50 protein-coding genes and 1 pseudogene (2 of these 51 only partly in view) are annotated in these 57,671 nt (G+C 64.5%); 30 read left to right on the top strand and 21 right to left on the bottom strand.

All coding sequences use genetic code 11. From position 1 onward, the window contains the following. Both G520_RS0108490 and G520_RS0108485 read left to right on the top strand, forming a co-directional pair. Nucleotides 1-576, top strand: partial view of a methyl-accepting chemotaxis protein gene (locus G520_RS0108490; protein ID WP_028535271.1) — the 3' end only. The gene continues 1,053 nt to the left of window position 1, outside the view; 576 of the gene's 1,629 nt are visible here — the last part of the coding sequence; its start codon lies beyond the left edge, outside the window; it ends in the stop codon at nt 574-576. A 173-nt stretch (nt 577-749) separates the two neighbouring features. Next, the gene (locus G520_RS0108485; protein WP_028535270.1) at nt 750-2,045 is read left to right on the top strand and encodes an NAD(P)/FAD-dependent oxidoreductase; all 1,296 of its coding nucleotides are present in this window, start codon (nt 750-752) and stop codon (nt 2,043-2,045) included. Nucleotides 2,046-2,128: 83 nt separating this feature from the next. On the opposite strand, the gene G520_RS22175 is transcribed toward G520_RS0108485, so the two are convergent. The 3 genes from G520_RS22175 to G520_RS0108470 all read right to left on the bottom strand — a co-directional run bounded on the left by G520_RS22175 (nt 2,129) and on the right by G520_RS0108470 (nt 4,943). After that, complete coding sequence (locus G520_RS22175) at nt 2,129-3,541, bottom strand: HAMP domain-containing sensor histidine kinase (RefSeq protein ID WP_051229276.1); 1,413 nt, start codon at nt 3,539-3,541, stop codon at nt 2,129-2,131. Nucleotides 3,542-3,547: 6 nt separating this feature from the next. Then, complete coding sequence (locus G520_RS0108475) at nt 3,548-4,237, bottom strand: response regulator transcription factor (RefSeq protein WP_028535269.1); 690 nt, start codon at nt 4,235-4,237, stop codon at nt 3,548-3,550. Between the two features lie 271 nt (nt 4,238-4,508). Continuing rightward, nucleotides 4,509-4,943, bottom strand: coding sequence for an Rrf2 family transcriptional regulator (locus G520_RS0108470; RefSeq protein ID WP_211222790.1), 435 nt, complete (start codon nt 4,941-4,943; stop codon nt 4,509-4,511). A gap of 230 nt (nt 4,944-5,173) precedes the next feature. Between G520_RS0108470 and G520_RS0108465 the strand changes: the two genes are divergently transcribed. From G520_RS0108465 to mltA, 10 genes are all read left to right on the top strand, one after another. After that, nucleotides 5,174-6,241 carry an HD-GYP domain-containing protein gene (locus G520_RS0108465; RefSeq protein ID WP_028535267.1) on the top strand — a complete coding sequence of 356 codons (1,068 nt, stop codon included), beginning with the start codon at nt 5,174-5,176 and terminating at the stop codon, nt 6,239-6,241. A gap of 40 nt (nt 6,242-6,281) precedes the next feature. Next, on the top strand, nt 6,282-7,427 hold the full coding sequence (locus G520_RS0108460; RefSeq protein WP_028535266.1) for an FIST signal transduction protein: 1,146 nt from the start codon (nt 6,282-6,284) through the stop codon (nt 7,425-7,427). A 10-nt stretch (nt 7,428-7,437) separates the two neighbouring features. After that, nucleotides 7,438-10,902, top strand: coding sequence for a PAS domain S-box protein (locus G520_RS23935; RefSeq protein ID WP_051229275.1), 3,465 nt, complete (start codon nt 7,438-7,440; stop codon nt 10,900-10,902). Between the two features lie 223 nt (nt 10,903-11,125). Then, entirely contained in the window at nt 11,126-11,215 is a 90-nt protein-coding gene (gene kdpF, locus G520_RS24375) for a K(+)-transporting ATPase subunit F (RefSeq protein WP_084637543.1), read from the top strand. 1 nt (nt 11,216) lies between these two features. After that, a complete protein-coding gene (gene kdpA, locus G520_RS0108440; protein WP_028535265.1) occupies nt 11,217-13,025 on the top strand; it encodes a potassium-transporting ATPase subunit KdpA in 1,809 nt (602 codons plus the stop codon). Nucleotides 13,026-13,053: 28 nt separating this feature from the next. Continuing rightward, nucleotides 13,054-15,126, top strand: a complete 2,073-nt coding sequence (gene kdpB / locus G520_RS0108435) for a potassium-transporting ATPase subunit KdpB (protein ID WP_028535264.1) — start codon at nt 13,054-13,056, stop codon at nt 15,124-15,126. A gap of 10 nt (nt 15,127-15,136) precedes the next feature. Then, a complete protein-coding gene (gene kdpC / locus G520_RS0108430) occupies nt 15,137-15,706 on the top strand; it encodes a potassium-transporting ATPase subunit KdpC (protein ID WP_036665802.1) in 570 nt (189 codons plus the stop codon). A 9-nt stretch (nt 15,707-15,715) separates the two neighbouring features. Then, on the top strand, nt 15,716-18,400 hold the full coding sequence (locus tag G520_RS0108425) for a sensor histidine kinase (RefSeq protein ID WP_028535262.1): 2,685 nt from the start codon (nt 15,716-15,718) through the stop codon (nt 18,398-18,400). Beyond that, nucleotides 18,397-19,089, top strand: coding sequence for a two-component system response regulator KdpE (gene kdpE, locus G520_RS0108420; RefSeq protein ID WP_028535261.1), 693 nt, complete (start codon nt 18,397-18,399; stop codon nt 19,087-19,089). Before G520_RS0108425 ends, kdpE begins: the two co-directional genes overlap by 4 nt. Nucleotides 19,090-19,176: 87 nt before the next feature. Beyond that, on the top strand, nt 19,177-20,439 hold the full coding sequence (gene mltA / locus G520_RS0108415; RefSeq protein WP_028535260.1) for a murein transglycosylase A: 1,263 nt from the start codon (nt 19,177-19,179) through the stop codon (nt 20,437-20,439). A 4-nt stretch (nt 20,440-20,443) separates the two neighbouring features. On the opposite strand, the gene G520_RS22165 is transcribed toward mltA, so the two are convergent. Further along, nucleotides 20,444-20,827: a DUF2799 domain-containing protein gene (locus tag G520_RS22165; RefSeq protein WP_051229274.1), complete on the bottom strand. Its 384-nt coding sequence runs from the start codon at nt 20,825-20,827 to the stop codon at nt 20,444-20,446. A 644-nt stretch (nt 20,828-21,471) separates the two neighbouring features. Between G520_RS22165 and G520_RS24890 the strand changes: the two genes are divergently transcribed. From G520_RS24890 to G520_RS0108385, 4 genes are all read left to right on the top strand, one after another. Beyond that, nucleotides 21,472-21,780 (top strand): hypothetical protein, encoded by a 309-nt coding sequence (locus G520_RS24890; RefSeq protein WP_156876909.1) that lies wholly within the window; start codon nt 21,472-21,474, stop codon nt 21,778-21,780. Nucleotides 21,781-21,802: 22 nt separating this feature from the next. Continuing rightward, nucleotides 21,803-22,108: a Dabb family protein gene (locus tag G520_RS0108395; protein ID WP_028535258.1), complete on the top strand. Its 306-nt coding sequence runs from the start codon at nt 21,803-21,805 to the stop codon at nt 22,106-22,108. Nucleotides 22,109-22,139: 31 nt separating this feature from the next. Continuing rightward, nucleotides 22,140-23,324, top strand: coding sequence for a mannose-6-phosphate isomerase, class I (gene manA / locus G520_RS0108390; RefSeq protein WP_028535257.1), 1,185 nt, complete (start codon nt 22,140-22,142; stop codon nt 23,322-23,324). Between the two features lie 78 nt (nt 23,325-23,402). Next, the gene (locus tag G520_RS0108385) at nt 23,403-24,068 is read left to right on the top strand and encodes a COG4648 family protein (protein ID WP_028535256.1); all 666 of its coding nucleotides are present in this window, start codon (nt 23,403-23,405) and stop codon (nt 24,066-24,068) included. A 13-nt stretch (nt 24,069-24,081) separates the two neighbouring features. Here the strand turns inward: G520_RS0108385 and G520_RS22160 are convergent, their stop codons facing one another. The 9 genes from G520_RS22160 to G520_RS0108340 are packed head-to-tail and all read right to left on the bottom strand — an operon-like array spanning nt 24,082 to nt 31,680. Next, a complete protein-coding gene (locus tag G520_RS22160; protein WP_036665801.1) occupies nt 24,082-24,411 on the bottom strand; it encodes a hypothetical protein in 330 nt (109 codons plus the stop codon). Between the two features lie 10 nt (nt 24,412-24,421). After that, the gene (locus tag G520_RS0108375; protein WP_028535255.1) at nt 24,422-25,213 is read right to left on the bottom strand and encodes a polysaccharide deacetylase family protein; all 792 of its coding nucleotides are present in this window, start codon (nt 25,211-25,213) and stop codon (nt 24,422-24,424) included. Continuing rightward, a complete protein-coding gene (locus G520_RS22155; RefSeq protein WP_051229273.1) occupies nt 25,210-25,848 on the bottom strand; it encodes a hypothetical protein in 639 nt (212 codons plus the stop codon). Before G520_RS22155 ends, G520_RS0108375 begins: the two co-directional genes overlap by 4 nt. Further along, nucleotides 25,836-28,163, bottom strand: a complete 2,328-nt coding sequence (locus G520_RS0108365) for an MMPL family transporter (RefSeq protein ID WP_036665800.1) — start codon at nt 28,161-28,163, stop codon at nt 25,836-25,838. The genes G520_RS22155 and G520_RS0108365 overlap by 13 nt, the downstream gene beginning before the upstream one ends. Continuing rightward, complete coding sequence (locus tag G520_RS24885; protein ID WP_051229272.1) at nt 28,160-28,768, bottom strand: outer membrane lipoprotein carrier protein LolA; 609 nt, start codon at nt 28,766-28,768, stop codon at nt 28,160-28,162. Before G520_RS24885 ends, G520_RS0108365 begins: the two co-directional genes overlap by 4 nt. Continuing rightward, entirely contained in the window at nt 28,761-29,696 is a 936-nt protein-coding gene (locus tag G520_RS22150) for a lysophospholipid acyltransferase family protein (protein ID WP_036665799.1), read from the bottom strand. Before G520_RS22150 ends, G520_RS24885 begins: the two co-directional genes overlap by 8 nt. After that, the gene (locus G520_RS25355) at nt 29,693-30,007 is read right to left on the bottom strand and encodes an ApeI family dehydratase (RefSeq protein WP_051229271.1); all 315 of its coding nucleotides are present in this window, start codon (nt 30,005-30,007) and stop codon (nt 29,693-29,695) included. Before G520_RS25355 ends, G520_RS22150 begins: the two co-directional genes overlap by 4 nt. Then, nucleotides 30,004-31,356 carry an AMP-binding protein gene (locus G520_RS0108345; RefSeq protein WP_028535251.1) on the bottom strand — a complete coding sequence of 451 codons (1,353 nt, stop codon included), beginning with the start codon at nt 31,354-31,356 and terminating at the stop codon, nt 30,004-30,006. The genes G520_RS25355 and G520_RS0108345 overlap by 4 nt, the downstream gene beginning before the upstream one ends. Nucleotides 31,357-31,386: 30 nt before the next feature. Then, nucleotides 31,387-31,680, bottom strand: a complete 294-nt coding sequence (locus G520_RS0108340) for a phosphopantetheine-binding protein (RefSeq protein WP_281424622.1) — start codon at nt 31,678-31,680, stop codon at nt 31,387-31,389. A 229-nt stretch (nt 31,681-31,909) separates the two neighbouring features. On the opposite strand from G520_RS0108340, the gene G520_RS0108335 reads away from it, so the two are divergent. Genes G520_RS0108335 through G520_RS0108325 form a run of 3 tightly spaced genes read left to right on the top strand, consistent with a single transcriptional unit; the run spans nt 31,910 to nt 34,340 of the window. Beyond that, nucleotides 31,910-33,115, top strand: a complete 1,206-nt coding sequence (locus tag G520_RS0108335) for a beta-ketoacyl-[acyl-carrier-protein] synthase family protein (protein ID WP_028535249.1) — start codon at nt 31,910-31,912, stop codon at nt 33,113-33,115. Then, nucleotides 33,112-33,906, top strand: a complete 795-nt coding sequence (locus tag G520_RS0108330) for a beta-ketoacyl synthase chain length factor (RefSeq protein ID WP_028535248.1) — start codon at nt 33,112-33,114, stop codon at nt 33,904-33,906. Before G520_RS0108335 ends, G520_RS0108330 begins: the two co-directional genes overlap by 4 nt. Beyond that, nucleotides 33,903-34,340 (top strand): hotdog family protein, encoded by a 438-nt coding sequence (locus G520_RS0108325; RefSeq protein ID WP_211222789.1) that lies wholly within the window; start codon nt 33,903-33,905, stop codon nt 34,338-34,340. The genes G520_RS0108330 and G520_RS0108325 overlap by 4 nt, the downstream gene beginning before the upstream one ends. Here G520_RS0108325 and G520_RS0108320 read toward each other — a convergent pair. The 5 genes from G520_RS0108320 to murJ all read right to left on the bottom strand — a co-directional run bounded on the left by G520_RS0108320 (nt 34,315) and on the right by murJ (nt 39,262). Next, a complete protein-coding gene (locus tag G520_RS0108320; protein WP_028535246.1) occupies nt 34,315-35,088 on the bottom strand; it encodes a glycosyltransferase family 2 protein in 774 nt (257 codons plus the stop codon). The genes G520_RS0108325 and G520_RS0108320 overlap by 26 nt on opposite strands. Then, nucleotides 35,085-35,939 carry a lysophospholipid acyltransferase family protein gene (locus G520_RS22145; protein ID WP_084637540.1) on the bottom strand — a complete coding sequence of 285 codons (855 nt, stop codon included), beginning with the start codon at nt 35,937-35,939 and terminating at the stop codon, nt 35,085-35,087. Before G520_RS22145 ends, G520_RS0108320 begins: the two co-directional genes overlap by 4 nt. Before the next feature lie 124 nt (nt 35,940-36,063). Then, nucleotides 36,064-36,795: an alanyl-tRNA editing protein gene (locus G520_RS0108310; protein ID WP_028535245.1), complete on the bottom strand. Its 732-nt coding sequence runs from the start codon at nt 36,793-36,795 to the stop codon at nt 36,064-36,066. 76 nt (nt 36,796-36,871) lie between these two features. Continuing rightward, a complete protein-coding gene (gene queF / locus G520_RS0108305; protein WP_028535244.1) occupies nt 36,872-37,711 on the bottom strand; it encodes an NADPH-dependent 7-cyano-7-deazaguanine reductase QueF in 840 nt (279 codons plus the stop codon). Nucleotides 37,712-37,726: 15 nt separating this feature from the next. Next, nucleotides 37,727-39,262 (bottom strand): murein biosynthesis integral membrane protein MurJ, encoded by a 1,536-nt coding sequence (gene murJ / locus G520_RS0108300; RefSeq protein WP_028535243.1) that lies wholly within the window; start codon nt 39,260-39,262, stop codon nt 37,727-37,729. Nucleotides 39,263-39,463: 201 nt separating this feature from the next. Between murJ and rpsT the strand changes: the two genes are divergently transcribed. After that, on the top strand, nt 39,464-39,730 hold the full coding sequence (gene rpsT / locus G520_RS0108295; protein WP_028535242.1) for a 30S ribosomal protein S20: 267 nt from the start codon (nt 39,464-39,466) through the stop codon (nt 39,728-39,730). 98 nt (nt 39,731-39,828) lie between these two features. On the opposite strand, the gene G520_RS0108290 is transcribed toward rpsT, so the two are convergent. Together G520_RS0108290 and G520_RS0108285 are read right to left on the bottom strand one after the other, a co-directional pair. Further along, nucleotides 39,829-40,986 carry an acetate/propionate family kinase gene (locus G520_RS0108290; protein ID WP_028535241.1) on the bottom strand — a complete coding sequence of 386 codons (1,158 nt, stop codon included), beginning with the start codon at nt 40,984-40,986 and terminating at the stop codon, nt 39,829-39,831. After that, nucleotides 40,986-41,972 (bottom strand): annotated as a pseudogene (locus G520_RS0108285) (bifunctional enoyl-CoA hydratase/phosphate acetyltransferase); the annotation flags it as partial. The gene G520_RS0108290 and the pseudogene G520_RS0108285, both read right to left, overlap by 1 nt. 241 nt (nt 41,973-42,213) lie before the next feature. On the opposite strand from G520_RS0108285, the gene G520_RS0108280 reads away from it, so the two are divergent. From G520_RS0108280 to G520_RS0108255, 6 genes are all read left to right on the top strand, one after another. Next, entirely contained in the window at nt 42,214-42,450 is a 237-nt protein-coding gene (locus G520_RS0108280; RefSeq protein WP_028535239.1) for an FmdB family zinc ribbon protein, read from the top strand. A gap of 4 nt (nt 42,451-42,454) precedes the next feature. Further along, the gene (locus G520_RS0108275; protein WP_036665796.1) at nt 42,455-43,078 is read left to right on the top strand and encodes a DUF502 domain-containing protein; all 624 of its coding nucleotides are present in this window, start codon (nt 42,455-42,457) and stop codon (nt 43,076-43,078) included. A gap of 41 nt (nt 43,079-43,119) precedes the next feature. Next, nucleotides 43,120-44,913, top strand: coding sequence for an aspartate--tRNA ligase (aspS, locus tag G520_RS0108270; protein WP_028535237.1), 1,794 nt, complete (start codon nt 43,120-43,122; stop codon nt 44,911-44,913). Between the two features lie 164 nt (nt 44,914-45,077). Continuing rightward, entirely contained in the window at nt 45,078-45,563 is a 486-nt protein-coding gene (locus G520_RS0108265) for a DUF1003 domain-containing protein (RefSeq protein ID WP_028535236.1), read from the top strand. 298 nt (nt 45,564-45,861) lie between these two features. After that, a complete protein-coding gene (locus G520_RS23930; protein WP_051229269.1) occupies nt 45,862-48,615 on the top strand; it encodes a bifunctional diguanylate cyclase/phosphodiesterase in 2,754 nt (917 codons plus the stop codon). A gap of 128 nt (nt 48,616-48,743) precedes the next feature. After that, nucleotides 48,744-50,825, top strand: coding sequence for a methyl-accepting chemotaxis protein (locus G520_RS0108255; protein ID WP_028535235.1), 2,082 nt, complete (start codon nt 48,744-48,746; stop codon nt 50,823-50,825). Nucleotides 50,826-50,841: 16 nt separating this feature from the next. Here G520_RS0108255 and G520_RS0108250 read toward each other — a convergent pair whose 3' ends face one another. Beyond that, a complete protein-coding gene (locus tag G520_RS0108250; protein WP_028535234.1) occupies nt 50,842-52,242 on the bottom strand; it encodes a pyridoxal phosphate-dependent decarboxylase family protein in 1,401 nt (466 codons plus the stop codon). 105 nt (nt 52,243-52,347) lie between these two features. Between G520_RS0108250 and G520_RS22135 the strand changes: the two genes are divergently transcribed. The 4 genes from G520_RS22135 to G520_RS0108230 all read left to right on the top strand — a co-directional run. Next, nucleotides 52,348-53,265: a LysR substrate-binding domain-containing protein gene (locus G520_RS22135; protein ID WP_051229268.1), complete on the top strand. Its 918-nt coding sequence runs from the start codon at nt 52,348-52,350 to the stop codon at nt 53,263-53,265. Nucleotides 53,266-53,333: 68 nt separating this feature from the next. Further along, a complete protein-coding gene (locus G520_RS0108240; RefSeq protein ID WP_028535233.1) occupies nt 53,334-55,697 on the top strand; it encodes a PAS domain-containing sensor histidine kinase in 2,364 nt (787 codons plus the stop codon). Next, nucleotides 55,694-56,335 carry a response regulator gene (locus G520_RS0108235; protein ID WP_028535232.1) on the top strand — a complete coding sequence of 214 codons (642 nt, stop codon included), beginning with the start codon at nt 55,694-55,696 and terminating at the stop codon, nt 56,333-56,335. Before G520_RS0108240 ends, G520_RS0108235 begins: the two co-directional genes overlap by 4 nt. Nucleotides 56,336-56,630: 295 nt before the next feature. Continuing rightward, on the top strand, nt 56,631-57,671 hold the 5' portion of the coding sequence (locus G520_RS0108230; RefSeq protein ID WP_028535231.1) for an ABC transporter ATP-binding protein. Its footprint extends 60 nt past the window's final position; only the first 1,041 of its 1,101 coding nucleotides appear in the window; the start codon lies at nt 56,631-56,633; its stop codon lies off the right edge, out of view.

The following is a 57,671-nucleotide window of genomic DNA, read 5'->3' as shown; positions in this document are numbered from 1 at the left end:
AAGGGTGCGATGAGCGATGTGGCGTCCTCGGTGCAGGATTTTCTTGAGCGCACGCGGCGTATTACCGATTTGACACGCCAGGTACGCGAAATCGCGGAGCAGACCAACCTGCTGGCGCTCAATGCGGCTATCGAAGCGGCGCGCGCCGGAGAGCAGGGGCGCGGGTTTGCCGTTGTCGCCGACGAAGTCCGCAAGCTGGCCGAACGGTCGGGCCAGGCGGCCAGTCAGATCGATCTGGTTACGCAGGAGCTGGGCAGTCAGTCGGCAGTGGTCGAGCGCTCGATCGCGACCGGCATCGACGCGATCGAGTCCAGCCTGACGCGTGTCGCCGCTGTCGAAGAATCGATGGAGGCCGCCGTTTCAGCGGTCGAGGAAGCGAATAGCGGGGTGCAGGGGATTGTGTCGGCCGCGCGGGAGCAAGAGTCGGAAATTCACGCCATCGACAGCTCCATGCGCGAGGTGCAGGCTCTGGCCGATACCAATCGCCAGGCGGTCGCCGACTCTGCCGGTACCGCGCAGCGGATCGCGCGCGAGGCCGACGATCTGTCGCGCGCCGTGGCGGCGTTTTCTTTATGAGGCGACGGCCGCTATAAATCCATTTTATTAAAGCGGGATTATGCATTGCGCCGGAGGCGTATAAGTAGATATACTAATCGGTATACAATTCAAGCGTCAGGATCGTCGCGGCTCACGCTATCGCCGCCGCACCGGCCTGGCAATACCGATTTTCTCTCTCTGGTGCAAATACCATGTCCCATCGCATCGTAATCGTAGGCGGAGGCGCCGCCGGCCTCGAGCTGGCCACCCGCCTGGGGCGTACCCTGGGCAAACAGGGCCTGGCCCGCGTCACGCTGGTCGACGCCAACCTGACCCATGTCTGGAAACCGCTATTGCATGAAGTGGCGGCCGGGGTGCTCAATTCCTCGGTGGATGAGCTCAACTATGTAGCGCAGGCACGCTGGAATCATTTCAATTTTCAGCTCGGCCGGATGATGGGGCTGGACCGCGACAAGAAAACCGTTCGCCTGGCCGCTATCGCCAACGAACAGGACGGCGAACTGGTTGCCGAGCGCGAACTCGGGTATGACACGCTGGTGATCGCCGTCGGCAGCCAGTCCAATGATTTCGGCACGCCCGGCGTCGCCGAGAATTGCATCTTCCTCGACTCGCGCGCCCAGGCCGACCGTTTCCATCGCCTGTTGCTGCAGCACTATATGCGCGCTTCGTCGAGCCCCGAAGGGGATGCCAACCACAAGATCAATGTCGCCATTGTCGGTGCCGGAGCGACCGGCGTCGAATTGTCGGCCGAATTGCGCCATACCTCGCAGGAACTGGCCGAGTACGGGCTGGCGATCCGGCCGGAAGATGTGAGCATTACCCTGATCGAGGCCGGGGCGCGCATTTTGCCCGCTCTGCCGGAGAGGCTGTCGGTGCAGGCTGCGCAAGCCTTGTCCGCCATCGATGTCACGGTGCTGACCGGCTCTGCGGTTCGTGAAGTCGGGCCGGACAGCCTGACCCTTGCCGGCGGGGAGGTGATTCCCGCCCACCTGCGGGTCTGGGCGGCCGGCATCCGCGCGCCAGCCTTCCTCAAGGACCTGGGGGGGCTGGAGAACAACCGCATCAATCAGCTGCTGGTATTGCCCACGCTGCAGACGACGCGCGACGAAAACATTTTCGCGCTCGGCGATTGTGCCGCCTGCCCGATGGGGGATGGCAAGTGGGTGCCGCCGCGTGCCCAGGCTGCGCGGCAACAGACGGCGACGCTGGCGCGCACGCTGGAGCGCCGTCTGCGCGGGCGTTCGCCGATTCCTTTTGCTTATAAGGATTACGGTTCGCTGGTTTCGCTGTCGCGCTTCTCTGCGGTCGGCAATCTGATGGGCAATCTGACCGGTACCCATATGATCGAAGGTCGGCTCGCGCGCATGTTCTACATTTCCTTGTATCGCATGCACCAGATGGCGCTGTATGGAAAACTGCGGACCTTGTTGCTGATCATCTCTGGCCGGCTCGGCCGCAGCACTGCGCCGCGGCTCAAACTGCACTGAAAACGGCAGACGCCCCGTCGCCCGATGGGCGGCGGGGCGTCTGATCTTCAAGCGGCGGCGGCGGCCTTCGGTCCGCGCGGGATTCAGGACGGGCTGTCTGCGGTCAGGCCGTCTGTTTCGTCGGGGCAGCCCAGGAACAGCGGCAGGGTGATCACGACGCGCAGGCCGCCGCCCTGGCGGCCAAGGGCGCATATGCTGCCGCCGTGGCTCTCCAGTATCTGCTGTGCAATGGCCAGTCCGAGACCGTGGCCATCGGCCTGATTGCCGGAGCTCCCGCGGAAGAAGGGCTCGAATATCCGCGTCAGTTCCGCTTCCGGCACGCCAGGCCCTCTGTCTTCTACCGTCAGGCACCAGCGCGCCGCCTCCTTGTCCAGCGTGGCGGCGATCTCTACCACGCCATCCTGCGGGCTGTACTTGATCGCATTGCGTACCACATTCTCGATGGCCCTCTGCAGCAGCTCCGGATTGCCGATCACGCAGGCTTCGGTATTCTGGCTTGCGTCTATCCAGCATCCTTTGCTGCGGGCCTCGAGGGACGCGTCATCGGCGACATGGCCGAGCACTTCGGCCATGGCCACCGGGTCGCGAACGGTGCCGATCACGCCGGATTCCAGCCGCGACAGGGTCAGCAGCTCCTCGACCAGTTGATCCATGCGCTCTGTCTCGCGTTCGATGCGGTCGAGAAAGGCCTCCAGCCGTTCCGGCTGCTGCCGCAGCAGACCGATCACGGCCTGCATGCGCGCCATGGGCGAGCGAAGCTCGTGCGAGACATCGTGCAGCAGACGGCGCTGCCCGTCCATCAGGCAGCGCAACTGCCGGGTCATGCGGTCGAAGTCGTGGCCGAGATCAGCCAATTCGTCGCGGCGGCGCCCCATGGATTGCGCCAGATTGGCATCCAGCTTGCCGTCGCCCGCGCCAGTGAATGCCGCGCGCAGGATACGGATCGGCTTGGCCACGTACCAGGCGATCGTGGCCGCAGAAAGGAGGCCGGTGATCAGCGACAGCAGGAAGGGCAGAACGGGGAGGCCGAGGACGTGCGACGCCTCCTGCGGCGGGGGGGGAGGTCTGCTGATCTCGCCACCGGGGGGCAGCCGGACGTGACTGTGTTCCGGTTCGAACACGATGAACTGTCCGCCGTCGGGGTCTATCACCTTGCGTACCGCACCCTGTTCGGGCTCCTGGGTAACCATGAAGCGCAAGGCTTCGATGGTCTCTTTGCCGACCGGGCGGCCGAGCAGTTCGCGGTCGTCGCGGCCCAGTGCATAAATCGGGGGATAGGGTACGTTGCGGATGAACAAGGTGAGCGCCTGCCGACCGCCGAAACGCAGCGTGGCCGCGGCCGCCTCGGTGCGGCTGGCGGCGACCGGGCTGGTATTCACCCCGGCTACGGCATCGGGGCGATGCGACCCGCCCCAGAGCAGACGCCCGATGCCGAAGGACGCGATCAGCTGGGCGAGCAGGACGAAGCAGAAGAATTTCCAGAATAATCGACCCACCCGTGCTCACTCCCGAATCAGTTGATACCCCTGGCGGTACACCGTCTGGATGGTTGACCTGCCATCGGGCAGGGGGCCGAGCTTGTGGCGGATGCTGCTGAGATGAACGTCGATGCTGCGGTCGTAGCGAGTCAACGCGCGGCCGAGCCCCTGCTCGGACAGTTCGTTTTTGCTGACGGTACGTCCGGCGTGCCGCGCAAGAACTTCCAGCAGGTTGAATTCGGTGCTCGTGAGTTCGAGCGTTTTCCCCTCCCATACCGCACGGCGTTGCTCGGGCCACATTTCCAGATTGCCGACCTTGATCGGCCCGCTCGCCGTTTCCACCCGGACTTCGCCTTGCGTGCGGCGCAGGATCGCGCGGATGCGCGCCGCAAGCTCGCGCGGTGTGCAGGGTTTGGCGACATAATCATCCGCACCGAGTTCGAGTCCGACGATACGGTCGGTATCGTCTCCGCGCGCCGTCAGCATGATGACCGGGATACGGCTTGAAATGCGGATGCGTGCCAGAGCTTCGATGCCGCTGAGCCTTGGCATCATGACATCGAGCACCACGATCGAATAGTCGCCGCTGAGTGCATGGGCGACGCCGTCTTCTCCGTTATAAACGGCTGACGCTTCATAACCTTCTCGCTCAAGATATTCCTTGAGCAGGTCGACCAAAACGACATCGTCGTCAACAAGTAAAACCTTTGTCATCTTGTCATTCGCCATCTGTAATTAACCGGCAGTTCGTATTGTAACCATGCATTGTCGGTAAACTGTGGAGATCCACGGTCGATCGCGATGAAGGCGTAGCCGGCGCGCGACAGTGGCGCCGTCGGAGCTATCGTCAGTGGTGTGTAGCCGGCGTACGGCGTGCCGACGGGGCTAAAATTATCACCGATATCTGCAAAAATGCTCGGGTTTTACCGCGTCTTAACAAAATATAACGTTATCTGTGCCATGGGCACGCGCGTCACCGGTTTGATCAGGCGGGATGGGCTTCCAGCTGCAGTTTTTCGACGACATCGGCGACGCTGATATCGGCCAGCGTCGCCTGCATGGCGGCCTCGGCGCGATCGATCACGTTCTCGAGCACTTCCGTGATACGGCATCCGACCGGGCAATGGGTGTTGGGGGCGCTGTGGTGCAGGCTGAGTACGACCGGATCGTCGACTGCGCGGTAGATCTCCAGCAAGGGAATGTCGCTTGGAGCACGGGCGAGCGAAGTCCCGCCGTTGGCGCCCATGCAGGCGCGGGTGAGTCCGGCGTTGCCGAGCATGACCAGGATGCGGCGGATCATGGCCGGGTTGGTATTGACGCTGGCTGCAATGTAGGACGACGGGACCGGCGTGCTCTTGAGAGCGAGCAGGGTCAGGATGTGGACGCTGACGGCAAAACGGCTGCTTTTGTTCATCTTCATGGACTCGGGATATGTGTAACCATGATAGACACATCTAAATTGGCTGGCAAGCCTGCGCCGCCCCCTCCGCGCCGGGCCTCCCGTCGCAATAGGGGTATCCCGATATTTTGACAATTCATATGACATTATGTCATGCGCTATTCCGGCAAAGTACGTATTCATATTCGATAATGCTTTAAGAAGGCACTGCTTTCGGATAACGCATGGATCCAACATAGGGACGGGACGGCATGGCGATTTTGATCGTGGATGATAACCCCACCAATCTGGTGTTGATGAGTGCGCTGACTCTGGCGGTGGACAGCCGTGCCGCCATGACGTTCGAGCAGCCGCTGGAGGCGTTGGAGTGGTGCCGTACGGCGGCCCCGGATCTGGTCTTGCTCGATTTCATGATGCCCGATATCGACGGACATGAATTTATCCGCCGCTTTCGCTTGTTGCCGGGCTGCGACGACGTTCCCATCGTCATGGTGACGACGGCGGACGAGAAGGCAGTGAGGCAGGAGGCGCTGGAACTCGGTGTGTCCGAATTTCTCGCCAAGCCGGTCGATGCCGTCGAGTTCAGGTTGCGTGTGCGCAATCTGCTGGCCCTGCGCCATGCGCAGACACAGCTCAAGCATCGCAGCGAATGGCTCGCACTGGAAGTGGAGCGCGCGACGCGCACGATACGGGAGCGCGAGCAGGAACTGGTGTTCCGCCTGTCGCGCGCGGCTGAATTCCGCGATCCGGAAACCGGCTCTCACCTGCGGCGCATGGCGGCTTATGCTGTTCTGATCGCCGAGAGTCTGGGTTGCGACGAGGGCTTCATCGACTCGCTGCGATTGGCCGCTCCCATGCACGACATCGGCAAACTCGGTGTGCCGGATTATATCCTGCTCAAACCCGGTCGCCTGTCGGACGAGGAGCTGATCATCATGCGCAGTCATGCTGTCGTCGGCGCCCGGATTTTGTCGGGCAGCATTTCGCCCTTGATACGCATGGCCGCAAGCATTGCGCAGTCGCATCACGAGAAGTTCGACGGCAGCGGCTATCCGGACGGCTTGCAGGGCGATGCGATTCCGCTAGTGGCGCGCATCGTGGCGGTAGCCGATGTGTTTGATGCCTTGACGACCACACGGCCGTATAAATTGCCGTGGAGCGTGGATGAAGCGCGCGAGTACATCCTGTCCGAGCGCGGCCGCCATTTTTGTCCCTCCTGCTGCGATGCCTTCGAGAGAGGGTGGGAGCAGGTGCTGGAAATCAGACGTTGTTTCCCGGAGGACCCTGCACAGGATCTTCCCGTCTTCGAATTGCTATGAGCATGGCCTGCTGCGGGCGTGCCGGTAGAGGTGCAGACTGATGAAGCTTCGTCAATGGACACTGGCCGCCAAGCCAGATATGGACAGGATCGCTCCGGACTGGCGCGGCGCCGATGTGATTCTGGTTTTCGGCGCAGTCGATTATTTCGAGGATAGCGCCTGGATGGCGCGGCTGCTGGCAACGGCGCCCGACAGCGTGTGGGTCGGCTGCTCGACCGCCGGCGAGATCGCGGGAGCCAATGTCTTCGATCACTCCTGCGTGCTGACCGCGCTCTCCTTCGCTCATGCCGACAGTCGGGTGGTGCTGTCGACGGCGCGACTCGCCCGGATGAGCGACTCGCATGCGGCCGGAGCGCGTCTCGCCGCGGGATTGCCTGCGGACGGGCTGCGTGCGGTGTTGCTACTGGGGACCGGCGTGGCGATCAATGGCAGCGCGCTGGTGCTAGGCGTTCAGAGCCAGGTCGCGCCCGATGTGCAGATATCGGGCGGCCTGGCGGCGGATGGCGGCGCCTTTGCCCGGACCTGGACGACCTGCGCGAGCGGTGCCGCGAGCGATCAATTGCTGGCGCTGGGTTTCTATGGGTCAAGGCTGGTGCTGGAGAACAGCTCTTTTGGCGGATGGGAAGCGTTCGGCCCGGCGCGCAAGATCACGCGTTGTCATGAGAACGTGTTGTTCGAGCTCGATGGCGAGCGGGCGCTGGATATCTACAAGCGCTACCTGGGAGAGTATGCAAGCCAGCTGCCCGCTTCGGGCCTGCTGTTTCCTTTCGACATGCTTGGCCCGGATCGGAGCGGCAGCAGTGGTGTGATTCGCACCATCCTGGGTGTGGATGAAGCGGCGGGCTCCCTGCTGCTGGCCGGCGATATCGATCCCGACGGCTATTTGCGCTTGATGCACTCGAGCACCGACAAGCTGATCCAGGGCGCGGAACACGCCGCGCAGGCGGTCGCTCCGGCCCTTGCCGGGTCCGAACAGATGCTGGCCTTGCTGGTCAGCTGCATCGGGCGCAAGCTGGTCATGGGCGATAGGGTGGAGGAGGAGGTCGAAGCGGTGATGGATACCCTCGGTCCCGATGTGATCGGCTGCGGATTCTATTCCAATGGCGAAATCAGCGAGGCGGCCGCCCGTACCGAGTGCCGCTTATACAACCAGACCATGACCATTACGCTGGTGGGAGAGCGGTGAGGACCTTCCTATGCATCAGACGCTGTACCGTCAGATAAAACGGTTTTGGGGCGTCGACCGGGTTGACGACTTGTCCGGGCTGTTTGCCGAGGCCGCCGCTCTCGCGCGCCAGGGCGGCGTGTCGCCAGCCCTGAGCGCACTGCTCGGCTCGCTGGAGTCCTTTACCGCGCGCGTCGACGGCAGTTATCAGCAGTACGAACGGGATCTCGATCTGCGCTCGCGCAGCCTTGAGCTGAGTTCGCAGGAGCTGACGACATTGAATGCAACCTTGCGCGAGGAGCTGCTGCAGCGCGATGACGCGATCAAGGCCTTGCGCGCGCTGGCGGCCGGCATGCTCGGCGAGCAGGGCGAACCAGGGGCGGCGGCGTTGCCCCAGGAGGACAGTCTGCTTGCCCTGTCGGGTTTGCTGCGGGATCTGGTGGAGCAGCAGGCGCGCGACCGGCTTGAATTGACCAATCTGCGCTTTGCCATGGATCAGCACGCGATCATCAGCATTACCGACACCGCAGGCCGCATCCTGTATGTGAACGACAAGTTTTGCGAGATCAGCGGCTATGAGCGCGATGAATTGATCGGCAATACGCATAGCCTGATCAATGCCGGCCATCACTCCGATGCCTTTTTCTCCGAAATGTGGACGGCTTTGGAGCAAGGCCGTTCCTGGCATGGCGAAATCTGCAACCGCAACAAAAATGGCGATCTGCACTGGGTCGAGGCGACCTTCGTCCCCTTTCTCGACGCCAGCGGCCATCCCTACCAGTACATTGCGATCCGCACGGATATCAGTGCCAATAAATTACTCTCCGAGCGCATCGCCGCCAGCGAGCGGCAGTACCGCAATGTGGTCGACAATATCCGTGAAGTGATTTTCCGCGTCGACATCGAAGGGCGCTGGCTATTCGTCAACCCGGCCTGGGAGGCCATTTCCGGCTACTCGCTGGAGGAGACGCTGGGCAAGCGGCAGGCGGATTTTCTGCTGCTTGACGATATGACGCCAGATTTTCCTATTCAGATCATGGAGTCCTCCGGTTTGCGCGGCGATGCCTGGCGCTATGAAGCGCGCGTGCACTGCCGTTCTGGCGAGGATCGCTATGTGGAGGTGTTCGCACGGCTGGATGCGAGCGAAGGCGGTGTCATGGGCGGCGCCATCGGCACGATGACCGACATCACCGAGCGGCGGCTCGCTCTCAGAAAGCTGAAGGAGAACCTCGATTTTGTCGACGCCCTCGTCGATTCGACCGCGATGCCGGTTTTCCTCAAGGACGAGCATGGCCGCTATCTGCGCTTCAACAAGGCCTTTCTCGAACTTGTCCAGATCGAAGCCGAGGTGTGGTTGAACAAGACATCGACTGAAATGTTCAGCATCGAAGATGTGGCCATGCACGCCGAAACCGACCGCCTGCTTTATCTGACCTTGCAGCCACAAACTTATGAAGCGACGTTGCGGCGTGCCGACGGTACGACCCTCGACGCCCTGATCAGCAAGGCGCCGTTGCGTCGTGCCGACGGCAGTTGCATCGGTCTGGTCGGCACCGCGCTCGACATCACCGACCGCAAGCGGGCCGAACGCAGCATGCAGCAGGCGAAAGAGGCGGCAGAGGCGGCCAGCCGGGCCAAGAGCGATTTTCTCGCGAATATGAGCCACGAAATCCGCACGCCGATGAATGGCATCATGGGCATGACCGATCTGGTGCTGGAAACCGAGTTGACCGCACAGCAGCGCGAGTATCTGGAGATCGTCAAATCGTCGTCCGATGCCTTGCTGCAGGTCATCAACGACATCCTCGATTTTTCCAAAATCGAAGCCGGAAAACTGACGCTGGAGACGATTCCCTTCGATCTGCCGCGCCTGCTGTCGGACACGCTGCGTGTCCTGTCGCTGAAAGCGTTCGAAAAGGGGCTCGATCTGGTCCTGGATCCCGAGCCTGATTTGCCGGTGCGTCTGTTGGGCGACCCCGGACGCTGGCGTCAGATCTTGATCAATCTGGTTGGCAATGCGGTCAAATTTACCGCCCGCGGCGAGGTGGTGGTCAAAGTGCGCGCCGACGGCGGCGATATCGTGATCGATGTCGTCGACAGCGGGATAGGTATTCCCGAGGACAAGCAGGCTCTGATCTTCGATGCGTTCTCCCAGGGGGATACCTCGACGACCCGCCGCTTTGGCGGCACCGGACTCGGGCTGTCCATCACGCGGCATCTGGTCGACATGATGGCGGGGACGATCTCGCTGTCGAGCCGTCCCGGACAGGGCAGTACGTTTAGCGTACGCCTGCCGCTGCGCACGGCGCCGGACGAGCGTGCGGCATCGGCGCCCGACCTGCGCGGCCGGACCTACCTGGTCGTCGACGACAACCCGGTGCAATTGGCAGTGCTCGCACGCGCGCTGGAACGGTGCGGGGCGCAGTGCATCTGCCAGGGGGCGGAGCAGAATGCGGTGGGCGCCGCTCTCGATTTTACCCGGCATTTCGACGCCTTTCTGATCGATCAGCAGATGCCGGGCATCAGTGCCTACGATCTGATTCTCAGCCTGCGCGCCTTGCCGCAGTGGCGGGCGGTGCCGGTGGTGATGCTCAGCTCGGGGGGGCTTCATCAGGAGGAGCGGGTGCGCTATCAGCAGGCCGGCGTGCGTGCCTTTCTGATCAAGCCGATCGCCCCCATCGAGTTGCAGGATGCCGTGGCGGCTCTGCTCAAGGGGGAAGCCTCGACGGAATCGACGGTGCCGCACAACGCCGAACGCAAAGGAGAGGCGTTGCGGGTGCTGGTGGCGGAGGATAACCCGGTAAACCGGAAGCTCGCGCAGAGCCTGCTGTTGCGCTGGGGGCATCGGCCGACCCTGGCCGGAGACGGGCGCGAGGCCGTGCGTTGCTACGGCCTCGCGCCATTCGATGTCGTGCTGATGGATGTCCAGATGCCGGAGATGAGCGGTTTCGAGGCGACGCACGCGATTCGCGAACTGGAGCGCGTGAGCGGGCGGCATGTGCCTATCGTGGCGATGACGGCCAATGCGATGGAGGGCGACCGCGAGAGTTGTCTCGCCGCCGGCATGGACGATTACTTGTCCAAGCCGCTGCAAATGGCCGCCTTGCAGAGCGTGCTCGAACGCATCGAACCGCAGGATGTCGCCGACCCGGTCTTTGATTATGCCGCCGCGCTGGCGGAGGCCGACCAGGAGGTGGTGAGACTGATCGCGCGCCATTTCCTCGACTATGTGCCGGGGGAACTCCAGGAAATCCGCGATGCGTTCGATCAGGGGGACATGGCAACGGTCGCACGCCATGCCCACGCACTCAAAGGGCTTTTTCAGACCTTCAACGCCCGTCCTGCGGCTGACGCCGCGCGCATCATCCAGGCCGAACTGAAAAACGGCGATTGCGCGCATATCCCCGCCCACCTGGCTCGGCTGGAAGCCGAGTTTGCCTTGCTGGTCCCCGCTCTCAACGGCTGGCTGGATTCGTCCATCACCACGGCCTCCTGATTCTTCCGCTTGCCGGGCTGCGCCGTGCGGGCGCGCTTTTTACGTCATTTTTATACCGGTTTATGTACTTTACAGACATCAAGATACCGACCCTGTTCATTCGGGCGGATTTTATTGTGTAAAGGAGGGGCCTCGTGGACCTGATCTATATCGGTTTGACCGTCGTATTTACCGCGCTGTGCGGGCTGCTGGCCGAGGGCTGTGCGCGGCTGGGAGGCAAGTCATGAGCGTTTACGTCGTCATCGGCGGCATCGCTTCCGCCTTGTTGCTGGTTTATCTGATTTACGCTTTGCTGAAGCCGGAGAATTTCTGAAATGACAAGCGATGCATTGCTGTTGCTGGGCGCGTTTCTGCTGGTGTTGCTGCTTCTGTCCTGGCCGCTGGGTGCCTATATCGCCGGGATACTGGGCAAGGATGCCTATGGACCGCGCAAATGGCTGGGGCGCGTCGAAAACGGGCTCTATCGTCTGGCCGGCGTCGATCCGGAGCAGGAGTCGGGCTGGAAACGCTATGCGCTCGACCTGCTCGTATTCAGTGTCGTCGGCGTACTGTTCGTTTACCTGATCCAGCGGGTTCAGGGCGCATTGCCGCTCAATTCGCAGGCGATGGGGGCGGTATCGCCCGACTCGGCGTTCAATACCGCGATTTCTTTCGTTACCAATACCAACTGGCAAGGCTATGGCGGCGAAAGCACGATGAGCTATCTGACCCAGATGGTGGCGCTGACGGTGCAGAATTTCTTCTCCGCCGCACTGGGCATCGCCGTTGTGGCGGCCTTGATTCGCGGCTTCGCCCGCCACGGTTCCGCCGTCGTCGGCAATTTCTGGGTCGACCTGACCCGCATTACCGTCTATGTCCTGCTGCCGCTGTCGCTGATCCTGTCGCTCGTTTTCGTCGGCCAGGGCGTGATCCAGAATCTGACGCCGTATCGCGACGTGACTACCGTACAGTCGACCGTCTACCAGCAAGCCAGGCTCGACAAGGCGGGAGCGCCGGTCAAGGATGCGTCCGGCAAGCCGGTGCTCGACACGATGACCTCGCGGACGCAGACGCTGGCGCTGGGGCCGGTCGCGTCGCAGGAAGCGATCAAGATGGTCGGCACCAATGGTGGCGGCTTCTTCAACGCCAACTCCGCACATCCGTTTGAAAACCCGACCCCGCTGTCCAACTTTGTGCAGATGCTGGCGATCTTCCTGATTCCGGCCGCCTTGTGTTTCACCTTCGGCCATATGGTCGGCGACCGGCGCCAGGGCTGGGCCGTGCTCGGCGCGATGACGGTGATTTTTGTCTGCGTCGCTTCCATCGGCTTCTGGGCCGAACAACGCGGCATTCCGCAACTGGACAGGCTGGGCGTCGATCAACATCTCGGCCTGCTGCAGGGCGGCGGCAATATGGAAGGCAAAGAGACGCGCTTCGGCATCAACGACAGCATGCTGTTCGCGGCCGTGACCACGGCGGCATCGTGCGGGGCGGTCAATGTGATGCATGATTCGCTGACGCCGCTCGGCGGCCTGGTGCCGACCTTCATGATGCAACTGGGCGAAGTGGTGTTCGGCGGTGTGGGTTCCGGCCTGTACGGCATGCTGATCTTCGCGATCCTGGCTGTGTTCATCGCCGGCCTGATGGTGGGGCGGACTCCGGAATACCTGGGCAAGAAGATCGAGGTCTTCGAAATGAAGATGACGGCGCTGACGATTCTGGTGACGCCGACGCTGGTGCTGGTGCTGACCGCCATCGCCGCGATGAGCGCGGCCGGTCGCGCCGGAATCGCGAACCCCGGCGCGCATGGGTTCACCGAGCTGCTGTATACCTTCAGCTCGGCCGCCAACAACAACGGCAGCGCCTTCGCCGGGGTGTCCGCGAATACGCCGTTCTTCAACATCATGACCGCGATCGCCATGTGGTTCGGCCGCTACTTCATGATCATTCCCATCCTGGCGATAGCGGGTTCGCTGGCGGCGAAAAAGCGCCTGCAAGTGACTTCGGGGACCTTGCCGACGCATGGCCCACTGTTCGTCGTCCTGCTGATCGGTACTGTCGTACTGGTCGGCGCCCTGAATTATGTACCCGCCCTGGCTCTGGGCCCTGTGGTGGAACATCTGCAGATGGTCCTCGCTCACTAAGCCCGCGCCGAAAAGGGAAAAACAAGCCATGCAAACCCATTCCGCATCAAAATCCATGTTCGATCCCGCGCTGCTCAAGCCGGCAGTGATCGACTCATTCCGCAAACTGTCGCCGAAAACGCAGTGGCGCAATCCGGTGATGTTCGTCGTCTTCATCGGCAGCATCATGACCACGCTGCTGCTGATACCGGCCGCGCAGGGCCACGGCGAGGCGCCGTTCGGCTTTATTCTGGCCATTGCCTTGTGGTTGTGGTTCACGGTGTTGTTCGCCAACTTCGCCGAAGCAATGGCCGAGGGCCGCAGCAAGGCGCAGGCCGCCAGCCTGCGCGCGGCCAAGCAGAACGTGGTGGCCAAGAAGCTATCGGCGCCGCGCCGCGACGCCAAGGTCAGCGTGATCGATGGCGCGAGCCTGCGCAAGGGCGACGTCGTACTGGTCGAGGCGGGCGACGTGATCCCGGTCGACGGCGAAGTCGTCGAAGGGGTGGCCTCGGTCGATGAATCGGCGATTACCGGCGAATCGGCCCCGGTGATCCGCGAGTCGGGCGGCGATTTCAGCTCGGTCACCGGCGGCACCCGCGTGCTGTCCGACTGGATCGTGGTCAAGATCACCGCCAACCCCGGAGAAACCTTTCTCGACCGCATGATCGCCATGGTCGAAGGCGCCAAGCGTCAGAAAACGCCGAACGAGATCGCACTGACCATTCTGCTGGTGGCCCTGACCATCGTGTTCCTGGTGGTGACGGTAACGCTGCTGCCCTTCTCGATGTTCAGCGTGGGTGTGGCTCACGTCGGCCACCCGATTTCGATTACGGTGCTGGTGGCCTTGCTCGTATGCCTGATTCCGACCACCATCGGCGGCCTGCTGTCGGCCATCGGCGTGGCCGGCATGAGCCGCATGATGGGCGCCAATGTGATCGCGACCTCGGGCCGTGCCGTGGAAGCCGCCGGCGACGTCGACGTGCTGCTGCTCGACAAGACCGGCACCATCACGCTCGGCAACCGTCAGGCCTCGACTTTCATTCCGGCAGCCGGGGTGAGCGAAGAGGCGCTGGCCGATGCCGCGCAACTGGCATCGCTGGCCGACGAAACGCCGGAAGGGCGTAGCGTCGTGGTGCTGGCCAAGCAGCGTTTCAATCTGCGCCAACGTGAATTGCAAGGGCATGAAGCGGTATTTATCCCGTTCTCGGCGACTACCCGCATGAGCGGCGTCGATTTCGGCGGGCGCCAGATCCGCAAGGGGGCGATCGACGCGATCCGCCGCCATGTGCAAGAGCAGGGGGGGGTATTTCCCGAGGCCGTGCTGCGTACGGTGGAAGAGGTGGCACGCCGCGGATCGACTCCGCTGCTGGTCTGCGAAGCCAATCGCGTGCTCGGCGTGATCGAACTCAAGGACATTGTCAAAGGGGGCATCAAGGAGCGTTTTGCCGAGCTGCGGCAGATGGGGATCAAGACCATCATGATCACCGGCGACAATCCGCTGACCGCCGCCGCGATCGCGGCCGAAGCCGGGGTCGACGATTTCCTGGCCGAAGCGACGCCGGAAAACAAGCTCGAGCTGATCCGCAGCCATCAGGCGCGCGGGATGCTGGTGGCGATGACCGGCGATGGCACCAACGATGCGCCGGCGCTGGCGCAGGCCGATGTGGCGGTGGCGATGAACACCGGCACCCAGGCGGCGAAGGAAGCCGGCAATATGGTCGATCTGGATTCGAATCCGACCAAGTTGATCGAGATCGTCGAGATCGGCAAGCAGATGCTGATGACGCGCGGTTCGCTGACGACCTTCTCGATCGCGAACGATGTGGCCAAGTATTTCGCCATCATCCCGGCGGCGTTCGCGGCGACCTACCCGCAATTGGGCGCGCTCAACGTCATGGGACTGAGCAGCCCGAACTCGGCCATCCTATCGGCGGTTATTTTCAACGCACTCGTCATCGTGGCGCTGATCCCGCTGGCGCTGAAAGGGGTCAGCTACCGTGCCCAGGCCGCTGCGCAACTGCTGCGCAACAACCTGCTGATCTATGGCCTGGGCGGCATCGCCGTTCCCTTCGTCGGCATCAAATTGATCGATATGGCCCTCACCCTGCTGGGTTGGGTCTAAGGAATACATCATGGCAAGCATTCGTCCCGCACTGGTCGTCTTTTCTACCCTGACCCTGCTGACCGGGCTGATCTATCCGCTGGCGGTGACCGGAGCCGCGCAGGCGGTCTTCCCGAACCAGGCCAACGGCAGCCTGATCGCCGTTGGCGACAAGGTCGTCGGCTCGTCTCTGATCGGACAGAACTTCACCGAGCCGCGCTATTTCTGGGGCCGCCTGTCGGCTACGTCTCCGATGCCGAACAATGCTGCCAATTCGGGCGGTTCGAATACCGGCCCGACCAACCCCGCCCTGCTGGATGAGGTCAAAGGCCGCATCGACGCACTGAAAGCGGCGGGGCCGGTTCCCGCCGGTCCGGTGCCGGTCGATCTGGTAACGTCGTCGGCCAGCGGCCTCGATCCGGAAATCACGCCGGCGGCGGCGTATTATCAGGTCATGCGTGTTGCCGCGCTGCGGCATCTGCCCGTGGACAAGGTCAACGCGCTGGTCGCCGGGCATGTGCAAGGCAAGACCTGGGGTATTCTGGGACAGCCGCGCGTCAATGTGCTGGAGTTGAACCTCGCCCTGGACCAACTTTCTTAGAAAGCATGAATGAACGACCAACGTCCTGATCCCGATGCCCTGCTCAATGAGCTGAAGCGGGAAGAAGAGGCGGCCCGGCGCGGGCGTCTGAAGATTTTCTTCGGCGCTTGCGCCGGGGTGGGCAAGACCTACGCCATGCTCGTCGCTGCCAGAAGCCGCCAGGCCGAAGGCGTCGACGTGGTCGTCGGCGTGGTGGAAACGCACGGTCGCAGCGAGACGGCGGCGCTGGTTCAGGGCTTGACGGTTCTGCCGCCCCGCAAGATCGACTACCGCGATCGCGTGCTCGACGAGTTCGATCTGGATGCGGCGCTCGCGCGCAAGCCGGCGCTGATCCTGATCGATGAATTCGCCCATTCCAATATCCCCGGTTCGCGCCACCCCAAGCGCTGGCAGGATGTCGAAGAGCTGCTTGCCGCCGGCATCGATGTCTATTCCACGCTTAACGTACAGCATCTGGAGAGTCTCAACGATGTGGTCGGGCAGATCACCGGCGTCGTCGTGCGCGAGACGCTGCCCGACCGCGTGTTCGACCTCGCCGACGAGGTCGCCCTGGTCGACTTGCCGCCGGACGAACTGCTGACCCGGCTGCAGGCGGGCAAGGTCTATCTGCCGGTACAGGCGCGGCGCGCCGGGCAGAATTTTTTCCGCAAGGGCAACCTTCTGGCCCTGCGCGAGCTGGCGCTGCGGCGCACGGCCGACCGTGTCGACGCCCAGATGCGCGCGTATCGCGCCGACCAGTCCATTCAGTCCGGCTGGCATGCGCGCGAGCGCTTGCTGATCTGCCTCGGACCCGGACCCGGCGGCGACAAGCTGGTGCGCAGTGCCAAGCGGCTGGCCGCCAGTCTCGACGCGGATTGGTTGTGCGTCTATGTGGAAACCCCCAAACTGCACCGCTTGTCCGACGAGAGACGCGACCGTGTGCTCAAGGTGTTGCACCTTGCGCAGGAACTGGGCGCGGAAACCAGCGTGCTGGCCGGGGCGTCGCTGGCCAGCACGCTGCTTGCCTATGCGTCCAGCCGTAATGTGTCGAAGCTGGTCGTCGGCCGCTCGATGCGTTCGCGGCTGTCGCAATTGCTGTCGCCATCGCTGGTCGATCAGTTGTCGCAGCATGCGCGCGATGTCGATGTCTATGTCGTCGCACATGAGATGAGCGACGATGTTTCGCCCAAGCGCGGCTCGGGGGGATTGCTGTTCGATGACCAGGCCGAGCAGCGCAAGCGCCTCGGCTACAGCGCGGCGGCGGCGAGCTGCGTCGTCGCGACCGGCGCCGCCGGTCTGCTGGCCCCGTATTTCGAGCTGTCCAACGTCATCATGCTCTACCTGCTGGAAGTGGTGCTCGTCGCGGTGCGCTTCGGACGCGGGCCGGGGGTGCTGGCATCGTTTCTGTCCGTGGCAGCCTTCGACTTCATTTTCGTGCCGCCGCGGCTCTCGTTCAGCGTCTCCGACACCCAGTATCTGCTGACCTTCGCCGTCATGCTGATCGTGGCGCTGATCATCAGCCAACTGACGGCCCGGCTCGGGTTCGAGGCTCACATCGCCACCTACCGCGAACGGCGAACGCGCGCCTTGTACGACCTCGGCCGCGAGCTGGCCGGCGCCCTGACTGCGGCGCAGATCGTCGAGAGCGGCATCAGCTACATCAGTGCCTTGTTCAATGCGCAATGCCGGATCTACCTGCCCAACAGCCAGGAACAAGTGAAGGTCGTCGGCGGCAGCGAGGCGGCGGCCGACAGCGGCGTGGCGCAATGGGTCTACGATCACCAGCAGCCCGCCGGACTCGGCACCAATACCCTGCCGTCCAGCCCCGACCTGTATGTCCCGCTCAAGGCGCCGATGCGTACGCGCGGAGTGCTGGCACTGCAGCCGGAAGATAGGCGGCAGGTCTTTCTACCCGAGCAGCAGCGCTTGCTGGAAACCTGCGCGGCCCAGGTCGCGCTGGCGCTGGAACGGGTACACTACGTCGAAGTGGCGCAGGATGCGATTGTGGCGATGGAGTCGGAACGCCTGCGCAACAGTGTACTGGCGGCCGTGTCGCATGATCTGCGCACGCCGCTGACGACGCTGGTCGGCCTGGCGACCCTGTTTGACCACGAGACCCTGAGCCCGGAGCAGCATCGCGACGTCGCGCATTCCATCCAGGATGAGGCGCTGCGCATGAACAGCCTGGTGACCAACCTGCTGGATATGGCGCGTCTGCAATCGGGCGTCCGCCTCAAGCGGCAGTGGCTGCTGCTGGAAGAAGTGGTCGGCAGTGCCGTGCGTGCCTCCGAACATGCTTTGTGCGACCATGTCCTCCGGATCGCGTTGCCGCCGTCCTTGCCGCTGCTGGAGTTCGACGAGGTGCTGATCGAGCGGGTGCTGGTCAATCTGCTGCAGAATGCCGGCAAATACACGCCATCGGGATCGCTCATCGTCCTGTCCGCGCGCGAAGCCGGCGACAATGTCGTGGTGAGCGTCACCGACAACGGCCCCGGGCTGCCTGCCGGCATCGAGTCGCATCTGTTCGACAAATTCACCCGTGGCGAGACCGAATCGGCCACCTCCGGCGTCGGCCTCGGCCTGTCCATCTGCCTTGCCATCGTCGAGGCGCACGGCGGAAGCATCGTGGCACGCAATGTCGAGCCGCACGGGGCCTGTTTCGAATTTACCCTGCCGGTCGGAACGCCGCCGCCGCTGCCGGAGCCTGAGGCATGAGTGACAAAATCCATATTGTCCTGATCGAGGACGAAAAATCGATCCGCCGCTTTCTGGCCACCGCGCTCGAGGCCGAGGGCATGGCCGTGTATGAGGCGGAGGGGGGCAGGCAGGGGCTGATCGAAGTGGAAACGCGCAAGCCGGATCTGGTGATCCTCGATCTCGGCCTGCCGGATATGGACGGGGTCGACGTCATTTACCGGCTGCGCGAGTGGTCGCAGATCCCCATCCTGGTGCTGTCGGCGCGGACGCAGGAGATGGAAAAAGTCGCGGCTCTCGATGCCGGCGCCGAGGATTATCTGACCAAACCCTTTGGCGTCGCCGAATGCATGGCCCGGGTGCGAGTGTTGCTGCGACGGCGCGTCGCCGGCAGCGCGGCGCCGCAGCAGGTGTTCCGTTTCGGGGATGTCCGGGTCGACCTGGTTGCGCGCCAGGTGTTCAAGGGCGAACAGCTGGTGAAGTTGACGCCGATCGAATATCGCTTGCTGACCTCCCTGATCAGCGAGGCCGGCCGCGTCATCACGCACCGCGAGCTGCTGCGCATGGTATGGGGGCCGTCCTTTTCCGAGAGCAACCACTATCTGCGCGTCTATATGGGACATTTGCGGCAGAAGCTGGAAGACAATCCCGCGCTGCCCAGCCATATTCTGACCGAGACCGGCGTCGGTTATCGTTTGAACGAGCACTGAGCGCCCGTACCCGCGACCGGCCGCCGGCTGCGTCAAGCACGCGCGGCTTGTTGTACAATTCCCGTTGATCCTTCATTACGGCTCCCCATGCGCTCACGTCTGATTCTGATTGCACTGCTCGGCCTCGCGGCCTGCTCGTCCGCTCCCCCTCTGGTTCCTTATTCTTCCCAGCCCGCGCCGGTGGCGGGCCGGGCCGATCTGGAGCAGATCGAGGTCGGTGCCTTGCCGTCCTGGCCGGGACCGTCGCTGGCCGGCTCGCTGGAGGCTTTTCGCCGCACCTGCCGCGAGACCGGACAGCGCCGCGACTGGAGGGCGGTCTGCGCGGCGGCGGCTACGCTGGATGCCCGCGACGAAGACGCTATCCGGCGCTTTTTCGAAGCGCGTTTCAGTGCCTGGCAGCTGCATGACGGGGCGCGCGAGCGCGGTCTGATCACCGGTTACTATGAGCCCATGCTCAATGGCAGCCTGAACCGCAGCGAGCGTACGCCCTATCCGGTGTATGGCGTTCCCTCCGATCTGATGACGCTGGATCTGCCTGCCGCGGCGCGCACGCGCAGCGTGGCGGTTGCGCGGCGGGCGGCAGGCAACCGGCTGGTCTGGGTTCCCGGCGTCAGTACGCCGGGAGCGGGGCAGGTCGAGGTCTGGTTGTCCGATTTCCCGGCCGCGATGCATGGCGGGAGTCTGAAAGGACGGATAGAAGGCGGACGTCTGCTGCCGTATTACACCCGCGCCGAAATCGCGCGCGGGCAGGGGGGCGCGCGCGCGCCCGTGCTGGCCTGGGTCGACGATGCGGTCGAACTGTTCTTTTTGCAGGTTCAGGGTTCCGGGCGGATTCAGCTCGACGATGGCCGCATCCTGCGCGTTGGCGTTGCCGACAATAACGGTTATGCCTATGTCTCCATCGGCCGCTGGCTCGCCGACCACGGGCAGTTGCCCTTGTCCTCGGCATCGATGCAAGGCATACAGGGCTGGGTGCGTACCAACCCGCAGCGGCAGCAGGAGCTGTTCGATGTCAATCCGCGCTATGTCTATTTCCGCGCGTCCGCCGCCGGTGCCGAGGGACCGGTCGGCGCGCTGGGCGTGCCCTTGACCGATGGCTACAGCATTGCGGTCGACCCGCGCTATATCCCGCTCGGGACGCCGGTCTGGCTGTCGACCACCTGGCCGCAGTCCGATGCGCCGCTCGCACGTCTGGTCGCGGCGCAGGATGTCGGCAATGCCATTCGCGGTGCCCTGCGCGCGGATCTGTTCTGGGGTTATGGCACCGAAGCCGGGTTGTACGCGGGCAGGATGAAGCAACAGGGCAGCTTGTGGCTGCTGCTGCCCAAGGGCGTGCGTCCGGGCGCCTGATGGATCATGGCCACCACCAGCGGCTGTGCTGCGCAGCGAGCCAGTCGCGGTAGGCGGGCCGGTAGCGTGCGAGAAAGGCCGGCTCCAGCGCCGCGGGGCAAACGTATTCGTAGCGTTCGCCGCGCGCCCCGGCCCGCTCGCCATTGTCCGGCGTGCAGTAGCTGAGCAGACCCTCGGCGCGCGCCTTCAGATAGGCGTTGCGGTCGAAGCCGATGCCGAAGCGGGCGCAGGAGTCGGCATGCTTGTCCAGCCTCCAGACGCCGTAACCCTGCCTGCCGTCCGACAGCCCGACCGTGGCCGGTGTCTTGCTGCGGCATTCCTGTTCATTCATCGTGGCGCAGCCGGCCAGCAGGGCCGGCAGCAGACACAGCAGCAAGCGTTTGTTCATCCTGATCCCCCTTTTCCATTTTGTGCCCCGCCGACGTCGCGCGCAGGCCAATCCAGCAACTAGCAGTTTAATCCGGTCGTGGCCGCGTCGCGCGCTTCATGCACTAAAGCACATGACAACGTCGGGGGGGGCCAAGGCGCCCGGATAGCCCCCTGCGTGTGTTCGCATGACGGGAGGGGGACGGCTCCGGGGCGTGGCGCGGTATCGCGGTCGCAAGGTGCCGCCGGACGGGGATGGGCTATACTCAAGTGACTATCGGACGATAGCCGCAGCCGTCTGCTGCGGCGTCGGCATGCGGGCCATGGGCTTCGACCCAGACCGCCCGCCCGACTAGCGCGATATTTCGACCGAGGCCCATCCCCTCTTCGCCGACAGGGCGGTATGCGTCCCTGTCGAATTCAACGGCCAGTTCCTGCCGCAATGCTGTTCCATTCTGCGCCCATCGACGCAGGGTTCGCTCAAGATCACGGTTCGGGTGATGTCGCCGCATGTCGCGGGGCAAGGGAGTCCTGACCTGGAGCATGAAGTCCGCGATCGGTCCGTCGCTTTAGAAGAGAAAATACCGCATGGCATCAGCGCCCGGTGCGGTGAAGAGAGTGATTTCTTGAAGTGCAGCCAGCGCCGATCTGACGCCGTATCGACTGGTGGCCGACCGCGAGAACTCCCGCGTCGGCCTTGACTCCAACAGTCTGAATTCCGCTTTCCCGCATGTGCCCTGTCGTGTGATCCGCCCGGTGTGCCGCTTGGAGCGAGAGCCGAAGCGGGTGCCCGGCCTGGCCGCGATTGCGATGGACGCGTCCGGCATCATGGCGGCCAAGGCGTGCATGAATCAGCGCGATCGTCGCGAGTGTCGTCAATTGCAACAGCGGGCGATGGTCTGGCGCCCCGCGCTTGAGGCCGGCGATCTGCCCGCCCGTTTCCGCAGGCCGTCGCCGTCGCGATCGCTTCTTTGAGAATCTGAAAGGATGCCGACGTATGTATAGACATGTATTGCTGATCCGTTTTCACGACTCGGCCACCCCCGACGATCTGGCCGGGCTGATGCGGGCGTTCGAGCGGATGCCGGAACGGGTGGCCGGCCTTTCGGCGGTCGAGTGGGGCGAGAACGACAGCCCCGAAGGCAAGAATGCCGGGTTCAGCCATTGCGTGCTGATGACCTTTGCCGATGCGGCGGCCCGCGATGCGTATTTGCCGCATCCTGCGCACGCGGACTTGAAACGCCTGTTCCGCCCCTTGCTGGCCGAACTCGTCGTCGTCGATTATCTGCCGCGTCGCGCATGATCGGCGCAGCCTGAGACAGGGAGGCAACACCATGAGTGCAGCCTATCAACTGGTCGGATTGGCCCAGCATTACGCCTGGGGCGGACGCCGTTTCATCCCCGACCTGATGAAGCTCGACAATCACGGCGACAGCCGCTTTGCCGAGTGGTGGCTGGGCGCGCACGAAGAGGCGCCGTCCATCGTCATGACCCCGCTCGGCCCGCAGCCGCTGAACTACGCGATCGCGCACGACCCGGACGCCTATCTGGGAGAGGCCTGCCGGCGCTTGCACGGCGAGCGGCTGCCGTTCTTGCTCAAGGTGCTGGATGTGAGCGAACCGTTGTCGATTCAGGTGCATCCCGATGCGGCGATGGCACAGGCGGGCTTCGCGCGCGAAAGCGCGGCGGGCATCGATCTGCATGCCCCCGAACGCAATTACCGCGATCCGTATCCCAAGCCCGAGATGATGGTCGCGCTGTCGCCCTTCTGGTTGCTGCATGGTTTTCGCGAGCGGGCCGCGATCGAAGCCGCGCTGGAGGCGCGGCCTGAGCTGCGTGGTTTGTCGCCGGTCCTGGGCGGAGGCACGATGACGGACTTCTATCGCTATCTGCTGTTGCTGTCGCAAGCGGCGTTGTACGAGATTCTCTCGCCGCTGATCCTGCGTTTGCAGAATGAAGAGACGGCAACGGACAGCCCCGATGACTGGATGGCCCGGGTCGGCGACCCGGCGCGTCCCGACTGCGGACTGTTCGCGTTTTATCTGCTCAACCTCGTGTGTCTGCAGCCGGGCCAGGCCATCTATCAGCCGGCACGGCTGCCGCATGCCTATCTGCGAGGTCGCAACGTCGAGCTGATGGCGAACTCGGACAATGTGCTGCGCGCCGGGTTGACCGCCAAGCATGTCGACGCCGAAGCGCTGCTGGAGGTCGTGGATTGCTCGCCCGTGACGCCGCGGGTGATTGCCGCTGCCGGCCCCGATGCCCGGCTCATGCGTTTCGAGTTGCCGGGCGAGACCTGGTTTGCGCTGGATCGCGTCGGCCTGCTGGCCGGCGAGGAGGTGGCGCTAACGGCGAGCGGGCCGGAAATGATTCTGGTCGTGGCCGGGGCGGTGACCTTGTCGGCGGCGGTCGCTACGCTGCAGCTGGCTCAGGGGCAGAGCGCCTATCTGCAGCCGGGGACGCCATACCGGCTGTGGGCCGGGCAGGGGGGGACCGCCTATCGGGCACGCTGCCCTTGAGGCGGAGCGTGCCGTTTCCTTTCGCCGCGGTGCGCTGTTAGAATCCGGGCCGGACCCTTACTTCAGGATGGATACCGCGTGAGCGAACCCAAACCCGCGTCCTCCCGCCTTGCGCACGCCTGGCGCCCGGCCCTGGCGGCGCTCTCGTTTGCCGCCTATCCGGTATTCTCCCACTTCACTACGGTGGCGCTGGCCAACAGTGCCATGGGGGCGGTATTCGCCATTGCGCCGATGCTGGCGGTCGGGCTGCTCGCGGGCTGGCGCACGCGCTGGCGCGGTGCGGCGCTATTGGGCACCGTCCTGGCGATAGCGGGGATGTGGCGCGTATTTCCCCTGGTCGAACGTCATTTCAACTGGGTGTATTTCATACAAAATGCAGGGACCAACGGGGCCTTGGGCATGGTGTTCGGCTTGACGCTGCTGCCGGGGGCATTGCCGATCTGTACGCGGTTTTCCCGCATGCTGGGCGAGGCGCAGAGTCCGCGGATGGACCGTTATACGCGCGGGGTGACTCTTGCCTGGACGCTGTTTTTCGCGACGATTACCGCGCTGTCCACGCTATTGTTCTTTGCCGCGCCGGTCTGGGTGTGGTCCACCTTCGCCAATCTGCTGTATTTTCCGCTACTCGCCGCCATGTTTGCCTGCGAATACGCGCTGCGCCGACGCCGGTTTCCGCACGTGGCGCAGCAGACGCTGGCGCAGGCCATGCGCTCCGCCCGCGCGCTGTTCGACCGCCGCGCTTGAACGGACCGCTTGCTTACTGGGCCGTTTCCACCGGAGCGGCCGAGCCGTCGCGGTGGAAGGCCCGGTGCACGCCTGCGCTCACATTCCTGGCTGCGTCGCGGAAGCCGTGGCCGACTGCCGTCGCACCGCGCTTGACCTCATGGCCGACTTCGCTGGCGGCCTTGTGGATGCCGTGTCCAATGCGCACGACGCCGCGCTTGATGTCCTGGCCCGCCACGTGGGCGTCCTGCGACAGGGTGGATTCGTTCTGGGGCGCCGCTGGGGCATCCTCGCTATAGGCCGGTGCGGCCAGAAGTGCGGATAGCGCGAGGGCGAACAGCGTGTTGCGCATCGATTTCGCCATGGGGGCTCCCTTATTCAAGTTGTGACCGCAGCGTCACGGTCTCCAGACCGGAGCGGGCCAATTCGTCCAGCACGCGCGGCAAAACGGCGACGATCACCGGGGTGCCTTGCGCGGTGCGGGCGGCATTGCCGTCATGCAGCAGAAGGATATCCCCTCCCCGTAGTCGGTGCAACAAACGGGCTGTTACCCGTTCGGCCGAGACTTCGCGCGTATCGTAGCCGCGCCGCGTCCAACTGGCCAGAAGCAGGCCGCGCGCGGATAGCAGCGGGTCGAGCCAGGGGTTGCGCAGTCCGGCCGGGGCCCGGAAGAAGAGCGGCGTCTGCCCGGACAGGCGGGCCAGCGTGTGTTGTGCCTCGTCGATTTCGCGCGCCATGCGCACCGGGCCGAGCAGGGAAAAATCCAGGCGATGGCGTTGGCTGTGGCTTTCCACGGCGTGTCCGGCAGCCATGATGGCGGCTATGAGCTCGGGATGGCGCCGCGCGCGTTCGCCGATACAGAAAAAAGTGGCGTGGGCGCGATGCCGGTGCAGGATGTCGAGCACGAGCGGGGTGACTTCGGGGTCGGGACCGTCGTCTATGGTGATCGCCACCGCTTGTGGTGTCGGCAGGCGTGTCCAGTTGGTGCCGAGCGTCTGTGAACGCGGCCACAGGCCGGCGCCGGCCAGCAGGAGGTGATCGATGAGCAGTGCCGCGACCGGCCACGGCCAGTGGCGTGGCCACAGGATGAGGGCCGGCACGCAGAGCAGGTGGCAGCAGGCGGAGCCGAGCAGCAGCGGCGCCGGCCGCCAGCGCGGCCGCTTCATGGCTGCTCGCGCTTTATCGTGGCCAGCATCCGTGGCCACAGACGGCTCCAGGTCGGCCAGTCGTGACCGCCTGCGATGCGTTCAACCCGTGCCGGCGGCAAGGTGGCGGCCATGAGTTCCAGTCCGTCCGCGAAGCGGTCGTCGCGGCCGAAACCCAGGTATAACGGCAGTTCGCGCTGCTGTCCGAGCCAGCGCCAGACGCGGCGTTCGTCGTCGTCTTCTGCTCCGCCGCTCCAGCGGGCGGGGCCGCCGGCGGCGGCGATCTCGCGCGTGAGCAGACGGTTGCCGGGGTAGGGGGCGAGCAGGCACACGCCTGCCAGCGAGGTCGGGTCGAGCGCGGCGGCGCCGAGTGCAAGCAGGCCGCCCATGGATATTCCGGCCAGCCAGATCCTGTAGCCGGCCGCGCGTGCGGGCAGCATCACCTCGGCATCGAGCCGGGCGAGTGCATCGGCGCTTTCCATCGCCTGCGGCGCGAGCGCGGGCAGCCAGATATCGGCGCCCCGCATGCCCTCGTGCAGGGCGGCGGCGAAGCCGTTTTCGAGGAAGTCATCCGGTGCCTGCCAGGCGCCGGGCAACAGGATCATGAGCGTATCCGAGCGGCGCTGCGGCGTCGCGTCGAGTTTCAGTATATGCATCGGCGGGCCATGATGGCTGACAGCAGCAGCGCCAGGATGGCGCCGGGACCGACCGTGTCGCCCAGCGCCTGCAATACGGGCACGCTGGAGGCGGCGAGCAGGCCGAAACCGGAAACGGTCGCCAGATTGGCAAACAGCAGCGAGGCCAGGGTACGGGCCTGTCCGGCATCGGCGCGGCGGTCGAAGAATAAAGCGTAGTTCGAGCCAACGGCGACAATCAGCAGCATGCCGACCAGATGCAGAATGGTCAGTTGCACGCCGGCCAGCACGAGTCCCGCCGTGACCAGCAGCACCGCGATGGCCAGCGGCGCAACGATACCGAGCACGCGGCGCGCATCGCGCAGGGCGACCGAGAGCAGCACGACTATGCCCCCCAGTCCGGAACACGACAGTACGATGGCCTCGCGCAGATAACCGCCGTAGAGTCGGTTGGTCTCATTCTTGATATCGAGCAGCAGAGGCTGCCCGGGCAGTCCGTTGATCGCCGCGCGCACCCGGCTGCTGTCGATGTCGCGTCCGGGAGGGGCGCGCAGCGGCAGCAGCGCGCTCCAGTGCGTCCCGCGCCCTTGCAGCAGGGCGTCTACCGCCAGCGCCAGCGTGCTGCCGTCCAGATCGGCACGGTCGAGCAGCGGTGCCCGGCGTGCGGCCTCGACATCGCTCAGAAAGCCGGCCAGGCGTTCCGCCTTGAGCGGAAGGTCCTGCGTCGCCTCGTTCAGACGCTCGCGCAGGACGTCGGGTGCGGGCAGCGCCGCCCGGCGCTGCCATTGGGTGCGCTGGCTGGGCAGGTATTTCGCCGGAGTGTCGAATCCTGCCAGCACTCCCGCGTCGACCAGGGGTTGCAAGCGACTGGCGGCCTGCTCGGCTCCGATCAGCGCCGCTTCGCGCGATGGGGCGGGAATGACCACGAGCAGTCGGGTATCGGGGGCGCCAAGGTCGGCGCGCAGCCGTGCGTCGAGCGCCATATCGGCAGCAGGGACGGGACTGAGCGATGACAGCTGGTCGTTCCATATCGTGTCACGGTGCTGGACCAGAACGGCGATGGCCGCCAGCGCCAGCACCGCGACAAGCGGCCGCAGCGCGGGCGCCCGGCTCAGGGCAGAGACCAGGCGCCGCCCGAGAGGGGTGGTGTCGCGTACCTTGAAGCCGTCCGGCAGCAGCAAGGGCAGTATATGGCGCGTGACCAGCGCAGCGGTCGACAGCCCGGCGATCGAATACAGGCCTAGCTGGGCGAGTCCAGGAAACCCGGAAAACAGCAGCGAGGCGAAGCCGATCACCGAGGTCAGCACGCCGAGGCGGATCGTTGGCCAGAAGTCGGCTATCCAGTTGCCTGTCTTGCGCCGTTCGCTCTGGACGAACAGATAAATCGAGTAATCGACCGCCTCGCCGATCAGGGTGGTGCCGAAGCCTAGGGTCAGACCATGCACCGTGCCGAAGCCGAGGCTGACGGCGGCAACGCCGGCCAGCGCTCCGCAGGCGACAGGCAGAATGCCGAGCAGCAGGGCGGTGAACGAGCGGTAGAGCAGCAGCAGCAGGGCGATCACCAAGACCGCGCCGAGGGCGGACAGACGCAGCGCCTCGTGTTCTATCGTCGCGCGCGAGGTGACGGCGAAGACGCCGGGTCCGCTCATTTGCAGCGCGACGCCCTGGGCGCCGCTGGCCGTGCGCGCCTGTTCGAAGGCGGCGCGCAGGTGGCCGACCGCCCGCTGCTGTGCATCGATGTCGGCGCCGGAGGCGCGCGTATGCGCAAGCAACACGGCACGCTGCCCGTCGCGCGAAATCCAGACGCCGTCGCCGCTCATCGCCTGCTGGCCGGTGCCTAGCCGGGAGATTATCTGTATCAGTTCGCCGCTCGGGTCGCGCGGCAGCAAGGGTTTGACCATCATGCCCAGCGGGGACGCGATCAGATCTATGCTGTCGGAAAGGGCGGCGTGCAGGCCGCCGCGGCTGAAATGCGCGGCGTCTACGGCGGGGCTGAGCAGATAGCGGTGCGAGAACAACAGCGCACGCTCGCGCTCGAGTCCAACCGGTTCGCCATTGGCTACCGCGCTGAAATCGGGGTCGCCGCGCAGGCGGGCGGCCATCGCCCGCGAGATCTTCGCGCGCGTCGGCGCGTCGGCACCCTCGATGCCGACCAGGACCAGCCGCGACAGCACGCCTTCGCGCAACTGATCGACCAGGATGCGCTGTTCCGGCGTCGGCCGTTGCGGCAGGAAGGCCGACATATCGGTGCTTACCCGCGTTTGTGCGACGACAGCGGCACAGGCGAGGACAAAGGCGAGCCACAGGGCGAGGATGCCGCGCCGCGTCAGTCTCATGGCGCCGGGCTCCGGGTGATGGTCATGACCGAACGGTCGCCGTCCTTCTGCACGATCTCGATGCTGGTGACGTTATCGCGTGAGCCGCCGATGCGGATGCGCTGGACGTAGGCGCTGGCGCCGGAACCCGAATCCGTCGGCGTCAACGACAACTGCCAACGTTCGGGGCCGCCTTCCAGTTCAAGCCGGAACAGGCGTTCGAGCGCCTTGCGATCCCCGGCCATCGTGCCGCGTATGCTGTCGGTGAAGGCGGCGATCTGCGGGTAGTCCTGCAATTGCATGCTGCGGCGCTGCTTGCCGCGGATGAAGGTCAACTCGTGGCCATCCAGGATCATGTCTTCCGCTTTGGGACGCAAGGTGCGTTTTTCCAGGTGGCCGGGCGCCTGATAGACGAGTTCGCCCGACGATTCGATCGGGCGGTCGAGAATGGCGATGTATTTCTTTTCGACAAACGTGGCTTGCGCGCCGCGGGTTTGCGCGAGGGTCTGCATCAGTTGGGCGATGTCGAAGCCGGCAGCGCCGGCATGGGCGGCCAGCAGTAGCAGGATGAAGGGCAGCGCACGGCGGCGGAAGACGCGGCGGAGCAGGCTGGTGGAGTCATTCATGGGAGCGTTCGTTTGTCCTTGCGGCATCGCGCACGGGCGCGCGCCAGAAATCGAAGAAGTTGAACCAGTTGTACGGCGCGGCGCGGCAATTGCGCTCGAGTGCAGCGACGTAGGCCGCTTGCGCGGCGGCCAGGGCCGCACTGCGAGGGCCGGGAACGCTGAAATCGGCCAGTTGCTCGAAGCGCACCCGGTAGCGGTTGCCGCCGAGATAAATGCCGGACATGAAAACGACCGGGCGGCGCAACAAGGCGGCGATGCGCAGCGGCCCCGAGGGGAAGCGCGCATTCTCGCCCAGGAAGGGAAGGGTCACGCCTTCTTCTTCGGCCAGGCTACGGTCGCCCAGCATGCCTATGACCACGCCATCGTCCAGGCGTTCGCGTGCCTGGAGCATGGCATTGATATGGCCTAGCTCTATGATGTCGGGCCGGGCGCCTGGATTGATGCCGTCGAGGGCGGCATTGATTTTGCGCGCGTTGTCAGAATACATCATCAGGGCGATGCGAAGATCGGGGCAGCGTCGGCCCTGGGTGCGGATGATCTCGAAACTGCCGTGGTGCGAACCGAGCAAGAAGGCTCCGCGGCGCTCCGCCACCAGCCCGGCGATGATGTCCTCGCCTTCGACCTCGACGTCGAAGAGGTCGAAACGGTCGTTGAGCAAGTAGACGCGGTCGTGCACCGTGCTGGCAAAGGTCAGCAGGTGCCGATAGACGTCGGTGTGGCGTATTTCGCGTTGCAGTACGCGCGCCAGGTAGGCTCGCGACGCCGCTCGCGCTTCGCGGTTGGTTGCCATGAAGTAGGCGGTGACCAGACGCAGGACCGCGCGTCCGACCGGACGACCGAGCTGCAGGGAAATCCAGGTCATCAGACGCAGCATGGTCAAGCTGCCGCGCTCGTCGCGGGTGCGCCAGGCGGCGGCAGGCGATGTCATCGGCCATCCTCCGGTGCCAGGGACAGGCTGCCGCTGGCGATCTTGAGCTCCTGCGCTGCGATATCGAACAGCAGGCGCTGCCCCGGTCCTGCGCGCACGCTCAGGCAGAGTTCCACACCCGGCCCGACCGGGTTGAGGAATTTGGCGGCAGTGACTTGCGTCACCTTGCGGCCGGTGGCGGCCTGGATGCTATCGATCGCCGCGGACAATAGCAGCACGCCCGGCACGACCGGATGGCCGGGAAAGTGCCCGGCAAAAGCCGGGTGGTCGTGCGGGAAGCTCAACCGCGTATCGGGAAAGGAGGGGATCATCCTGCGTGTTCCTCGGCCCTGGCCGTTGCCGCCAGCGCCCAGAGCGCGGCCAGCGGCAGTTTGCCGCTGGCGTTGCGCGGCAGGGCGGCGACGAAAATCAGCGGGCGTGGCAGAAAAACCGGGTCGATGCGTTGCCGCAAGGCCGCCAGAACCGCCGCGGCATCGAGGCCGGGTGCGGCCACCACGGCGGTCAGGCGCGTCACCCCGTCGGGGACTTCGTTCTGCGGCATGAAGAAGGCTCCATCCAGCACGCCGGGAATCGTTCGCAGTTGCTGATCGAGATAGGCCAGCGAGTTGCGTTTGCCTGCGATATTGATCAAGTCGGCATTGCGACCGAGCAGCAGAAAGCGGTCGTCATCGCCCAGGCGGACGCGATCGTTGAGTATGCATCCCTGGCCCAGGTGGGCGCCGCTGACACGGGTGCCGCTGTCGAGTTCATGCAGGCGGATGCCCGGGTAGAGCCGCCATTGCTCATCCTGGGCCGGCCGCCGCTGAGCGATCTGGCCGGTTTCGGTGCTGCCGTAGATTTCCAGCAAAGGTGCCCGGCAGACCGCTTCCGCTTCCCGCGCCAGTGCTTGCGACAGCGGGGCGGTGGCGGACAGCACCAGGTCGACCGCGGGGAGCGGCAGCCCGGCGTCGAGTAGCGCGCGCAGATGAAAAGGCGTGATCACCAGCAGGCGCGGACGCGGCAGCGCATCCAGCTGTCGACAGATGTCGGCCGGGAAGAACGGACGTTCCGCGCTGAACGCGGCTCCCGCCTGCCAGGCCATCAATACCGTCGTTTCAAAGCCGAACATATGCTGGGCCGGTACGGTGCCGATGATCGCATGCGGGCGGGCGGCATCGAGGCCGAGCAGATCGGCGCCGCCTCTCACCCCCTGCACCAGCATATCCCAGGTCTTGCGATGCGGCTGCGGCTCGCCGGTGGAACCGGAGGTGAAGACCCAGGCGACTTCGCGCGCGCCGTCTATCTGCGGAATCGGGCCTTGCCAGTCGGCCGCAACCTCGCCATCGGGATAGGCGAGGCGCGGCAGACCGAGCCGGTCTTCTGTCTCGTCGCTCAGGCAAATGACGTCCGGCGCGAGCCGGCGCAGCTGTCTGCCGTTTTCTGCGGTCAGCGCCGCCGGCAGCAGACAGATGCGGCCGGACACGATGGCCGCCGCCAGAGCGACGGCGAAGCGATAACGGTCGACACAGGTATTGACCATGAACCGGCTGTCGGGCAGCAGGCGAGCGACGCGTTCGATGTCGGCCAGAAAGTGGCGCAGCGTGACCGCGGCGCCAGCCCGGTAGGCGACGACATCGTCCAGGTCGCGGTGAGCGAGCAGTGGAATCGGATTAGCGGTCATGGGCGGTGCTGGATGCAGGCACGGCCAGACTCATCGGGTGCGCTGAGCGGCGATGTGACGGACCAGATTGGCGAGCGAACTGAAAATGGTGGCATTGTCCTCGCTGTCGGAGCGAAGCTGGAAGCCGTACTGCTTGGATACGACCAGCGCCAGTTCGAGGATGTCGACGGAGTCGAGTCCGAGCCCGTCGCCGTATAAGGGGGCGGAGGGATCGATTGCGGCCGGGTCCATCTCCAGGTTCAATGCCTCCACCAGAAGGGCGGCGACTTCGCGCGTGAGAGCGGGGTCGGAAGGAGCGGCATTCGGGGTAACGGTGTTCATCATGTTTGGAGCGCTAAAAGGGGTGAAAATCCCCCTCTGTCGGAGGGGTTTGAGTAGCTAAAACCTTGTATCTTATGTTAGAACACATGCGTAATCAATGCGCGCGCTGCGTGCGGGCTAGCACGAGAGATGGCGTTCGCGGCAACAATTGTGTGAGTTTTTGTTAAAATGGCTGGCCGACCTTGTGCCCTGACCTGGCATATTACCCGATCAATTGTCCGGAATGCTTATTGTGAGCCCCCTGTTATTTTCAAGTTATACCGCAAGCAGCGCCATGGGGTGCGGGCTCGCGCCGATGCTTGCCATGCTCAAAGGCGAAGGCAGCGGCCTGCGCCCATGCACGTTCGATGCCGTGGGGCTGGAAACCTGTACCGGGCAAGTCGCGTCCATCGATTGCGAGCGCCTGCGCGCGGATCTGGCCGCCTTCGACTGCCGCAATAACAGGCTGGCGCAGCTGGGCCTGCGCCAGGACGGATTCGCCGTGGCCGTTGGCGAGGCCGCGCGGCGCTTCGGACGCGACCGCATCGGCGTCTTTCTGGGGACCAGTACCTCCGGCGGGTTCGAAACCGAGCAGGCCTATCGCCATCGCGATCCTGTCAGCGGGGCTCTGCCGGATGATTTCCGTTATGCGGGTACGCATAATTTCTTCTCTGTCGCCGATTTCACCCGCCGCTACCTCGACGTGTCCGGCCCCGCGCATGTGATTTCGACCGCCTGTTCGTCCAGTGCCAAAGTGTTTGCTGCCGCCGCACGCTATATCGAGGCTGGCGTGATCGATGCCGCCGTCGTCGGCGGCGTCGATTCCCTGTGCTTGACCACCTTGTATGGCTTCAATTCCTTGCAACTGGTGTCGCCGCGTGCGTGCCGCCCCTTCGACGCGGACCGCGACGGTATTTCCATCGGCGAAGCCGCCGCGTTTGTCCTGCTCGAACGCGCGCCGACCGTGTCGGATGCCGATTATGTATTCCTGCTCGGCGCCGGCGAGTCCAGCGATGCCTACCATATGTCGTCGCCGCATCCGCAAGGCCTGGGCGCCGAGCGGGCGATGAAGGCGGCCCTGCTCTCTGCCGGCGTCGGCACGGCCGATATCGACTATATCAATCTGCACGGTACGGCGACGCCCGGCAACGACGCGGCCGAAGGCTGTGCGGTCGGTCGTCTGTTCGGTCGCGTGACTCCCTGCAGTTCGACCAAGGGGGCCAGCGGGCACACGCTGGGCGCCGCCGGTGCGCTCGAAGCGGTGATCGCGGCGCTTTGCGTGGCAAGCGGATTGATTCCTGGCGGCGTCAACACTGTCCGGTCCGACCCGTCTCTGGATCTCGATTACCGGCTGAAGAACGAAGAACGGCCGGTCGCGCGCGTACTCAGCAATGCCTTCGGTTTTGGCGGAACCAACTGCAGCCTGGTGATCGGCCGGCCTCTGCGGGAGCGGACATGACTATTCTCAGCGCACACATCGCCGGCATTGGCTTGCTGGGGCCCGGTTGTAACAATTGGGAGCAGGGGCGTGCCCTGCTGTCCGCCGACAGCGTCGGCGCCCTGCCGCCGAGCGTGAGTCCCGAACTCGCCTGCCTGCCTGCCAATGAAAGGCGCAGGGCAAGCCGGATCGTCCGCCTGGCCCTGGCCGTCGGGATGGAGGCGGTGGCGCAAGCCGTCGTCTCCCCGGTCGATCTGGCATCCGTGTTTGCTTCTTCCGGCGGCGATGGCCAAAACTGCCACACACTATGCGAAACCCTGGCCGACGATGGTTCGATGGTTTCGCCGACACGCTTCCATAACTCGGTCGTCAATGCGCCGGCCGGCTACTGGAGTATCGCCACGCACGCCACCGCCGCGTCGACCGTGTTGTGCGCTTCCGATGCGAGCTTCGGGGCCGGCTTGCTCGACGCGATGGTCCAGGTCGCCTTCAGCAAGGCTCCCTGTCTGCTGATCGCTTACGACGGCCCCTACCCCGATCCGATGCACCGGGTCCGGCCGATCTCCGATATTTTTGGCGTGGCCCTGCTGCTGACGCCGGCGGGCCATCCTGGGAGCCTGGCGACGCTTGGATTGCAGCGCTCGTCACTCGCGGCGACCCGCTGCGCCGATGCCGCGCTCGAAGCGGTGCGCACGACGATTCCTGCTGCGCGAGCGCTGCCGCTGCTGCAGTGTCTGGCGCGCGGCGGCGGAAGGGTCGTGCTCGACTATCTCGCCCCCGAGACCCTGGCGCTGGAGGTGGAGACGGTATGATGCCGGATCGCGACTGGATTGCGCGCCACATTCCGCATCGGGGCAGCATGTGCTTGCTCGAGCGGGTGCTGGAGTGGGGGCCGGAGCACATTCGCTGCCAAGCGCACAGCCATCATGCACCCGACAATCCGCTGCGGGCCGGTGGCGTGCTGGCGGCGGTTTGTGCCGTCGAGTACGCGGCCCAGGCAATGGCCGTGCACGGTGCGCTGGTATCGGGGCAGGAGGAGGCGCCCGCGATCGGCTACCTCGCCAGCGTGCGCAGCGTCGAGCTGCATGTGGAGCGGCTCGACACCGTGCCGACGGAGCTCGAGGTGTGCGCATGGCATGTGTCGGGCGACGGTGGGCGGGTGTTGTACGATTTTGCCGTGCAGGGGGCGGGACGCAAGCTGGTCGAGGGGCGGGCTGCTGTCATCCTGAAGGTGGCGATGTCGTGACGCGGCCCCAGAGCAGGCGGGGCAGCCGCAGCAGAAAGCCGGCCAGCAGTCGCAGGTGCATGCCGGTGAGCAGCAGGTTGTCGCGGCCGTAGCGGAAGTGGGAGACGCCGCCCTGCTCCGGACGGAAGTAGCTGACCGCGGCCGGTAGATTGATTGCCGCGACGCCGGCCCAGCTGAGCCGGACCACGGCTTCCGGATCGAAATCGAAGCGCCGCATCCAGCGGCGCTTTTGCATGATGGCGAGCAGTGCTGCGACAGGGTAGACACGAAAACCGAACAGCGAGTCGTCGATGTCGGCCCACAGTGTCTCGATCCGGGCCAGGGTATTGGAAATCTTGCGTCCGTTGACGCGCAGGCGCGGGGCGCTGGCGTCGAAGAGCGGACGCCCGAGTATCATGGCGTCCGGCGCGGCGCGCGAGGCGGCGATGAAGGCGGGAATCGCCGCCGCCGGGTGCTGCCCGTCGGCATCCATGGTCAGTATATGGGTGAAACCCGCGCGCGCGGCCGCCTCCATGCCGGCCAGCACCGCGGCGCCCTTGCCCCGGTTCGCGGGCAGGACCAGCACGGTCAGCCCGGGGTCTTCTGCCGCCATCGCCTGCAGCCCCTCGCGACTGCCGTCGTCGCTGCCGTCAATGACCACCCATACCGCATTCCAGTGGCGGCGCGCGTCGGCGACGGTGGCGTAGACCCGGGGACCCGGATTGTAACTGGGGATCAGTACCAGATGACGGCATTGCATGGCGTTCATGGCGAAGGGACCTGTGACAATGGAGGGGGGCGGCTCAGTTCGTCGCGGAAATAGGCTTCCAGCTGCGCATTCAGCGCGTCGGTGTCGTGGGCGAAACGGCGGCCGAGGCGGATGCGGTAACGGATGGGCTGGGGGGCGGGGCGAAACAGCGACCAGCCTTTGCTCAGAAAGGCCGAGTCGGCTTCTATGAATACGGTTTGCACCGGGGCTCCTGCGCGCCTGGCGATCAGGGCGATGCTGCCCTGAAAGGCGTTGACCGGATGCTGCGTCGTGCGCGTCCCTTCGGGAAACAACAGCAGATGGCTGCCATCGGCGAGCGCGGCAGCGGCGCTCGCGATCATGAGGCGCAAGGAATCGTTGGGAATATACCCGGCCAGGCGGGCGCCTGCACCGAGGAACAGGTTGCGCATCAAACCGGCTTTCATGATGCAGACGACATTGGGCAGGCGGGAAACGATCAGCACGGCGTCGAGCAGGCTCGGATGGTTGGGAGCGATGATCAGGGGAGGCGCGCCCCGCAGCGCGTCGAGGGCGGAAAGGTCGAAACGACCGGCACCGAGGCCCGTCAGCAGGGCCAGATAGAGGCGGAAGCCGTTCATGATGGCGAAACGCCCGAGCGGAGCCCCCCGGCGTCGCGGCAAGATCAGGTCCAGCAGCAGTGCGCAGGGCAGCCACGCCAGGCAGATGCCGCCGAGCAGGGCCAAGCCCAGGTAATGCCGCAGGCATTCGTGCGCGGTGCGCGCGGCGCGACCGCAGCGGGAAGCTCGCCAGCGGTGCGCGATGGCCGGTACCCGGAGCAAAGCCGCAACCACGATCCCGCCAAATGCGAGAAACTCCGCCAGCTTGTGCATCGTTCTGCTCCGGTGGCGTCGCCGCCCGGCGACCGGGGAAGCCCCGCGATCGGGCAGATCTCCTCCCCATTGCCCGGGATCGGAAAGCTAGGCGGTTCATCTTGCTGCGGGCTGCGCCGCTTTGTCAATCCGGCCGCATCGTCTCCGGCTCGAGCAGGGCGATCACCACCCGCTTGTTGCGCGCGCCCTTGTTTTCGATCTTGCTGACCGTCAGCGCCCCGATTTCGCCGGTCGCGCGCACGTGGGTGCCGCCACACGGCTGCAGATCGACGCCATCGATGGCGACCAGGCGTATTTCCGGCAGATCGAGCGGCGGGGTCACCGACATGGTCTTGATCAAATCCGGCTGCGTTCTGAGTCTCTCGCCGCTGGTCATGCTGATGGCAAACACCCTGTCTTCGGCGACCAGGCGGTTCAGTTCGCCCTCGATCTGTCCGCGGTCGAGTTCGATTCCTTCCGGCAGCGAAAAATCGAGCCGTCCGCTACCATCGCCGATATTGCCGCCTGTGACGCCATGCGGAACGACCGCCGACAGAAGGTGCAGCGCACCGTGCACGCGCATATGCCGATAGCGGCGTTCCCAGTCCAGTTCCAGCGTCACTGCCGTACCGGGGGCGAGCATGCGGGTGTCGGGGGGAAGCAGATGGAGAATGTCGCGGCTGACTTTGTCGCGACGGGTGTCGATCACGTCGAGGTGGCTGCCGTCGGCGAGCTGCAGCCGTGCGCGGTCGCCCGGCTGCCCGCCGCCCAGCGGGTAGCAGAGGGTGTTTTCCAGTACCAGTCCCTGCGCATCGTGGCGCAGGACGCGGGTTTCGAGACGGGTTTGATAACTGTCGAGGTAGAACTGTTCCTGCACGGCGCGACTCCTGTTTCGACGATGGGCAAGAACAGGATGGAGGCGGCGCGGGCGACTTGCAAGTCGCCCGCCCGCTTTATTGACGCGCGTTGCGGATATTACCGGGGACGGTCGCATCGGGGGCATTGCTGCGCCAGGGGTTGATGTCGAGGCCGCCGCGCCGGGTGTAGCGGGCATAAACCGTCAGCTCGAGCGGCTGGCATTGCCGCTGGATGTCGACAAAGATGCGCTCCACGCACTGTTCGTGAAACTCGTTGTGCCGGCGAAAGCCTATCAGGTAGCGCAGCAGCCCCTCGCGGTCAATGGCCGGCCCGCGGTAACGTATCGTCACGCTGCCCCAGTCGGGTTGCCCTGTCACCAGGCAGTTCGATTTGAGCAGGTCCGAGCACAGGGTCTGGCTGACCATCTGCGTCGCGTCGGCGCTCAGGCGCGACGGGTCCGGGCTATAGTCGTCGATGGCGATGTCGAGTTCGTCTATCGTGTCGCCTTCGAGCTCCTGCAGCCGGCAGGAGGCGAAGTCGCGCGGAAAGGTCAACTCGACCGCGACGTGGCGGCCGGTGGCGCGGGTCAGGTCCATGGACAGTTGCGACTGCAGGGCTTCGCTGCTGTCGAGCCGGGTCTGGTTGAAGCTGTTCAGATAGAGTTTGAACGATTTCGACTCGATCAGGTTTGGCGAGTCGGCCGGGATACGGAACGTGGCGATGGCGATTTGCGGCTTGCCGCGCGCGTTGAGCCAGGACAATTCGTAGCCGGTCCACAGGTCGACGCCGCGAAACGGCAGCGCGGCGTCGTCGACGCCGATTTCGGCGCGCTTGCCCTGGCGCGGGATAGGGAACAGCAGCGACGGATCGTAGTGGTCCTGGTAGTCGACTTTCTTGCCCAGTGGCGAGAATTCGGGGCGTTGTTCGATATTCATGGTCATCCTTTCCGGTCAGACTTCGCGCCGCATGAATTGATGCGCACGCAAGCCGAGAAGATAGAGGGTGGCGAAGTAGCTGGCGGCTCCGCCGGCGATCAGACCGCCGAGGGCGGCGATGCGGACCGATGCGTGCGCATGCCAGTCTATCGGCAGCCAGCGTTGCGCGCCGGCCAGGGTCAGTGCCATCACGGCGATGGCCAGCATCAGGCGCAGCATGAAGGCGGGCCAGCCCGGTTGCGGGCGGTAGATGCCGCGCTTGCGCAACATGGCCAGCAGCAAGGCCGCATTGAGGCAGGAGCCGAGTCCGATCGACAGTGCGAGGCCGGCATGCTGCAAGGGAAATATAAACACCAGATTCAGTCCCTGGGTGACCGCCAGGGTAAACAGCGCGATCCGCACCGGCGTGCGGATATCCTGGCGAGCGTAGAAGCCGGGGGCCAGCACCTTGACCAGAATCAGCCCCAGCAGTCCGATGGCGTAGGCGACCAGCGCGCGCTGCGTCATCGTTACGTCGAGCGGCCCGAACTTGCCGTACATGAAGAGCGTGGCGATCAACGGACGTGCGAGCAGGCCGAGGCCGACCGTCGCCGGCACCGCCAGCAGCAAGGACAGGCGGATGCCCCAGTCGAGCAGGGCGCTGAAGTCCGCGTGGGCGTCGCGGGCGGCATGTCTGGCCAGCGAGGGCAGCAGTATGGTGCCGAGCGCCACGCCCAGCACGCCGGTGGGAAACTCCATCAATCGGTCGGCGTAGTACATCCACGATACGCTGCCCTGCGGCAGGAACGACGCGAAAGTCGAGTTGATGAGCAGGGAGATCTGGGCGATGGAAACGCCGAAAATCGCCGGCCCCATCTGCCGTATCACACGGCGGACCGCCGCATCGCCGAGGACGAGGCGGGGCCGCGGCAGCAAGCCCATCCGTTTCAGGTAGGGGAGCTGGAACAGCAACTGGATCAGACCGCCGACGAATACCGCCCACGCGAGTGCCATCACCGGCGGCTGGAAGGCGTGGGCCAGCCATAGCGCGAAGGCGATGAAACTCAGGTTGAGGAAGGTCGGCGTGAACGCCGGTACCGAAAAGCGGTTCCAGCAGTTCAGTACGCTGCCGGCCAGCGAGGCCAGCGAGATGAAGGCGACATAGGGAAAGGTGATGCGCAGCAGTTCAACCGTCAGCAGAAACTTGCCGGGCGTGCGGTAAAAACCGGGCGCCGAAACCCAGACGATGGCCGGCGCCGCCAGCATGCCGATGACGGTGACGAGGGCGAGGACCAGGCCCAGCATGCCGGCGACGCGGGCGATGAAGTCGCGCGTTTCGGCCTCGCTGCGGGTGTGGCGGTATTCGCCGAGCACGGGGACGAAGGCTTGCGAGAAAGCGCCTTCGGAAAAAATCCGGCGCAGCATGTTGGGCAGCTTGAACGCGATGAAGAAGGCGTCCGTCGCCATGCCGGCCCCGAAGACGCGGGCGATGATGGCGTCGCGCGCGAAGCCGAGGACCCGGGAGACCAGGGTCATGCTGCTGACGGCGGCTAGTGCCTTCAATAAATTCATTGTCTTCAGTCGGTATGCGCTTGGAGCGGTAGTCTACCGGACTTGCCCCCCGCCGCTCCAGACGTAATCCGCGCGCGCCTGCCGCCGTGGGAAAGACCTTCCTCGCAACGCCTGATAATGAAGGCGGAATTTCTGTTGCAAAACGCGATGTTAAGGCATAGAATCGCGGGTTTCAGATTCCGCTCATCAGGAGATAGATTCATGGCTAATAGCGCACAAGCTCGCAAGCGTGCCCGCCAGGCTCTCATGCAACGCGCGCACAACGCCAGCCTGCGCACTGCGTTCCGTACTGCAGTGAAGAAAGTCATCAAGGCTGTTGAAGCCGGCGACAAGGCTGCCGCCAAGGGCGTATTCCAGGCTTCCGTAAAAGTTATCGACCGTATTGCCGACAAGGGCGTGTTCCACAAGAACAAGGCCGCTCGTCACAAGAGCCGTCTGTCCGCTCAGATCAAGGCCATGGCGGTCTGATCGCTGACGCGACAACAGAATACACAAGGGCCTCGCCATCGTGCGGGGCCTTTTGTTATCGGAGGGGCGGGCGCATCAGCGTCCGCCCCTCGGTCGTTTCAGGCGTGCAGCAGCGCGCTCGCCAACCGTGCCATTTCGCCTTCCTCGTCGGTTTGCAAGCGGAAGGCCTTGAGCCGGGATGCCGGTGTGGTGATGCAGCGCGCCTGCGCCAGATTGGCGGCGTGATCGAGTTCGAAGCCCAGCCACGACAGCTGCTGCACCACGCGGGCCCGAACCTCGGGCGAGTGCTCGCCGATACCGGCGGTAAACACCAGTGCGTCCATTCCCTTCATGGCGCAGGCCAGGCTTGCGACTTCGCGGGCGGTCAGGTAGCAGAACAGATCGACGGCTTCGCGCGCCTCCACCGTCTGGCTGGCCAGCAGCACGCGGACATCGGCCGACAGGCCGGAGACGCCGAGCAGACCTGAATTCTTGTACAGCTCGCGTCTGACCTCGGGCACCCCCATGCCTTCGTGCTCCATCCAGTACAGCAGGACCTCGGGATCGAGCGAGCCGGGACGCGTCGACATCATCAGGCCGTCGACCGCGGAAAAACCGGTGCTCGCGGCCACGCTACGGCTGTTGGCGATGGCGCAGGCGCTGGACCCGCTACCCAGGTGGCAGACCACCACGCGCGAGTCGGACAGTCCGATCTCGGGGAAGCGCCGCACGATGGATGCGAATGACAGGCCGTGGAAGCCGTAGCGGCGCACGCCCTCGTCGTGCCAGTGGCGGGCGATGCCGAAGCGCTGTGCGAGCGGTGGCTGCGTGGTGTGGAAGGCGGTATCGAAGCAGGCGATCTGCTTGAGTCCGGGGTCGAGCGACGTAAAGGCGTCGATGACGGACAGGCTGACCGGCTGGTGCAGAGGGGCCAGCGCGATCAGTCCTTCCAGCGTATGGCGGACGTCATCGTCGATATACACGGGGGCGCTGAGCGATGCACCCCCGTGCACGACCCGATGGGCGACGGCGGTGATATGCACCTTGTGGTCGGCCAGTGCGTTGAGCATGGCGCCGACGGCCTCCTCGCGGCTGCCGCCGGGAAGGGATTTTTCCAGCAGGCGCACTCCCTTGGCGTCCTGCAGCAGCAGAACCTCGTCGCGGGAACCGAAACGGTCGACCATGCCGCTGAGCAGCAGCGTCTCGCCATCGGCCCGATAGGCGCGGAATTTGAGAGTGGCGGATCCGGCGTTGACGGCAAGCAGGCAGTGTGGCATCAGCGTTTCCCCTGGCGGCGGTTGTGGGCGAGCAGGTTGGCGACGGCGGCCGAGGCCAGCCGTCCGGTCGAATCTTCAGAGCGACTGGTCAGCACGATGGGCGCACGTGCGCCGACCACGACACCGGCCGAGGCCGCCGCTGCCAGATAGGTCAACTGCTTGCCCAGCATATTGCCCGACTCCAGATCGGGCACCAGCAGGATGTCCGGCTGGCCGGCGACCTTCGAAATGATGCCCTTGGTCTGGGCGGCTTCGAAGGAAATGGCATTGTCGAAGGCCAGCGGACCGTCCAGTTCGCCACCGGTGATCTGGCCGCGCTCTGCCATCTTGCACAGGGCGGCGGCGTCTATGGTCGAGCGAATGTCGGGAGTGATCGTCTCCACGGCCGACAAGATCGCGACCTTCGGACGTTCGATGCCGAGGGCGCGGCAGAAATCGATGGCGTTCTGGCAGATATCGCGCTTGGTCATCAGATCCGGCTCGATATTGATAGCGGCGTCGGTGATGACAATCAGCCGCGGGTAGCTCTCGACGCGGAAGATCCAGCAATGGCTGAGGCGGCGGTCGGTGCGGATGCCGGTGCCGCGTGCGACGACTTCGCCCATGAATTCGTCGGTATGCAGACTGCCTTTCATCAGGATCTCGGCGTCGCCGTTGCGCACCAGTTCCACCGCCTTTTCCGCCGCCGCGTGGCTGTGCGGGACATCGATGATCTGATAGCGCTCGAGGTCGGCGCCGAGATCCTCGGCCACCTTCTTCATCTTGGCGAGCGGGCCTATCAGTATCGGCACGGCCACTTCGTGCAAGCCGGCTTCCAGGGCGCCTTGCATGGACTCCCTGCTGCAGGGATGGGCGACCGCCATCGGGATGGGGCCTTGTGCCTTTGCCTGCTGCAATATTTGCTGGAATGCGTGTTCGTCGCGGATCATGTTGGACTCCTGCGTGCGTTGGTGACGATGCTTTTTTTCCTGCCCGGCGGCGAAGCCGGCTTTCCCATGATGCTAAAGGGGTTGTCTACTTTCAGATTAGTTAGCGTATGCTGCAATGCAATGAGCAAGGCTTTTTTTGTATTGTCCGGGCAGTCGGTTATAATCGCCGGTCGTTCGGGCGCTTGAGTTTCGGAATTTTGACCTTATCTGCCAAGAGTCGGCCCCTCCAAGCCCGGAACGTTTCCGTAGCAGTATCGTGCCGACTATGCCAATGTCAAGGATGGCGGGAGAGCGAACCATGCCTATTTACGAATATCGTTGTGAAAAATGCGGTGCCCAGCAGGAACACCTGCAAAAGATGAGCGATGCGCCGATCGAAAAATGCCCGGCCTGCGGCAGCGAAGGCTATCGCAAATTACTGACTGCCGCCGCCTTTCAACTGAAGGGCAATGGCTGGTACGAGACGGATTTCAAGAATGGTTCCAGCGCACCCGCCGGCGGCCATTCGTGTGGCGCCGGCAAGTGTTCGTGCTGATCCCATGAGCCAGATCCGAATGACTCTGAAGGGCTACCTGGTCACCGGCCTCCTGCTGTGGCTGCCGGTCGCCATCACCTTGTGGGTCCTGCATCTGATCGTGTCGACACTCGATCTGACGATGAACCTGCTGCCCCTGGCATGGCGCCCCGACAACTGGCTCGGCTTGCGCATTCCGGGCCTGGGGGCCTTGTTCGCCGTTCTGGTGGTGCTCGGCACCGGCATGCTGACTGCCAATGTGCTCGGACAGCGCCTGCTGAAGTTCTGGCATGGACTGATTTCCCGCACCCCGGTAGTGAAAACCATCTACAACAGCGTGAAGCAGGTCAGCGACACGGTGTTGTCCGAGTCCGGCCAGGCATTCCGCCATGCCCTGCTGGTGCAGTTTCCGCATCAGGGCGCATGGTGCATCGCCTTCCAGACCGGCAAGCCCGCGGACGAAGTGGCGCGATTGATCGGAGACGAGGAGTTTGTCAGCGTCTACGTCCCGACCACGCCGAATCCGACGTCGGGCTATTTCATCATGGTGGCGAAAAGCGACACCCGGGAACTCGACATGAGCGTGGATGATGCGCTCAAGTACGTGATTTCCATGGGGGTCGTGGCGCCGCAGGACAAAGCGCGTTAAGCTATTTGCCGATTATTTACCGATTGTATCCAGAGATAACAATGCGAACCGATTATTGCGGACTGATTGACAAGAAGTATCTGGGCCAGACCGTGACGGTCAAGGGCTGGGCACACCGACGTCGTGACCACGGCGGCGTGATCTTCATCGACTTGCGCGACCGCGAAGGTCTGGTGCAGGTGGTGATCGATCCGGACACCCCGGAAGCCTTCAAGACGGCCGATGGCAGCCGCAACGAATTCGTGCTGTCGGTGACCGGCATCGTGCGCGAGCGCCCTGCCGGCACGGCCAACAGCAAGATGATTTCGGGCGAGATCGAGATTCTCGCCAAGGAGATCGACGTTCTGAACACCGCGGCCACGCCGCCGTTCCAGATCGACGACGAAAATCTGTCCGAGAACGTTCGCCTGACCAACCGCGTGATCGATCTGCGCCGTCCGCAGATGCAGAAGAACCTGCGCCTGCGCTACCGCGTGGCGATGAGCGTACGCCGTTACCTCGACCGCCAGGGTTTCATCGATATCGAAACGCCGATGCTGACCCGTTCGACGCCGGAAGGTGCACGCGACTACCTGGTTCCGTCGCGCGTCCATCCGGGCGAGTTCTTCGCGTTGCCGCAATCGCCGCAGCTGTTCAAGCAGCTGTTGATGGTCGCCGGCTTCGACCGCTACTACCAGATCACCAAGTGTTTCCGCGATGAGGATCTGCGTGCGGATCGTCAGCCGGAATTCACCCAGATCGATATCGAGACCTCTTTCCTGTCGGAAGCCGAGATCATGGACATCACCGAGACCATGACCCGCGAGCTGTTCGACGAAGTTCTGGACGTCAAGCTCGGCGATTTCCCGCGCATGACCTACGCCGACGCGATGTTCCTGTACGGCTCGGACAAGCCCGATCTGCGTATCCCGCTGGCTTTCACCGAACTCACCGATCTGATGAAGAACGAGACGTTCAAGGTGTTCCGCGCTGCGGCCGATCTGCCCAATGGGCGGGTCGTTGCCCTGCGCATCCCGGGCGGCGCCTCGCTCACGCGCAAGGAAATCGACGAGTACACCCAGTTTGTCGCCATCTACGGCGCCAAGGGTCTGGCTTATATCAAGGTCAACGATGCGACTCGCCTCAGCAACGGCGAGGATAGCGGCCTGCAGTCTCCCATCGTCAAGTTCCTGTCCGAAGCGGCGCTGGTCGAGATCGTCAAGCGCACCGGCGCGGTCGATGGCGACCTGATTTTCTTCGGCGCGGACAAGACCAAGGTCGTGAACGAGGCGATCGGCGCGCTGCGTCTGAAGATCGGCCACGAGAAGGGCTTCGCCGTCAAGGAATGGAAACCGCTGTGGGTGGTCGACTTCCCGATGTTCGAGCATGACGAGGAAGACGACCGCTGGACCGCCTGCCATCACCCGTTCACGGCGCCAAAGCCCGGCCACGAAGACCTGCTTGAGAGCGACCCGGGGGCCTGCCTGGCGCGCGCCTACGATATGGTGCTCAACGGTTGGGAAATCGGCGGTGGTTCCATTCGTATCCATCGCGCCGAGGTGCAGGAAAAAGTGTTCGCCGCGCTGAATATCACCCCGGAAGAACAGCAGAACAAGTTCGGCTTCCTGCTCGACAACCTCAAGTTCGGTGCGCCGCCGCATGGCGGTCTGGCCTTCGGTCTCGATCGGCTGGTTACGCTGATGGCCGGCGCCGAGTCGATTCGCGATGTGATCGCCTTCCCCAAGACCCAGCGTGCGCAGTGCCTGCTGACCAATGCGCCGAACGCCGTGGACGACAAGCAGTTGCGCGAGCTGAATCTGCGCTTGCGGCAGAAGGCCGAACCGGCCCAGGCCTGAGCGGTTCGCTGCCCGATGCACCCCCCGCCCGGAGGCTTCCGTGCGGGGGGTGTTTTTTGTGCCCAGGCTGCCGCAATCTGTCACAGTGGACGAGAAGGCGCGCACCGCGCCCGTTTGCGTCCATTGCGCCGGAGAGACTCATGCCTGCTGCCCAGCACGAACCAATGCCTGCCCCACTTCCCGATCACCTGCGCTTTCATCGCCCTTTCGTGCATCTGGCCTCCACCTTCGGAAACGATGCTTTTGCGCTGAAGGCCGAAGCGTTTGCCCGTTTTTTCGGAACGCCGACCTTCCTCGGCGCGCAGACCCTGATCGTCTTTATCTGGATCGCGGCCAATGTCGCAGGCCTGGTCAAATTCGATGTCTACCCCTTTATTCTGCTCAACCTGGCTTTCAGCTTGCAGGCGGCTTATGCCGCGCCGCTGATCCTGCTCGCGCAGACCCGGCAGGCGGCGCGCGACAAGGCGCATGGCGAAGCCGATGCCCTGCATCGCGAAGCCATCGCCATCGACGTCGCCGGGCAGCAGGCGCACTTGCTCGCGCTATTGGAACAGAACACGCGTTTGACTGAACTGACCAAGACGCTGACCGAGCGCATCGAGGGGCTGACGGTCGAGATGCATCAGCGCTTCGCACGCGGCGAGCCCTGAGTCCCGCGCGGCCGGTCATGGTCAAAACCGGATCGCCGCCTCGGCCGAGGAGCGGGGCGACGCTGACGCGCACATGATGCGCGAGGCGCTGATCGCAAGCGAAACTGCAGACGTGACCGAAGGGGAGGGCTGTGGTGCTTGCCGCGATTGGTTTTGTCATGTCGGCGTCCTATAACGAGGGCAGGGACGCCATGAACGGCGGCTGGCGCCGTTCGTCGGGTCCGGCCTTTTCATTGCATCCGCGACCCCGTTCGAGGCTATCATTTCCACCGCGACCGTTTCTGCCCCGCATGTCAGGGTGCTCGAAACTAACGCAACCCTGGATGGGGTCGCGGGCGAGGATTTTGTTTTCGATGGCCGCGCGACAACACTGATCCTCGCTTTCGTTTCCCCGGACGCCGATTTCGATGTCTTGACGACGGCCCTCAAGCGGGTCGGTGCCGGCGCCCCGTTTCTGGCGGTGGCCGTCGAGGGCGAATTGTGCGCCACGCAGGGCGAACCCTGGTACCGCTCCGGCGGCGGGGGCGTCGTGCTGCAGATTTTCTCGCCCCGGCTGCTGGCTTGTGCCAGCATCCATTCGCTTGCCTTGCAGGTCGGCGCTTCGCTCCTGTCCCGCGAACAACGGATCGAGCGCCTGGTCGGCGCGCTCAAAGGGGTCGCGCTGCCGTTTTCCCTGGATGCCCGCGATACCCTGGCGCTGACTTTCATCGATGGCGCCACGGCTTGCGACAGCCTGTTCATGGAAGCGGTCTACCGCAGCGGGCGCTTTCCCTGCCTGTTCGTCGGCGGCCTCTGCGTGCGGCGCTCCGATGCCGGTTTGCCGTCGCTGCACGACGGACAGAAGAGCATGAGCAATCATGCCGTCCTGGTCTTTCTCAAACTGGCGCCTGGCAAACGCTACGGCGTGTTCAAGAGTCATCATTTTCACAAGACCGGCATTGCGTTCTCTCTGCTCGAAGTCGATCCCGGGCGCCGGACGGTGCATTCGGTGATAGATGCGAGCTCCGGCGCCATCGTGCCGATACTGTCGGCGCTCGCCAAGGCCCTGGACTGTCCCACCGACGATTTGCAGCAGCGCCTGCTCGGGCATAGCTTCGGCCTCGACATCGATGGCGAGGTGCATGTTCGTGCGGTATCCGGCATCGATGTCGGCCAGGGAAGCGTGTCGTTATATGGCGACGTCAACTCCGGCGACCAGTTGTTGCTTCTGGTCGGCAAGGATCTTGCCGCGCAGACCGAAGGCGATCTCGCACGGTTTCTGCATGACAAACCCCTGCCGATCGCTGCGATACTCAGCGATTGCATGCTGCGACGCCTGCGGAGTTCCGCTTTGCCGTCCGAGTTGGGGCGCGGCTGGCCGATTCCCGTGGCCGGGCTATCCAGCGCCGGTGAAATCCTCGGCATCATGCTGAACCAGACTCTGGTCGGCGTTTTTTTCTTCGATGGCGGCGAGCCGTTTTACGATGCCGTGGTCGACGGGTTTCCGTTGCATTACGCGCGATTCTGCGATTACTTCACGCGCAGCCGACTCAAGCGCACCGAAGTCCTCAACGGCTTGCGCAGCGGCCTGATGCGCTTGCTGCTGGATGATATCCACGTCGTACTGTCGCGTGAGAAGGGGGATCACGCATGCCTGGGGCCGCTGTCATCCGGACTCGCCGCGATTCGGCAGACCTTGCAGGCCGATGCCTGGAACGAGGGCGATGTGTCGGACATCGAGTCGATGATAGGTTACCGCCGCCGCTACGAAGAAAACCTTTGGCGCCAGGCCAATTTCGACGATCTGACCGGTTTGCCCAACCGGGTGCTGATGCTCGATCGCCTCGGCCAGGCCATTGCCCAGGCGCAGCGCACAAAGCTGTCTTGCGCCTTGTTATATCTCGATCTCGACCGCTTCAAGCGGGTCAACGACACGCTCGGGCATACTGCCGGCGATGCACTTTTGCGCGAGCTCGCGCAGCGCTTGCGCAAGTGCCTGCGCGAGGGCGATACGGTGTCGCGTCTCGGCGGCGACGAGTTTGTCATCATATTGCCCGGCCTGTTGCGCGCCTATCAGGCGGCCAAGGTGGCCGAGCACGTGATCCGCGCCGTTGCGCTACCGTTTGAAATCCGCTCGGCTGAGCCGTCGGTGACCGCCAGTGTCGGCATCGCCCTGTTTCCGAACGACGGTCAGGATAGTCAGACGCTGCTGCGCAACGCCGATCTCGCCATGTACAAGGCAAAGGAGGCGGGGCGCAACGGCTACCGCTTCTTCACCCAGGCGCTGAACAGCAAGCTGCTGCGGCGCAGCGCGCAAGAGGCCCGGCTGCGGGGAGCGCTCGAGCGCGGTGAGATGCGTCTGTATTATCAGCCCATCTTCGATTTGAACAGTGGCGCTGCTGTCGAGCTGGAAGGCTTGCTGCGCTGGCAGGATGAGGCAGGACATCTGAGCCTGCCGGGCGAGTTCTTTGCCTTGGCGGAGGAGGCGGGGCTGCTCAAGAGCCTGGGCGACTGGGTCCTGGAAAACGCCTGCCGGGATATGCAGTCCGGGCTGGGCGCCGCTGCCTTCCCCGACCGGGTGGCGGTCAATGTCTCGGCGCGCCAGCTGCAGGCGCCGGAGTTCGCCGACTGGGTGGCGGCGTTGTTATCCGGCTACGGCTTTGCTCCGCAGCGGCTGGATCTGGAAATCACGGAAAGCATCCTGATGGACGAGAGGCTGGAGACCGTCCGCAATCTGACCCGTCTGTGCGATATCGGCATCGGGCTGTCGATAGACGATTTCGGCATGGGCAAGGCCTCGCTCGCTCACTTGCAGCGTTACCCCCTCAGTACGCTGAAAATCGACGGTTCCTTTATCCACCACATGCTGGAGCGCGAGCAGACCGGGCGCCTGGTGGAAGCGATGATTGCAATGGGGCACGCTATGGGGTGGCGCATGATAGCCGAGGGGGTCGAAACCGAAGGGCAGCGCGATTTTCTGTTGCGGCATCGTTGCGATCTGGCGCAAGGCTACTGGTTCGGGCGGCCCGCACCCGCACTCGAGTTGCTGGCCGGCGCCTTGCCTGTACGGTGAGCGCGTCGTTGCAATGCAACAATTTGTCGCCGGCCTTTGTTGTCCCGGCCGTTCAGCCTGTAGACTGGACGTGAGCGGCAAGAGTGTAAAAATGCCGATATGCATTGGATGACAACCGGGAGCTGGGCATGTCCGAAGAGAACAGCAAATGGGGGAATTTGAGTACGCGCATCACCCTGGTCGCCGCATTGGCCATTTCGCTCGGTTTCGCCGGCATGATAGGGCTGATCGCCAAGCAGGGCTACGATTCGGCGCTGGAGCGAGGCTACCAGTTGGCATCCGAGCAGGCCGGAAGTTATGCCAAGGATGCCGAGATGGATCTCGCAACCGGCTTTGCCTTGCCCCACCACCTGGCCGATGCCATGCTCGGGATAAAGCGTATCGGCCCACCCGATCGCAAGCTGGCCGATGCCGTTCTGCTGCGCCTGCTCGATAACGCGCCGCGCTCGATCGGGCTGTGGATGCTGTGGGAACCCAATGCCTTCGACGGCAGGGACGATGCTTTCCGCCTGGAATGGCCGAAGCAGGATCCGAGCGGACGCTATACGCCCTACGTCACCAGGAATGCGCAAGGCGCCGCGCAGATGGATGTCATGATGGACCCGCCGCGGGTCAAGGAGTTTCCCAAATTCAAGGACCATCCACAGAGTTATCGGCCCGATTATGAAAAAGCCGGCTGGGGCGATTTCTATTTCGTTCCCAAGCAGCGCGGACGCGACACGATCACCGAACCGTTTCCCTACGAAGTCCAGGGCAAGCAGGTGCTGGAAAGCTCGCTGGTCGTCGTGATGAAGGACGGCGGCGGCAAGATGTTGGGCGTTGCGGCGACCGATGTCTCGCTCGGCCAGTTGCAGCAGCGTTTCGGCGGCGTCCACCCGGATGAAACCGGCTATCTGACCATGCTGTCGGAAGGCGGGCTCTATGTCGTCACCCCGAAAGCCGATCGCTTGGGCAAAGCGGTGGCCAAGGACGACCCGCTGGCGCCGTTCATGGAGAAGATCCGGCGCGGCGAGCGTTTCGTCTACGAGGCGCAGGGCTTCACCCACTTCTACAGCCCGGTCAGAGTGGGCGAGACCGGGCAGTTCTGGTCGCTGGGCGTCAGCATCCCCACTGCGGCCATCACCGCCGACGCCAGACGGCAGAGCCTGACGGCCATCGCCATCGGCGTCGTCGCCCTGATCGTGATCCTGCTGTTGCTGACGGCCGTGGTGAAAGCCCTGACCCGTCCCTTGCACCGCATGGCCGACACCATGGCGCAACTGGCATCCGGACGCGGCGATCTGACTGTGCGTCTGGAGGTGGTCAATCGCGATGAAATCGGGCGTATGGCGGATTCGTTCAATCGTCTGATCGGCTCATTGCGCGAGATGTTCATCGATGTACGCGAACAGAGCCGGGCGGTGACGGCGGCGGCTGGCGCTTTGGCCGATTCGGCCTTGCAGGTCGAGCGCGCCTCGTCGACGCAATCGGATGCGGCCAGCGCCACGGCCGCCGGGGTCGAGCAGGTGACGGTCAGCGTGCAGCACATCGCGTCGTCGGCGCAGGATGCCGAGGCGGCCGCGCGCGAAACGGGCGAACTGACCGAGCAGAGCGTCGCGGCGGTGCAGAAAGTCACCGGCGAGATACGGCGCATGACAGACAGCATGCATGAACTGGCGGCGCGGGTGCACGGTCTGGGAGCCCGCTCCAGCGAGGTCAGCACCATCGTCGGCGTGATCCGGGACATTGCCGATCAGACCAATCTGCTGGCGCTCAACGCGGCGATCGAAGCGGCGCGCGCCGGCGAGACCGGCCGCGGCTTTGCGGTGGTGGCCGATGAAGTGCGCAAGCTGGCCGGCCGCACCGCGGAGGCGACGCTGCAGATTTCCGGCATCGTGAGCGCGATCGGCAGCGAGACCCTGGCGGCGGTGGACGACGTGAAGAGCAGCAGCGCCAGCGTGGACTTGAGCGTCGGCATCGCCGAGGACTCGGATCGCATCATGCGCGAAGTGCTGCAGCGCAGCCAGCGGCTGGTCGGCAGCATCGTCGATATCGCTGCGGCGACGCGCGAGCAGTCGTCGGCCAGTACCGAAATCGCGCAAAACGTGGAACGGATCAGCACGATGGCGCAAAGCAATAGCGAGGTCGTGCGCCAGGTGGCGGATTCGGTGCAGCAATTGCGCGAGCTGTCGACCAGTCTGGAAAACCTGGTCTCCAATTTCCGGCTGTAGGTCTGTGGCGCGGCGCTCAGTCCGGCAGCGCGGCCTTCAGCGCCAGCCAGACGCGCTCGACATCTTCGTCGCGGGTGCGCCAGTTGCTGAAGGCCGCGCGCACGCCCCAGCGGCCGTGGTGAAAGGTTGGCGTGACGAAGGCTTCGCCGGCGTCCCGCACGCGCATCACGAAGGACTGGACCTTCGCTTCGCCAGCCGCGCCCTCCGCATTGTCGCGCAGGGTAAAGCAGACGACATTGAGCCGCGTCGGCGCGAGAGCGACGAAGTCGGGCGAGGCGTCGATGTGCGCCGCAAGCCGTTGCGCATGGCGTATGCAACGCTCGACGATGTCGCGCACGCCATCGCGGCCATAGGCGCGCAAGGCAAACCAGGTCGGCAGTGCGCGCAGCCGGCGCGAGTTCTCGGGGGTCAGATGCACGAAATCGGGTGTCGCGCCCGGCGCTCCCAGGTACGCGGCGCTGTTGCGGAACACGCGCAGCTGCAGATCCTGGCGGCGGGTGAACTGAACGGCGGCGTCGTAGGGGACGTTCAGCCATTTGTGCAAGTCGATGCAGATCGAATCGGCCTCCGAGAGTCCGTTCACACGGTCGGCGGCGGCTGGAGCCAGCGCGGCGAAGGCGCCGAAGGCGGCGTCGATGTGCAGCCAGAACGGATAGCGTTCGCGCAGCGCGCCGATGGCGGCAAGATCGTCGAAATCGACGCTGTTGACGGTGCCTGCATTGGCGACCACGATGCAGGCCTCGCCTTGCAGTCCGGCCAGGCGCGCCTCCAGCGCCGCGATGTCCACCGCTTCGCGCCCCGCCAGCAGCGGTAGCGTTTCGACGGCCTGGCGTCCGAGGCCGAGCATGGATGCCGCCTTGAAAATGCTGGAGTGCGGCGCACCCGACAGGATGTGCACCGCACCGAGCGCGGCGATGCCCGATTCCGATACCTGCAGGCCGCGGTGTTCGCCTACCCATTCCCGTCCGAGAGCCAGACCGACGAAGTTGGACAGGGTCGCGCCGGTGACAAAGGCGCCGCTGAAGCCGTTGTCGAGACCGAACAGCTCGCGCAGCTGCGCAAGCGTCTCGCGTTCGAGATCCGGGGCGCTGCCGTCGATGCCCGATGTCGGGTTCTGGTCGTAGCACGAAACCAGCCAGTCGGCGGCCAGCGCCGCCGGCGTGGCTCCCCCCGTGACAAAGCCGAGATAGCGTGGCCCGGCGCTGGCGGCGAAACCGGCGGCGTAGCGCGCATTGAAGTCGGCCAGCGCCGAGGCAAACCCGGTTCCGGTCCGGCTCAGCGCCTGCGGTGCTTGCGGCGCCGTCGCGCAGGCGACGGCCCGCGTGTCGAGCGATGCGATGACGCGTAGGGCATCCTGCAGGGTGTGTTCGAGCACGCCGGCAATGCCGGCCTGGTCTTGGGCGAGGGCGGGGGTCATGGAGCGCTCCTGTGGGGATGGGCAATGCAACGAGCGTAGCCGACATCGTATGACTTATGGTTAAATCATCCTGTCTACCTGGTAAGTTTTGCTTAAATAACGACAATGCCCCGCCTTCCTTCGCTTGCCGCACTACGTACGTTCGATGCCGTCGCGCGCCATCTGCACTTTCGCCGTGCGGCGGAAGAACTCGCCGTCAGCCACGCGGCGGTCAGCCAGCATATTCGCCAACTGGAGCAGGACCTGGGCGTGCTGTTGTTTCAACGCAGCCGTGCCGGCGTCGAGATGACGGCCGAAGGGCGCACCTTGGCCGGCGGCGCCGTGCCGGCTTTCGATCTGTTGCGCAACACCGTCGCCGCCGTGCACCGCGGCCGGTCGGGGGCGGCGCCATCCGCCTTGCGCGTCAGCCTGCTGCCCTCGCTGGCGACGTGCTGGCTGTATCCGCGCGTGCCCGGCTGGCCGGCGGAGGAGAGTGGAATCGAACTCGAGCTGGAAACCAGCACTCGCATCGTTGCATTCGGTGCGGCGGCGAGCGGCCCCGACGCCGCCATACGGCACGGTGCGGGCGATTGGCCGGGCTTGACCGCGGAGCGGCTGTGCGGAGACTGGCTGCTGGCCGCGATCAGCCCGGCGCTGCTGGCCCGCCTGGGCGGGCGCGGGCTCGCCCCCGAGCGCCTGTTCGAGAGCGCGCCTCTTCTGCGCCATGCCGGTGTGTCATGGCCGGCATGGTTCGCTCAAGTGGGGGTCTCGCCGCAGAGCACCCGCACCGGCCCCCTGTTTCGCGATGCGGGCGTGATGGTCGAGGCCTGCAAGGCGGGGCAGGGCATCTGTCTGACGCGCCGCACCCTGCTGGCCGATGCGCTGGCAGCCGGTACCCTCGCGTGCGCCCATCCGGCGGCGCTGGCGACCGAGTGGGGCAACTATCTGGTCTATCCGGCCGGCGACGCCTCGCCCGCGGTTCGCTTGCTGCGCGACTGGCTGCTGCAACAGATGCGGCACTCGGGGTTTCATGTCGCGCCATGAGCTTGCGGCCCTGCGGCCATCGTTTTTCATTATGATGAACAGGTTTATTTCTCTCGCCGGTCGAGTCCATGCCTCTGTTGCTGCTGTTGTTCGCCTGTCTGCTTCCGGCCGCGGCGGCCGCGAGCCCCACCGTGTGGCCGCGTCCGCAGCAGCAATGGCTGGCCGCGCATCCTGTCTTGCGCGTTGGACTGGTCCTGCGTCCCCCCTACGTCATTTACGATGCGGAAAGCCGTGAATATCGCGGCGCCGATATCGACCTGATGCGTTTGCTGCAGCGCCGGCTCGGCGTCGCGTTCAAGGTGGTGCCGGCCGGTGACGAGGCCGAGCTCGAGCGGCTTGGCGTGCGTCATGATATCGATCTGGCGTTCGGTGTCGAAGAAACGCCGCATCGTCTGCGCTTCTGGCTGTTCAGCCAGCCCTATTTGAAGGTGCCGTTTCTGATGGTGGCGCGGGCGCAAGCGCCGGTTCCGGCATCGCCGGGCGACTTGGGCGAAGCGTCGGTGGTGTTGACCGATGTGACACTCGACCGGTTTTTGCTGCGCAACTATCCGCTGCTGTTGCGCGAAACGGTGGTCTCGACCCAGGAAGCCTTGCACCGCACGCATGCCGGCACGGCGCACGCGGCGCTGATCGACGGCGCCGAGGTGCGTTACTGGCTGGGCGGACCGGTATTCCGCGATTTGCGGATCGGCGGCGAAGTCGGCTTCTACACCGCGCCGCGTGTTGCGGTACGCGATGACTGGCCGTTGCTGAGCGATATCCTCGACCGCGCACTGGCGTCGATTCCGCGTAGCGATTTGCAGCAGATCGAGCAGAGCTGGATCGATCCCGGTCGCCATCCCTGGTGGGAAGGGGGCGCATTCTGGGGCGCAATCGCCTTGCTCGCGCTGTTGGCGGCGCTGACCTTCGCCCTGCTGACGATGAATAACCGGCGCCTGAACCGGGCGATCGAGCTGCAATTGCGGCAACGCGAGGAAGAATTGCAGTTGCGTCATGCGCAGGCACTGCAACTGCTGCACTCTCAGTTCACCATGGATCATAGCCCGATAGGCATCCTGCGCCTGTACTGGGACGGGCGCATCCAGTATGCGAACCAGGCCTTGTGCGACAGCCTGGGGCAGCCGCAATTGCAGGTGCAGGGCATGCGGCTGCAGGATATCGACCCCTCGCTCGACCAGCGCGACTGGTTGACGTTCTGGAAGTCATTGCGTCAGCGCCGTTTTCTCGCTTACGAGAGCCGGCACCGTTGCCGCGACGGTCGCTTTATTCCGGTGGAAGTCCATGCCTGTCTGTTGTCCTACGACAATCGCGAGTACCTGGTGCTGTTCGTGTCCGATATCAGCGAGCGGCAGCGCATCCGTGGCGCGCTGGAGGCGAGCGAGGCACGCTTCCGTGAATTGGCCAACCATGTGCCGGGCATGGTGTTCCAATTGCGGCAGGAGTCCGACGACAGTCCGCCCGACCTGGTCTATCTGAGCGACGCCTGTGCCGATATCTGCGGCTTTCCCGCGTCGGTCGTGCTGGCTGACCCGGATCAGTTGTTCGGTATCGTGCATCCGCAGGACCTCGCCGGCTTTCGCGCGAGTTTGACGCTGGCGATGCAGGGGGGAGAAGCGTGGAACTGGCAGGGGCGTGTGGTGACGGTATTGAGCCAGGAGCGCTGGGTCGACCTCAAGGCCAGTCGTCGCCGCGACGCGCAGGGGGTGTCGACTTGGGATGGCATGGCGTGGGATATCACCGCCAACAAGCGCAGCGAGCAGTCGCTGGCCGAATCGCGCTGGCTGCTGCGCGAACTCGCCGCACACCATGAAGCGTTGCGCGAGAAGGAAAAGGCCAGCATCGCGCGCGAAGTGCACGACGAGCTTGGGCAGATGCTGACCGCGCTCAAGATCGAAACCTCGATGTGCGAAATGGCGGTCGGCGCGTCGCGTCCCGATGTGATGCAGCGCCTGTCCGGAATGAAAAAATCGATAGACCAGACGCTGCAGATCGCCCGCAATGTGGTGACGGCGCTGCGTCCGCCAGCGCTGGATCTCGGGCTGGCGGCGGCGCTGGAATGGCTGGCGCAGCGTATCGTCGACCGCTTGTCGCTGCACTGCGACGTCGATATTGCCGAGGGCCTGCCCGAACTCGACGATGCCCGCGCCGTGATCCTGTTTCGCATCGTGCAGGAGGCGCTGACCAATGTGGCGCGCCACGCCGCTGCGAGTCACGTCGTCATCCGCCTCGCCTACACCGATGCCGAGCTGGTGCTGAAAGTCGAAGACGATGGCCGCGGTTTCGATCCGGCGGCGATGTCGCGTTCCTTCGGCCTGGTCGGCATCCGCGAGCGGGTATGGATGTTGCGAGGCAGCGTCGAAGTCGATAGCGCGCCGGGAGCCGGCGCGCGCATCATCGTTCGCATTCCCTTTACCGACAAGGCCGTCACATGATCCGCGTTCTGATTGCCGAAGACCATACCCTGGTGCGCGAAGGTATCAAGCAGTTGTTGTCCATGGCCGACGATATTGAAGTGGTCGGCGAAGCCAGCGACGGCGACGTGCTGTTCGCCGCCTTGCGTGAAACCGCCTGCGAGGTGCTGCTGCTGGACATGACCATGCCCGGGCCGCATGGCATCGAGGCGATCAAGCGCATCGCTGCGTTGCCGCAGGCGCCGCGCATCCTGGTGCTGACCATGCATAACGAAACCCAGATCGCCAGCCGCGCGCTGAAGGCCGGCGCCAGCGGCTTCGCGACCAAGGACAGCGAGCCGACCATGCTGCTCGCGGCCATCCGCAAAGTGGCGGCCGGACGCCGCTATATCGATCCGGCGCTGGCCGACCGCATGGTCTTCGAGATGGGGATGGGCGATGCGCGTCCTCCGCACGAAACCCTGTCTGAGCGCGAATACCAGATTTTCGAACTGCTGGTGAGCGGTGTCAGCGTGACTGAAATCGGCGAACGGCTGTCTATCAGCTCCAAAACCGTCAGCACCCATAAAATCCGGTTGCTGCAGAAACTCAATCTGACGACGACGGCCGACCTGGTGCGCTATGCCTTCGAAGCGCAGTTGTTCACCCCGGGAGTCTAGCGTTGCACCAGGCGGGGAGCGTTCTCCAATCGCCCGCTGCGCCAGTAGGCATCGATAGCGTGGCGCTGCGCCGGCCTGTTTCTGCTGCCTCGCGTCCGCACACCGGCGGTCGCGGCCTTTTCTTCCCGCCGTCCAGGCACGGCTTCGTGTAGGGCGATTCCTACACGAGACTGCCTTTTTTTCTGACAGAAAAATCCGCTCAGACTGATGTGACGCATGCCGGCGTGCGCCGATGATGGATGCATGTCGTGGCAGGGAATCAATCCTGTCCGAACCGGCCCGAGAGGATTGCGAAATGAGTCAGATCGAAACCGACGCTCCCATCGTCAGCTTCCGCAATGTACAAAAAAGTTACGATGGCGATGCGTTGATCGTCAAAAACCTCAATCTGGATATTCGCCGCGGCGAATTTCTGACCCTGCTCGGTCCGTCCGGCTCGGGCAAGACGACCAGCCTGATGATACTGGCCGGCTTCGAAGAACCGTCTTCCGGCGATATCGTGCTTGAAGGGCGTTCGCTCAATCGCGTGCCGCCGCACAAGCGCGACATCGGCATGGTGTTTCAGAACTACGCGCTGTTCCCGCATCTGACCGTAGAAGAGAATCTGGCCTTTCCGCTCAAGGTGCGCAAACTCGACAGCCTGACCATACGCAGCAAGGTTGCGCGTGCGCTGTCCATGATCGAACTGGACAAGTATGCGCACCGCTACCCGGCGCAACTGTCGGGGGGGCAGCAGCAGCGGGTGGCGCTGGCGCGCGCGCTGGTGTTCGAGCCCAAGCTGGTGTTGATGGATGAGCCGCTCGGTGCGCTCGACAAGCAGTTGCGCGAGCACATGCAGATCGAGATCAAGCATATCCACAAGCAGCTGGGTGTCACCGTGGTCTATGTGACACATGATCAGAGCGAAGCGCTCACCATGTCCGACCGGGTCGCCGTTTTCCACGACGGCGAAATCCGGCAGATCGATACCCCGCTCGGCCTGTACGAGCATCCGAGAAGCTCCTTCGTTGCCAACTTTATCGGCGAAAACAACCAGCTGAACGGCACCCTGTTGCAGCGCCACGGCGAAACCTGCGAGATTCAGCTGCCTTACGGCGAACGGGTGACCGCGCGCGCGACCAATATCGGCGAGGTCGGCGGGGCCGTGTCGGTTTCCATCCGTCCGGAACGGGTCCTGATCAACGGGGCCTCGCACGATTCCAGTAATCGTTTCAACGGTCGCATTCAGGAGTTCATCTATCTTGGCGACCACGTCCGCATCCGCATGGAGGTCTGCGGCAACCCCGATTTCATCGTGAAGATGCCGATCAACCAGCTCGATACGCATCTGCGCGAA

Source organism: Paludibacterium yongneupense DSM 18731, assembly GCF_000422925.1.
Lineage (GTDB): Bacteria > Pseudomonadota > Gammaproteobacteria > Burkholderiales > Chromobacteriaceae > Paludibacterium > Paludibacterium yongneupense.
The sequence above is the reverse complement of the archived record's forward strand: the minus strand, read 5'-3'. Positions and strand labels throughout refer to the sequence as shown.

Coding starts and splice junctions, on each gene's coding strand:
- G520_RS0108485 (WP_028535270.1), top strand. CDS start 750: ATGTCCCATCGCATCGTAATCGTAGGCGGAGGCGCCGCCGGCCTCGAG.
- G520_RS0108365 (WP_036665800.1), bottom strand. CDS start 28,163: ATGAGACTGACGCGGCGCGGCATCCTCGCCCTGTGGCTCGCCTTTGTC.
- G520_RS0108340 (WP_281424622.1), bottom strand. CDS start 31,680: ATGATGAACACCGTTACCCCGAATGCCGCTCCTTCCGACCCCGCTCTC.
- G520_RS0108255 (WP_028535235.1), top strand. CDS start 48,744: ATGTCCGAAGAGAACAGCAAATGGGGGAATTTGAGTACGCGCATCACC.
- G520_RS23935 (WP_051229275.1), top strand. CDS start 7,438: ATGCATCAGACGCTGTACCGTCAGATAAAACGGTTTTGGGGCGTCGAC.
- kdpA (WP_028535265.1), top strand. CDS start 11,217: ATGACAAGCGATGCATTGCTGTTGCTGGGCGCGTTTCTGCTGGTGTTG.
- G520_RS22135 (WP_051229268.1), top strand. CDS start 52,348: ATGCCCCGCCTTCCTTCGCTTGCCGCACTACGTACGTTCGATGCCGTC.
- G520_RS0108330 (WP_028535248.1), top strand. CDS start 33,112: ATGACTATTCTCAGCGCACACATCGCCGGCATTGGCTTGCTGGGGCCC.
- G520_RS0108375 (WP_028535255.1), bottom strand. CDS start 25,213: ATGAAGCGGCCGCGCTGGCGGCCGGCGCCGCTGCTGCTCGGCTCCGCC.
- G520_RS0108290 (WP_028535241.1), bottom strand. CDS start 40,986: ATGCCACACTGCCTGCTTGCCGTCAACGCCGGATCCGCCACTCTCAAA.
- G520_RS0108240 (WP_028535233.1), top strand. CDS start 53,334: ATGCCTCTGTTGCTGCTGTTGTTCGCCTGTCTGCTTCCGGCCGCGGCG.
- manA (WP_028535257.1), top strand. CDS start 22,140: ATGAGTGCAGCCTATCAACTGGTCGGATTGGCCCAGCATTACGCCTGG.
- G520_RS0108460 (WP_028535266.1), top strand. CDS start 6,282: ATGAAGCTTCGTCAATGGACACTGGCCGCCAAGCCAGATATGGACAGG.
- G520_RS0108275 (WP_036665796.1), top strand. CDS start 42,455: ATGAGCCAGATCCGAATGACTCTGAAGGGCTACCTGGTCACCGGCCTC.
- G520_RS0108465 (WP_028535267.1), top strand. CDS start 5,174: ATGGCGATTTTGATCGTGGATGATAACCCCACCAATCTGGTGTTGATG.
- aspS (WP_028535237.1), top strand. CDS start 43,120: ATGCGAACCGATTATTGCGGACTGATTGACAAGAAGTATCTGGGCCAG.
- G520_RS0108345 (WP_028535251.1), bottom strand. CDS start 31,356: ATGACCGCTAATCCGATTCCACTGCTCGCTCACCGCGACCTGGACGAT.
- G520_RS0108395 (WP_028535258.1), top strand. CDS start 21,803: ATGTATAGACATGTATTGCTGATCCGTTTTCACGACTCGGCCACCCCC.
- G520_RS0108280 (WP_028535239.1), top strand. CDS start 42,214: ATGCCTATTTACGAATATCGTTGTGAAAAATGCGGTGCCCAGCAGGAA.
- G520_RS22160 (WP_036665801.1), bottom strand. CDS start 24,411: ATGGCGAAATCGATGCGCAACACGCTGTTCGCCCTCGCGCTATCCGCA.
- murJ (WP_028535243.1), bottom strand. CDS start 39,262: ATGAATTTATTGAAGGCACTAGCCGCCGTCAGCAGCATGACCCTGGTC.
- kdpC (WP_036665802.1), top strand. CDS start 15,137: ATGGCAAGCATTCGTCCCGCACTGGTCGTCTTTTCTACCCTGACCCTG.
- G520_RS0108470 (WP_211222790.1), bottom strand. CDS start 4,943: ATGAAGATGAACAAAAGCAGCCGTTTTGCCGTCAGCGTCCACATCCTG.
- G520_RS25355 (WP_051229271.1), bottom strand. CDS start 30,007: ATGATCCCCTCCTTTCCCGATACGCGGTTGAGCTTCCCGCACGACCAC.
- G520_RS22145 (WP_084637540.1), bottom strand. CDS start 35,939: ATGCACAAGCTGGCGGAGTTTCTCGCATTTGGCGGGATCGTGGTTGCG.
- G520_RS24885 (WP_051229272.1), bottom strand. CDS start 28,768: ATGAATGACTCCACCAGCCTGCTCCGCCGCGTCTTCCGCCGCCGTGCG.
- G520_RS0108425 (WP_028535262.1), top strand. CDS start 15,716: ATGAACGACCAACGTCCTGATCCCGATGCCCTGCTCAATGAGCTGAAG.
- G520_RS22150 (WP_036665799.1), bottom strand. CDS start 29,696: ATGACATCGCCTGCCGCCGCCTGGCGCACCCGCGACGAGCGCGGCAGC.
- G520_RS0108475 (WP_028535269.1), bottom strand. CDS start 4,237: ATGACAAAGGTTTTACTTGTTGACGACGATGTCGTTTTGGTCGACCTG.
- kdpB (WP_028535264.1), top strand. CDS start 13,054: ATGCAAACCCATTCCGCATCAAAATCCATGTTCGATCCCGCGCTGCTC.
- G520_RS0108235 (WP_028535232.1), top strand. CDS start 55,694: ATGATCCGCGTTCTGATTGCCGAAGACCATACCCTGGTGCGCGAAGGT.
- G520_RS0108325 (WP_211222789.1), top strand. CDS start 33,903: ATGATGCCGGATCGCGACTGGATTGCGCGCCACATTCCGCATCGGGGC.
- G520_RS0108250 (WP_028535234.1), bottom strand. CDS start 52,242: ATGACCCCCGCCCTCGCCCAAGACCAGGCCGGCATTGCCGGCGTGCTC.
- G520_RS0108265 (WP_028535236.1), top strand. CDS start 45,078: ATGCCTGCCCCACTTCCCGATCACCTGCGCTTTCATCGCCCTTTCGTG.
- G520_RS0108320 (WP_028535246.1), bottom strand. CDS start 35,088: ATGAACGCCATGCAATGCCGTCATCTGGTACTGATCCCCAGTTACAAT.
- mltA (WP_028535260.1), top strand. CDS start 19,177: ATGCGCTCACGTCTGATTCTGATTGCACTGCTCGGCCTCGCGGCCTGC.
- G520_RS22155 (WP_051229273.1), bottom strand. CDS start 25,848: ATGCATATACTGAAACTCGACGCGACGCCGCAGCGCCGCTCGGATACG.
- queF (WP_028535244.1), bottom strand. CDS start 37,711: ATGAATATCGAACAACGCCCCGAATTCTCGCCACTGGGCAAGAAAGTC.
- kdpE (WP_028535261.1), top strand. CDS start 18,397: ATGAGTGACAAAATCCATATTGTCCTGATCGAGGACGAAAAATCGATC.
- G520_RS22165 (WP_051229274.1), bottom strand. CDS start 20,827: ATGAACAAACGCTTGCTGCTGTGTCTGCTGCCGGCCCTGCTGGCCGGC.
- kdpF (WP_084637543.1), top strand. CDS start 11,126: ATGAGCGTTTACGTCGTCATCGGCGGCATCGCTTCCGCCTTGTTGCTG.
- rpsT (WP_028535242.1), top strand. CDS start 39,464: ATGGCTAATAGCGCACAAGCTCGCAAGCGTGCCCGCCAGGCTCTCATG.